This is a genomic window from Wenjunlia tyrosinilytica, assembly GCF_014646055.1.
Lineage (GTDB): Bacteria > Actinomycetota > Actinomycetes > Streptomycetales > Streptomycetaceae > Wenjunlia > Wenjunlia tyrosinilytica.
On sequence record NZ_BMMS01000014.1, the window covers coordinates 55813 to 113483 of the forward strand.

The 57671-nt window shown below is 71.4% G+C and carries 48 protein-coding genes, 1 tRNA gene and 2 pseudogenes (2 of these 51 only partly in view); 26 read left to right on the forward strand and 25 right to left on the reverse strand.

Going from position 1 to position 57671, the window contains the following annotated elements; translation table 11 throughout:
- The 3 genes in view from IEY86_RS17165 to IEY86_RS17175 are tightly spaced (each overlapping or abutting the next) and all read right to left on the reverse strand, a layout consistent with a single transcriptional unit that may run on beyond the window.
- Positions 1-156, reverse strand: partial view of an SRPBCC family protein gene (locus IEY86_RS17165; RefSeq protein ID WP_189132586.1) — the 5' portion only. 507 nt of this gene lie to the left of the window's left edge; only the first 156 of its 663 coding nucleotides appear in the window; the start codon lies at positions 154-156; its stop codon lies beyond the left edge, outside the window.
- Positions 128-1909 (reverse strand): thiamine pyrophosphate-binding protein, encoded by a 1782-nt coding sequence (locus tag IEY86_RS17170; protein ID WP_189132587.1) that lies wholly within the window; start codon positions 1907-1909, stop codon positions 128-130. Before IEY86_RS17170 ends, IEY86_RS17165 begins: the two co-directional genes overlap by 29 nt.
- A complete protein-coding gene (locus IEY86_RS17175) occupies positions 1906-2922 on the reverse strand; it encodes a GlxA family transcriptional regulator (protein ID WP_229698512.1) in 1017 nt (338 codons plus the stop codon). The genes IEY86_RS17170 and IEY86_RS17175 overlap by 4 nt, the downstream gene beginning before the upstream one ends.
- Before the next feature lie 237 nt (positions 2923-3159).
- Between IEY86_RS17175 and IEY86_RS17180 the strand changes: the two genes are divergently transcribed.
- A complete protein-coding gene (locus tag IEY86_RS17180) occupies positions 3160-5835 on the forward strand; it encodes an NACHT domain-containing protein (protein ID WP_189132589.1) in 2676 nt (891 codons plus the stop codon).
- 270 nt (positions 5836-6105) lie between these two features.
- A complete protein-coding gene (locus IEY86_RS17185; RefSeq protein ID WP_189132590.1) occupies positions 6106-6825 on the forward strand; it encodes a hypothetical protein in 720 nt (239 codons plus the stop codon).
- A gap of 138 nt (positions 6826-6963) precedes the next feature.
- On the opposite strand, the gene IEY86_RS17190 is transcribed toward IEY86_RS17185, so the two are convergent.
- Positions 6964-7488, reverse strand: coding sequence for a hypothetical protein (locus IEY86_RS17190; RefSeq protein WP_189132591.1), 525 nt, complete (start codon positions 7486-7488; stop codon positions 6964-6966).
- A gap of 514 nt (positions 7489-8002) precedes the next feature.
- Here IEY86_RS17190 and IEY86_RS17195 point away from each other — a divergent pair.
- The 3 genes from IEY86_RS17195 (at position 8003) to IEY86_RS17205 (ending at position 11587) form a co-directional block, all read left to right on the forward strand.
- Entirely contained in the window at positions 8003-10861 is a 2859-nt protein-coding gene (locus IEY86_RS17195) for a lectin (RefSeq protein ID WP_189132592.1), read from the forward strand.
- 177 nt (positions 10862-11038) lie between these two features.
- Positions 11039-11326 carry a hypothetical protein gene (locus IEY86_RS17200; protein ID WP_189132593.1) on the forward strand — a complete coding sequence of 96 codons (288 nt, stop codon included), beginning with the start codon at positions 11039-11041 and terminating at the stop codon, positions 11324-11326.
- Between the two features lie 93 nt (positions 11327-11419).
- Positions 11420-11587, forward strand: coding sequence for a DUF7196 family protein (locus IEY86_RS17205; protein ID WP_189132594.1), 168 nt, complete (start codon positions 11420-11422; stop codon positions 11585-11587).
- On the opposite strand, the gene IEY86_RS17210 is transcribed toward IEY86_RS17205, so the two are convergent.
- The 8 genes from IEY86_RS17210 to IEY86_RS17250 all read right to left on the reverse strand — a co-directional run bounded on the left by IEY86_RS17210 (position 11559) and on the right by IEY86_RS17250 (position 18647).
- Positions 11559-12452: a cytochrome c biogenesis CcdA family protein gene (locus IEY86_RS17210; RefSeq protein WP_189132595.1), complete on the reverse strand. Its 894-nt coding sequence runs from the start codon at positions 12450-12452 to the stop codon at positions 11559-11561. The genes IEY86_RS17205 and IEY86_RS17210 overlap by 29 nt on opposite strands.
- Positions 12453-12478: 26 nt before the next feature.
- Positions 12479-13066 carry a TlpA family protein disulfide reductase gene (locus IEY86_RS17215; protein ID WP_189132596.1) on the reverse strand — a complete coding sequence of 196 codons (588 nt, stop codon included), beginning with the start codon at positions 13064-13066 and terminating at the stop codon, positions 12479-12481.
- A gap of 193 nt (positions 13067-13259) precedes the next feature.
- Complete coding sequence (locus IEY86_RS17220; RefSeq protein ID WP_189132597.1) at positions 13260-13775, reverse strand: SRPBCC family protein; 516 nt, start codon at positions 13773-13775, stop codon at positions 13260-13262.
- Positions 13772-14092: an ArsR/SmtB family transcription factor gene (locus IEY86_RS17225; protein WP_189132598.1), complete on the reverse strand. Its 321-nt coding sequence runs from the start codon at positions 14090-14092 to the stop codon at positions 13772-13774. Before IEY86_RS17225 ends, IEY86_RS17220 begins: the two co-directional genes overlap by 4 nt.
- 133 nt (positions 14093-14225) lie before the next feature.
- Positions 14226-15467: an SPFH domain-containing protein gene (locus tag IEY86_RS17230; RefSeq protein ID WP_189132599.1), complete on the reverse strand. Its 1242-nt coding sequence runs from the start codon at positions 15465-15467 to the stop codon at positions 14226-14228.
- A gap of 71 nt (positions 15468-15538) precedes the next feature.
- Entirely contained in the window at positions 15539-15763 is a 225-nt protein-coding gene (locus tag IEY86_RS17235; RefSeq protein WP_229698513.1) for an NfeD C-terminal domain-containing protein, read from the reverse strand.
- A 407-nt stretch (positions 15764-16170) separates the two neighbouring features.
- Entirely contained in the window at positions 16171-17049 is an 879-nt protein-coding gene (locus IEY86_RS17245; RefSeq protein WP_189132600.1) for a diacylglycerol kinase, read from the reverse strand.
- Positions 17046-18647, reverse strand: a complete 1602-nt coding sequence (locus IEY86_RS17250) for an FAD-binding oxidoreductase (protein ID WP_229698514.1) — start codon at positions 18645-18647, stop codon at positions 17046-17048. The genes IEY86_RS17245 and IEY86_RS17250 overlap by 4 nt, the downstream gene beginning before the upstream one ends.
- A 17-nt stretch (positions 18648-18664) precedes the next feature.
- Here IEY86_RS17250 and IEY86_RS17255 point away from each other — a divergent pair, with 17 nt between their 5' ends.
- Together IEY86_RS17255 and IEY86_RS17260 are read left to right on the forward strand one after the other, a co-directional pair.
- The gene (locus IEY86_RS17255; RefSeq protein WP_189132601.1) at positions 18665-19255 is read left to right on the forward strand and encodes a TetR/AcrR family transcriptional regulator; all 591 of its coding nucleotides are present in this window, start codon (positions 18665-18667) and stop codon (positions 19253-19255) included.
- Entirely contained in the window at positions 19252-20784 is a 1533-nt protein-coding gene (locus IEY86_RS17260; RefSeq protein WP_189132602.1) for a glycerol-3-phosphate dehydrogenase/oxidase, read from the forward strand. The genes IEY86_RS17255 and IEY86_RS17260 overlap by 4 nt, the downstream gene beginning before the upstream one ends.
- A 10-nt stretch (positions 20785-20794) precedes the next feature.
- Here the strand turns inward: IEY86_RS17260 and IEY86_RS17265 are convergent, their stop codons facing one another.
- On the reverse strand, positions 20795-21802 hold the full coding sequence (locus tag IEY86_RS17265) for an asparaginase (RefSeq protein ID WP_189132603.1): 1008 nt from the start codon (positions 21800-21802) through the stop codon (positions 20795-20797).
- A gap of 233 nt (positions 21803-22035) precedes the next feature.
- Between IEY86_RS17265 and IEY86_RS17270 the strand changes: the two genes are divergently transcribed.
- A complete protein-coding gene (locus tag IEY86_RS17270) occupies positions 22036-22833 on the forward strand; it encodes a VOC family protein (protein WP_189132604.1) in 798 nt (265 codons plus the stop codon).
- Between the two features lie 153 nt (positions 22834-22986).
- Here the strand turns inward: IEY86_RS17270 and IEY86_RS17275 are convergent, their stop codons facing one another.
- The gene (locus tag IEY86_RS17275; RefSeq protein ID WP_189132605.1) at positions 22987-23838 is read right to left on the reverse strand and encodes an N-acetylmuramoyl-L-alanine amidase; all 852 of its coding nucleotides are present in this window, start codon (positions 23836-23838) and stop codon (positions 22987-22989) included.
- 538 nt (positions 23839-24376) lie between these two features.
- Between IEY86_RS17275 and IEY86_RS37835 the strand changes: the two genes are divergently transcribed.
- Positions 24377-25924, forward strand: a complete 1548-nt coding sequence (locus IEY86_RS37835) for an NUDIX domain-containing protein (protein ID WP_308425148.1) — start codon at positions 24377-24379, stop codon at positions 25922-25924.
- Positions 25925-26029: 105 nt separating this feature from the next.
- Positions 26030-26518, forward strand: a pseudogene (locus IEY86_RS17295) (aspartate/glutamate racemase family protein); the annotation flags it as partial.
- A gap of 63 nt (positions 26519-26581) precedes the next feature.
- Here IEY86_RS17295 and IEY86_RS37840 read toward each other — a convergent pair.
- Positions 26582-26677 (reverse strand): annotated as a pseudogene (locus tag IEY86_RS37840) (FtsK/SpoIIIE domain-containing protein); the annotation flags it as partial.
- An 80-nt stretch (positions 26678-26757) separates the two neighbouring features.
- Here IEY86_RS37840 and IEY86_RS17300 point away from each other — a divergent pair.
- Both IEY86_RS17300 and tpg read left to right on the forward strand, forming a co-directional pair.
- Entirely contained in the window at positions 26758-27543 is a 786-nt protein-coding gene (locus tag IEY86_RS17300) for a GntR family transcriptional regulator (protein ID WP_189132607.1), read from the forward strand.
- A gap of 418 nt (positions 27544-27961) precedes the next feature.
- Positions 27962-28519 carry a telomere-protecting terminal protein Tpg gene (tpg, locus tag IEY86_RS17305; RefSeq protein WP_189132608.1) on the forward strand — a complete coding sequence of 186 codons (558 nt, stop codon included), beginning with the start codon at positions 27962-27964 and terminating at the stop codon, positions 28517-28519.
- 166 nt (positions 28520-28685) lie between these two features.
- Here tpg and IEY86_RS17310 read toward each other — a convergent pair whose 3' ends face one another.
- Positions 28686-29237 (reverse strand): hypothetical protein, encoded by a 552-nt coding sequence (locus IEY86_RS17310; protein ID WP_189132609.1) that lies wholly within the window; start codon positions 29235-29237, stop codon positions 28686-28688.
- 734 nt (positions 29238-29971) lie between these two features.
- On the opposite strand from IEY86_RS17310, the gene IEY86_RS17315 reads away from it, so the two are divergent.
- From IEY86_RS17315 to IEY86_RS17330, 4 genes are all read left to right on the forward strand, one after another.
- The gene (locus IEY86_RS17315; protein WP_229698515.1) at positions 29972-30262 is read left to right on the forward strand and encodes a helix-turn-helix domain-containing protein; all 291 of its coding nucleotides are present in this window, start codon (positions 29972-29974) and stop codon (positions 30260-30262) included.
- Between the two features lie 29 nt (positions 30263-30291).
- Positions 30292-32646, forward strand: a complete 2355-nt coding sequence (tap, locus tag IEY86_RS17320) for a telomere-associated protein Tap (protein ID WP_189132611.1) — start codon at positions 30292-30294, stop codon at positions 32644-32646.
- A 183-nt stretch (positions 32647-32829) separates the two neighbouring features.
- Positions 32830-33183, forward strand: coding sequence for a YciI family protein (locus IEY86_RS17325; RefSeq protein ID WP_189132612.1), 354 nt, complete (start codon positions 32830-32832; stop codon positions 33181-33183).
- Between the two features lie 33 nt (positions 33184-33216).
- Positions 33217-34434 carry an RNA polymerase sigma factor gene (locus IEY86_RS17330; RefSeq protein ID WP_189132613.1) on the forward strand — a complete coding sequence of 406 codons (1218 nt, stop codon included), beginning with the start codon at positions 33217-33219 and terminating at the stop codon, positions 34432-34434.
- Positions 34435-34508: 74 nt separating this feature from the next.
- Here IEY86_RS17330 and IEY86_RS17335 read toward each other — a convergent pair whose 3' ends face one another.
- The 5 genes from IEY86_RS17335 to IEY86_RS17355 all read right to left on the reverse strand — a co-directional run bounded on the left by IEY86_RS17335 (position 34509) and on the right by IEY86_RS17355 (position 42306).
- A complete protein-coding gene (locus IEY86_RS17335; RefSeq protein WP_189132614.1) occupies positions 34509-35801 on the reverse strand; it encodes an ammonium transporter in 1293 nt (430 codons plus the stop codon).
- Positions 35802-36085: 284 nt separating this feature from the next.
- The gene (locus IEY86_RS17340) at positions 36086-37339 is read right to left on the reverse strand and encodes a response regulator (protein ID WP_189132615.1); all 1254 of its coding nucleotides are present in this window, start codon (positions 37337-37339) and stop codon (positions 36086-36088) included.
- A 167-nt stretch (positions 37340-37506) separates the two neighbouring features.
- A complete protein-coding gene (locus IEY86_RS17345; RefSeq protein WP_189132616.1) occupies positions 37507-39534 on the reverse strand; it encodes an ABC transporter ATP-binding protein in 2028 nt (675 codons plus the stop codon).
- A 111-nt stretch (positions 39535-39645) separates the two neighbouring features.
- The gene (locus IEY86_RS17350) at positions 39646-40893 is read right to left on the reverse strand and encodes a cytochrome P450 (RefSeq protein ID WP_189132739.1); all 1248 of its coding nucleotides are present in this window, start codon (positions 40891-40893) and stop codon (positions 39646-39648) included.
- Between the two features lie 57 nt (positions 40894-40950).
- Positions 40951-42306 carry a glutamine synthetase family protein gene (locus tag IEY86_RS17355; protein ID WP_189132617.1) on the reverse strand — a complete coding sequence of 452 codons (1356 nt, stop codon included), beginning with the start codon at positions 42304-42306 and terminating at the stop codon, positions 40951-40953.
- A gap of 211 nt (positions 42307-42517) precedes the next feature.
- On the opposite strand from IEY86_RS17355, the gene IEY86_RS17360 reads away from it, so the two are divergent.
- The 8 genes from IEY86_RS17360 to IEY86_RS17395 all read left to right on the forward strand — a co-directional run bounded on the left by IEY86_RS17360 (position 42518) and on the right by IEY86_RS17395 (position 50626).
- Positions 42518-42706 carry a ferredoxin gene (locus tag IEY86_RS17360; protein ID WP_189132618.1) on the forward strand — a complete coding sequence of 63 codons (189 nt, stop codon included), beginning with the start codon at positions 42518-42520 and terminating at the stop codon, positions 42704-42706.
- 3 nt (positions 42707-42709) lie between these two features.
- Complete coding sequence (locus IEY86_RS17365; protein WP_189132619.1) at positions 42710-43936, forward strand: NAD(P)/FAD-dependent oxidoreductase; 1227 nt, start codon at positions 42710-42712, stop codon at positions 43934-43936.
- Positions 43933-44793 carry an acetoacetate decarboxylase family protein gene (locus IEY86_RS17370; RefSeq protein ID WP_189132620.1) on the forward strand — a complete coding sequence of 287 codons (861 nt, stop codon included), beginning with the start codon at positions 43933-43935 and terminating at the stop codon, positions 44791-44793. Before IEY86_RS17365 ends, IEY86_RS17370 begins: the two co-directional genes overlap by 4 nt.
- A 107-nt stretch (positions 44794-44900) precedes the next feature.
- Entirely contained in the window at positions 44901-46391 is a 1491-nt protein-coding gene (locus IEY86_RS17375) for an aldehyde dehydrogenase (protein ID WP_189132621.1), read from the forward strand.
- A complete protein-coding gene (locus IEY86_RS17380; protein ID WP_189132622.1) occupies positions 46384-47295 on the forward strand; it encodes a 3,4-dihydroxyphenylacetate 2,3-dioxygenase in 912 nt (303 codons plus the stop codon). The genes IEY86_RS17375 and IEY86_RS17380 overlap by 8 nt, the downstream gene beginning before the upstream one ends.
- Before the next feature lie 14 nt (positions 47296-47309).
- Positions 47310-48158: a fumarylacetoacetate hydrolase family protein gene (locus tag IEY86_RS17385; protein WP_189132623.1), complete on the forward strand. Its 849-nt coding sequence runs from the start codon at positions 47310-47312 to the stop codon at positions 48156-48158.
- A 41-nt stretch (positions 48159-48199) separates the two neighbouring features.
- Complete coding sequence (locus IEY86_RS17390; RefSeq protein ID WP_189132624.1) at positions 48200-48826, forward strand: TetR/AcrR family transcriptional regulator; 627 nt, start codon at positions 48200-48202, stop codon at positions 48824-48826.
- A 333-nt stretch (positions 48827-49159) separates the two neighbouring features.
- A complete protein-coding gene (locus tag IEY86_RS17395; RefSeq protein WP_189132625.1) occupies positions 49160-50626 on the forward strand; it encodes an APC family permease in 1467 nt (488 codons plus the stop codon).
- Positions 50627-50726: 100 nt separating this feature from the next.
- On the opposite strand, the gene IEY86_RS17400 is transcribed toward IEY86_RS17395, so the two are convergent.
- Together IEY86_RS17400 and IEY86_RS17405 are read right to left on the reverse strand one after the other, a co-directional pair.
- Complete coding sequence (locus IEY86_RS17400; RefSeq protein WP_229698516.1) at positions 50727-51458, reverse strand: gamma-glutamyl-gamma-aminobutyrate hydrolase family protein; 732 nt, start codon at positions 51456-51458, stop codon at positions 50727-50729.
- Positions 51455-52945, reverse strand: a complete 1491-nt coding sequence (locus IEY86_RS17405; RefSeq protein WP_189132741.1) for an aldehyde dehydrogenase — start codon at positions 52943-52945, stop codon at positions 51455-51457. The genes IEY86_RS17400 and IEY86_RS17405 overlap by 4 nt, the downstream gene beginning before the upstream one ends.
- 275 nt (positions 52946-53220) lie before the next feature.
- On the opposite strand from IEY86_RS17405, the gene IEY86_RS17410 reads away from it, so the two are divergent.
- A tRNA-Met gene (locus tag IEY86_RS17410) sits at positions 53221-53297 on the forward strand.
- Positions 53298-53734: 437 nt separating this feature from the next.
- Positions 53735-55177 (forward strand): putative glycosyltransferase family protein, encoded by a 1443-nt coding sequence (locus IEY86_RS17415; RefSeq protein WP_189132742.1) that lies wholly within the window; start codon positions 53735-53737, stop codon positions 55175-55177.
- Positions 55178-55254: 77 nt separating this feature from the next.
- Here IEY86_RS17415 and IEY86_RS17420 read toward each other — a convergent pair whose 3' ends face one another.
- Both IEY86_RS17420 and IEY86_RS17425 read right to left on the reverse strand, forming a co-directional pair.
- Complete coding sequence (locus IEY86_RS17420; RefSeq protein WP_189132626.1) at positions 55255-56934, reverse strand: glycosyltransferase family 2 protein; 1680 nt, start codon at positions 56932-56934, stop codon at positions 55255-55257.
- Between the two features lie 47 nt (positions 56935-56981).
- Positions 56982-57671: the final stretch of a bifunctional glycosyltransferase/CDP-glycerol:glycerophosphate glycerophosphotransferase gene (locus IEY86_RS17425; RefSeq protein ID WP_189132627.1), read on the reverse strand. Its footprint extends 1578 nt past the window's final position; the window shows 690 of its 2268 coding nt (coding positions 1579-2268); the start codon falls outside the window, past its right edge; it ends in the stop codon at positions 56982-56984.

Consider the following 57671-nt stretch of genomic DNA (forward strand, 5'->3'; position numbering starts at 1 on the left):
ATGCTCCTGGATGGTGCAGTACTGCCCGTAGACCTGGTGGTGCGGGTAGACCGCGTGGGTCAGATCCATGCAGTGGGCGGCCAGTTCCTCCTTACCGGTGTTCTCGATCCGTATCAGGCCGGGGATGTCAGCCAACGTGGACGGGTCCGCGCTCATGGGCACTCTCCTCACTTTCGCTTCCGGTCTGCGCCTGGCCCGCGGAGGCCAGGAAGGGCAGGAAGGGCGGCATCTCGTAGGGGTCGCACTCCAGCGCGACGAACGCCGGACCGCGCCGGGCGTTGCCACGCAGCAGCGCGCGGCGCAGTTGCGCCGCGGTCTCGGCACGGGTGGTGTCGAGTGCGGGGAAGGTGGCGGCCACTCCGGCGGCGATGTCGGCCGGGGCGAACAGGTCGTCGTCGCGGACGCCGCCCTGGAAGAGCCGCTCCCGCGTGGCGCACATGGCGTGCGCGTTGTTGTTGAAGATCACAAAGGTGACGGGTGCCGCGTACTCCACCGCCGTGTGCACCTCCATCCCGTGCATGAAGAACGCACCGTCCCCGGCGAGGACGTAGGTGCGGCGGCCGGTGGCGAGCGCGGCGCCGATCCCGGCCCCGAACGTGTAGCCCATGCCGCCCATGCCGACCGCCACCACGAAGCGGCCGTGCCGTGGCGCGGGCAGCAGATGGACCGCGCCGGCCCCGGTGTTGCCCGCGTCCACGAAGACATGGGCGTCCTGGGGGAGCGCCGCCTCGACGGCGGCGAAGGCGTCCGCGAAGGAGAGGGTGCGGCGCCGCGTACGGCCGCCGGTCCAGGGCATGGCCGGTCCCCGTCGAGCCGTCGGCGCGGACATGGGGACGGGTCCGGGATGCGGGGGGCAGGGGCGCGGACGCGAAGGCAGGCTGCCCATCAGCGTGCGCAGCGTGGCCCGGACGTCCCCGCCCAGCGAGATGCCCGGCACGAACGGCGGCTCGGGGTCGACGCACACGACCGGGGTCGCGGCGAGGGTCCGGTCCAGCCCGCCGCGCGCCATCGACGGCAGCCGGGTGCCGACGAGGAGGCACACATCGGCTCGCCGCAGGCAGTCCTCGACGTTGGCGTGCCCCATCACCCCGGCCACGCCCACGAATCGGGGGTCGCGGTTGTCGAAGACGTCCTTGGCGTCCGGGGTGACCGCCACCCAGGCGCCGAGCCTGCCGGCCAACTCGGCAACCTCCTCCCGGGCGTGCGCCGAGGCCACCCCCTCGCCCGCGACGACCAGGACACTGCGCGCGTCGCGCAGCGTGCTCGCGGCGGCCTCCCGGGCACTGTCGTCCGAACGTGTACCGCGACGCACCGGGACCTGTGTCGGCTCGCCACCAGGGGCGGGGACTCGCACGAGGGCCTGCTGTACGTCCTTGGGCAGCAGGAGCACCGCGGGGCCCTTCGGATCGGTCCGCGCCGCGGCGATCGCCCGAGGCAGCAGTTCCACGAGCGACTGCGCGTCCTCGGCCCTGGCGCAGAAGCGCGAAACCGGTCCGAACACCTCCCCGGCGTCGAACGAGCCCGCCTTGCCACTGGAGTCCTGGAACGCTCCCCGTCCCTCCTGGCCGGTCGGCGGCTGACCCACCACCGCCAGCACCGGCACCCGGGAGGCATGCGCTTCGGCAAGCCCCGGCACCAGGTTCATCGCGCCGCCGCCCGACGTGGCCACGACGACGCCGAGCCTTCCTGTGGACCTGGCGTAGCCGTCGGCCATGGTGACCGCCGAGAACTCGTGCTTGGCCACGACGGCCCGCATGGCGCCGTGGCGGTGGACGGCGTCGTACAGATCCTCGATGTTGGCGCCGCCGACCCCGAACAGATGGGTGACACCGGCCCTGGCCAGCTCGGCGGCCAGATGGTCGACAAGGCGTGGTCGTCGTTCCCCTGTTCCGTGTACCTCTCCTGTCATGCCGAACTCCTGTCCGCCTGGTCGGGGTGAACGATGAGGCCGGAGGGCGAGAGCACCTGGAAGCGGTTCCGGTACTCGGTGGGGGTCAGCCCCAGGGCGCGGCCGAACGAGCGGAAGAACGTCTCGGGGGCGGCGAAGCCGCAGCGGCGCGCTATCTGGCTCGCCGTCAGCTCGGTCGTCTCCAGCAGCTCACGGGCGCGGGCGATGCGCATCCGCTCGACATACCGGCCCGGTGGCGTGCCCACCTCGCGCCGGAACACCCGGGCGAAGTTGCGCGTGCTCATATTGGCGCGCTCCGCGATCTCGTCGACGTGGAGGGGCCGCTCGAGATTGTCCAGGATCCATGTCTGCGCCGCCCGGATCGGCGCCCGGTCGGCCAGTTGCGCGTCGAGCACGGCGCTGAACTGCGACTGTCCCCCGTGCCGTTTGAGGAACAGCACGAGATACCGCGCCATCTCCAGCGCCAGCGCCGCCCCGTGGTCGGCCTCGACCAGCGCGAGCGCCATGTCGATGCCCGTCGAGACCCCCGCGGAGGTCAGGAAGGGGCCGTCCCACACAAAGATCGGCTCCGGGTCCACGGTCACGTCCGGGTAGCGGCGCGCCAGTTCCTCGCAGTACGCCCAGTGGGTGGTGGCCCGTCGCCCGTCGAGCAGTCCGGCCTCGGCCAGCAGGAAGGATCCACCGCACACGGACGCGATCCGACGCGACCGAGGAGCCGCCCCGCCGATCCAGGACACCAGTGACCGGTTCGCGAGGGCGTCCTTGACGTTCCATCCGCCGGGGACCAGAAGGGTGTCGATGGGACCGCGCCCCGTTTCCAGCGGCGCGGCTTCCATCACCACCCCCGAACAGGTCCGCACCAGGGGCGCGTCCGCGGAGACGAACTCCATCCGGTAGCGGGAGTCCGTCTCCGGGATCAGGCGGTTCACCGTGTCGAACACCTCGACGGGCCCGGTGATGTCCAGCGCCTGAGCACCGGGGTAGACCACGACCACAACTCTTCGCTCCAGCACGGTCACAGCCTGTATCCGGTGTGCGGATGGCGGCAATGACAGCTTGGTGACGAATTCGGCCAACAGCGGCCGTCCGCCCCTCAAGCAGCCCCGCTGACCAGGCATTTGGCGGCGATCAGCCGCTCCGGGTGAGCTAGGTCATAAAGGGGTGGCCGCACGTCCCGGCGGAAGCGCCGCGGCGCCTCAGTCATCTGATCTTCCTGCGTACGGCGCATGCCTCGCCCTACCCTTTGACGTATGGATGCCGCAGCCATCGGTGCTCGTCTCGCGTCGAGCGCCGTCGCTCCGCTGATCAAGAAGTTGTTCGTTCAGGAGGGACCGGGAGCGGGGCTGGTCACCAAACCCGTCCGGCTGGCGGGGCTGGTCTCCTTCAAGGGGGAGAAACGCACGATCGGCGAGCGGGATCTGCACCGGATCACCGGCGAACTGGTGCAACGGGCGTTACGGTCCGCCGACCCCCACGACCGCCCGGTCGCCTCCGACGAGGAGGAGGCCGTCGCCATCGCGCTGGCGAGGACGCTCCACTCCCTGGGCGACCTCGACATGGACGACGTCCAGGCCGTGCAGTTGGGCCACCGGGCGCTCGCCCAGCGCCTGCGGAGCATCGATCCCCACACGACGTTCCATCTGTCCGACGACGCCGCGCGCCTGCACGACGCGCTCGTCGAGATCGCCTGTCTGCACATCCTGCACTTCTTCACCCAGCGCTCGACCTTCGTCGCCAGCACCCTCGTCCGGCAGAGCAGCCAACTCACCGAGGCCGTCACCAAGGTGGACCTCCTGCTCGAACGCAATCCCTCGCCGTTCAGCGAGGACACCCTCTTCGAGGCCCGCTACGCCGACCACATCATCGACAAGCACGGCACCCTGACCATCTACGGCATCGACCTCACCAACACCCCCGACCAGTGGCCGCTCGACACCGCCTACCTCAGCCTGGAGGCGGGGGTCAGCGAGCACGGCCGCCACACACCGATCCGCGCCGAGCACGCCCTCGCCGGCCGTGACCGCGTCCTGCTGCGGGGAGTGGCGGGTTCGGGCAAGACCACCCTCGTCCAGTGGCTGGCCGTCACCACCGCCCGGCAGGATCCGGCCGTGCTGCGGGCCGGCGGTGAACCCCTGGCGCCGCTGCTGGGCCGGGTCCCGTTCGTTCTGCCGCTGCGGACGCTGACCAGGCTCTGGCACGACCTGCCCACCCCGGGCCGCTTCCTCGCCGCCATCCGCAGCCCGTTGGCCGACGCCCAGCCACGGGGCTGGACCGACCGCGTCCTGTCCGCCGGGCGCGGCCTCCTGCTCGTCGACGGCATCGACGAGGTCCCCGAGAAGGTGCGCGGGCAGACGAGGAACTGGCTGCGGGATCTGCTCGGCGCCTACCCGGGCAACCTGTGGCTGATCACCTCCCGCCCGTCGGCCGTCCGCGACAAGTGGCTGGCCCCGGAGGGCTTCTCCGAGCTGTCGCTGGCCCCGATGAGCCGCGGTGACGTCACCCACTTCATCCGGCGCTGGCACACCGCCGCACGCAGCGACGACGCGACCGAACGCGAACTCCTCGACACCTACGAGCAGTCGCTGATCACCGCCATCCGCACCAAGCAGGACCTCGCCCGGCTCGCGACCAACCCCCTGATGTGCGGGCTCATCTGCGCCCTGCACCGCGACCGCCGGGGCTATCTCCCGCACGCGCGCAAGGAGTTGTACGACGCCGCCCTGTCGATGCTGCTGTCCCGGCGCGACATCGAGCGCCATATGTCGGCCACGGACGGTATCGAGCTCAATGAGGAACCGCAGACCCGCCTGCTGCAGAAGCTGGCGTACAAGTTCCTGCTGAACGGCAAGTCGGAGCTGGAGCGCAGCCACGCCGAACGCATCATCGCCCTCGCGCTGCCGTCCGTTCCCGCTGCCGTGAACCAGGGCAACGCCGAGGAGATCTTCCGCCATCTGCTCCTGCGCAGCGGAGTGCTGCGCGAACCCGTCCCCGGGATCATCGACTTCGTCCACCGCACCTTCCAGGACTACCTGGGCGCCAAGGCCGCCGTGGAGGAGGGCGACCTGGGGGTCCTGGTGCTCAGGGCCGCGGACAGCCAGTGGGAGGACGCCATCCGCATGGCCATCGCCCACGCCCGCCCCAAGGAACGCGCCGACCTCCTCGGCGAGTTGATCGCCCGCGGCGACACGGCGAGCACACCCCGTCGGCGCACCCAGCTCCATCTGCTCGCCATGGCCTCCCTGGAGCACGCCACGGAGCTCAACCCGACGATCCGCGCCGAGGTGGAGCGTCGTGCCACGGCCCTCATCCCCCCGAAGACCCTCACCGAAGCCGCGGAAGTGGCTCAGGTGGGGCCCGTCGTCCTGGAGCTCCTGCCGGGGCCGGAGGGCCTGTCCCCGGAGGCGGCCCTGCTCACGGTGCAGACGGCGGTGCTCATCGGCGGTGACGCGGCAATCCCGGTCCTGGCACGGTTCGTCGAGCACCCCGACGCGGAGGTGCGCACCCGGCTCGCGACGGCGTGGTACCGCTTCGACACCGAGCAGTACGCCGAGGAAGTGCTGGCCCGGCTCGACGGGGACGACGTCTATGTCGAGGTCGCCGGGGAGAAGGAACTCCAGGCCCTGCGGGCTTTCGGCGGCAGGGCCCGCCTCCGGGTCGGCCGCGATCTCGGCACCGCCGAACTCGTCGCCGGGGTCGTCCCGGACCGGCTCACGCACCTGTGGTTGCGCGCCGACCACGCGGTGACCTGGTACTGGCTGGCGGCCTTCCCCCGGCTGCACACGCTGACCCTCGACCTGTCGGCGGGAACCGTCGACCTCTCCTCACTCGCCGCCCATCCGGCGCTGCGCACGGTCCGGGTGGACAAGGACCAGAGACTGACCGGCCGGGCATCCCTGATGGGGCACCTGGACCTGGTGACGACGTGACCGGGCTTATTTGACGGACAATCACGTCATATCTCCGCTCGAGTACGCTCCTGCGGGCAGAAGGCTGACCAGCGACAACCTGCCCGGGATCGGGGCGCGATCAGGGAACCGACGCGTGGACTGGGCGATGTCGACGCCCGTCCTTCGGACGGTGGGCACCCATTGGTGCGTTCATCAGGTCACGGGAGTGGCGTCGGGCGCCGGACGTGCCTCTTCTTCTAGTGTCCGCTATGCGGGAAATGCCCGCCTGGATGTGAGAGAGGTCCCTTCATGGCGAAGTCCCTTCACCGCAGCGTCGTCGTCGCGGCGGCCGCACTGGCGACCGCGGTCGTCCCCATGGCCACCACCGCTTACGCGGCTCCGGCCTCGGTGATGTCGTCGTACACCAACGGTGACGACCACGGCGAGCACAAGTGCGACGAGGCCAAGAAGCACGAGGACGGCGAGCACAAGGACGACGCGAACAAGTCCAAGCACGAGGACGCCAAACACGAGGACGCCAAGCACGAGGACGCCAAGCACGAGGACGCCAAGCACGAGGACGCCAAGCACGAGGACGCCAAGCACGAGGACGGCGGGCACAAGAGCGGCGAGCACGAGGACGGCGGGCACAAGAGCGGCGAGCACAAGGACGGCGAGCACAAGGACGGCGACAAGTCCAAGCACGAGGACGGCGAGCACAAGAACGGCGAGCACCAGAGCGGCGACAAGTCCGAGCACGAGCGCACAGCTCATGACGACTCCAAGAGCGGCGACGTCAAGGACCACGAGAAGTCCGCTCAGGAAGCCCACGAGCACGGCACGTGGAAGGCCGGCGACGAGGATTGCTCGTGCGACGACCAGGCGGAGGAGTCGGAGCACGCGGACGAGGCCGAGCACTCCGATGAGGCCGAGCACTCCGACGAAGGCCGCGGCGCTCGTCACGCCGACTCCTTCGCCAAGAACCCCTTCCTCGGCGGCAACATCCTGGGCCTGCTCGGACTCTTCTGAGTAGGCATCCGTCATACGACGTGGCAGAGCAGGCCCGCCCGCTCGGAGCGGGCCGGCTCCGCCGCCTCCGGTCACCTCGGGTGTACGCCTGCCTGCCGATGTGGAGCTCGGCGAAGGCCGTCGCCGCGGTCGGCGATGTCAGCAGACGACGCGGCCGCGCTCGCGCCGGACCGGCGCGGAAGGGTTCGGCCGTGGGGCCGTGCAGGACCTGCGACATCCACCGCGAGAACTCCTGGAACCGCCGGAGACGGCGCGGGCAGGCGTCCGAGTACCGGCGCCGATCGGGGCGATCAGGTGCGCGGACACCCCGGCCGGATGGAGCCTGCCGTACGACATCGGCTCCACCGCGTAGTTGTGCGTGTCCAGGACCCGCTTCTCGATCAGCGGGCCCTCGACGAGCGCCCCGCCCGGTACCGCGAGCCGCGCCCGCACCTGCTGCCACACCCGCTCGTCGGCCCACTCGGCGGCGACGCCCGCTTCGAGGTCCAGGACGTCGCCCCGCCCGGCTTCGCCTCCAGTACCGGGCACCCGTCCGTGACCCGCGCAGATTCCCCGCCTTTGGTGAACAGGGCTGAGGTCGCTGATCGGCGACGGCTGCGGATGGACGACGTGGTGGTGCCCGGTGAGGGCGGCGTGGTCGAGGATGTGCCGTGCCCCGTTCACGCGGATCTCGAACGAGCCATGGCGCGGCGGAGGCCACGAGCCGGTCCGCCAGGCCGCGCCGCTCCGGGGCGCGCACGGCCCACGCCTCGATGAATCCGGCGCTCGGCTGCTGTTCGATGGCGCCCGGCCCCGTGCCGCCGGCAGTACGCGGTCGATGCCCTGGCGCCGCGGCGCATTCGCCGACGTCGGTCCGGCTGGGACCCGCGCCGATGACGGCGACCTGGGTACGCGTGCGACCGGCTGTGAGCCGAGTGGACTGCGTCGGGGCGGAGCCGTCTTCCCTTCGAGACGCGCGGACGCCGCCCGGCCGCACCGAGGCGGCTGCCGGGCACCAGGGACCTCAGCGGGACTTGACGGTCCGTCGGTTCATCGCGTCCCGCCTCTTCCTCCTCGCGGGGGCCTCTGCCATAGTTCTGGCGATCCCTGCTCTTCGCGCTCGTTCTCGACCAGCACGTTGGACAACGTTGTCAAAGCACTTGGCGCAGTCACGTCAATCGGTTGCCAGGAGGAGCACATGAGTTCCCCGAGACCCCCGTCCAGGCCCAGCCGGCCGCGTCCCCTGCTGGTCGGAGCTCTGGCGGCGGTGACAACCGCCGCGGTCTGTCTCACCGCGGCCCCGGCGCAGGCGTCCCCCGCGCAGGCCGCTCCCGGACACGCCGGCACGGTGAAGGCCGCTCCCGCGAAGGCCCGGCAGCATGGCCACTCCCGCCCTCCCGCGGCCGTCAGCGATCCGGCGCAGTACGTGAACCCCTTCGTCGGCACCCTGCCGGGCGACACCGACTGGGGCAACGGCGGAGGCGCGGGCAACACCTTCCCGGGCGCCGACGCGCCGTTCGGCATGGTGCAGTGGAGCCCCGACACCGTCACCTACCAGCACGGCGGCTACTACTACAACGACAACCGCATCCGGGGGTTCAGCCTCACCCACTTGTCCGGCGCGGGCTGCGGAGACTTCGGCAATGTCCCGTTCATGCCGGTCCTCGGCGCGAGCCCCGTCAGCAGCTACACCTTCTCCCACGCCAACGAGAAGGCCGAGCCGGGCTCGTACGCCGTCACGTTCGACAATGGGCTGAAGACCGAACTCGCCGCCACGCAGCGCTCCGGGACGGCCCGCTTCACCTACCCGGCGGGCCAGAAGGCCTCGCTGTCGGTGGACGCGGCCAAGGCGTTCAACGGAGCCGACGGCTCGGTGACCGTCGGCACCAACACCATCTCCGGCTACACCGACAGCGGTGGCTTCTGCGGCGCGGGCAACAAGTACCGGATCTACTTCCACGCGAGCTTCGACCGCAACTTCACCTCGACCGGGGTGGTCGCGGGCAAGAAGGTCGACACCTCGCGCAAGAAGGTCTCGGGAAGCTCCCCGGGCATCGCCCCCGCCTCGCCGAAGACCGCCAAGTCCCAGCGCCCGCCCGGCGTCCAGAAGGCGCCGAAGCGCCGAGTGCAGGTCACGGGCAAGGCGGCGGCCGCCGGGGCGCAGGCGTTCGTCTCGTTCGACACCAGCGCCAATCGCTCAGTGGTCGCCCGGGTGGGCGTGTCCTTCGTCAGCCTGGCCAACGCCCGGGCCAATGTCTCGGCCGAGCAGGGCGGCAAGAGCTTCGACCAGGTCCGCTCCGGAGCCCGTGACGCCTGGAACGGGATGCTGGGCCGGATCGGGGTCGGCGGCGGCAGCGACACCGATCTGCGCCGCTTCTACACCGCGCTCTACCATTCGCTGCTGCACCCCAATGTGTTCAGCGACAGCAACGGCCAGTACATGGGCTTCGACAAGCAGGTGCACAAGGCGGCGGCCGGACACGCCCAGTACGCCAACTTCTCGGGGTGGGACGTCTACCGCTCCCAGGTCCAACTCGTCGCGCTGATCGCACCGGGAGAGGCCTCCGACATCGCCCAGTCCGCGACCGACCAGTCGGCGCAGGGCGGCTACTTCGACCGCTGGACCGTGGCCAACGGCGGGACAGGAGTGATGGTCGGCGATCCGCTGCCCATCATCGTCTCCAGCGTCCACGCCTTCGGTGCCACCGACTTCAACGCCTCCGACGCGCTGAGCCGGATGGTGGACGGCGCGAGCAAGTCGAGCGAACGCCCGGCCTACAACCAGTACAACTCGCTCGGCTACCTGCCCTCGGGGCAGGGCGGCGTCTGGGGCTCGGCGGCGACCACACTCGAGTACACCAGCGCCGACTTCGCCGTCGCGCAACTGGCCAAGCGCCTCGGCGCCGACGACACGTACACGACCTTCCTGCGCCGCGCGCAGAACTGGAAGAACCTGTTCAACACCGGCAACAAGTACATCCAGCCGCGCAACAGCGACCGCACCTGGCCGTCCTTCACGCCCACCCAGCAGAACGAGTACGTCGAGGGCAACGGCGCCCAGTACACCTGGATGGTCCCGTACAACCACCGTGCGCTGTTCGACCTGATGGGCGGCAACTCGGCCGTCACTCCCCGTCTGGACACCTTCTTCAGCAAGCTCAACGGCGGTCCCGACGCGGCCACCGCCTACCTGGGCAATGAGCCGACGCTCAACACCCCCTGGGCGTACGCCTACGCGGGACTGCCCTACAAGACGCAGGACGTCGTCAGGCGCGCGCTGACCACCATCTTCAAGCCGACGCCGGACGGCGAGGTCGGCAACGACGACCTGGGCGAGATGTCCTCATGGGCGGTGTGGGCCTCGATCGGCATGTACCCGGAGGCACCCGGACGCTCCGAACTCGTGCTCGCCAGCCCGATCTTCTCCTCGGTCGCCATCGACCGCGGCAACGGGGTCACCATCACGGTGAACGCACCGAACGCCTCGGCTTCCGCCAAGTACGTCCAGAGCCTCAAGGTCAACGGCGGCACGACGACCAAGCCATGGCTGTCGGAGGCGTTCGTCAAGTCGGGCGGAACGGTGGACTTCGCCCTGGGCACCAGTGCCAACACCTCCTGGGGCAGCGCCGCCGGGGACGCCCCGCCGTCGTTCGACGCGCCGGCCGTCTCCACCCCCGTCGGCCCGATCACCGGCCTGGCGGGCAAGTGCGTCGACATCTCCAACTCCGACACCAACAACGGCACCGCCATCCAGCTGTGGACCTGCAACGGCACGGGTGCCCAGCAGTGGAACGCCGCCGGTGACGGGACGCTGCGGGCGCTGGGCAGTTGCATGGATGTGAAGTCCAGCGGCACGGCGAACGGGACCGTCGTCCAGTTGTGGACGTGCAACGGCACGGGCGCGCAAGTGTGGCAGCCGCAGTCCAATGGAACGCTCAAGAACCCCCAGTCCGGGCGCTGCCTCGATGTGACCGGCGGCAATACCGCCGACGGCACACGCCTGGAGATCTGGGACTGCTCCGGCGCCTCGAACCAGGTGTGGCACCTGCCGACCTGACGCAAGCCGTTCGCCGCAGGCCCCGACCGGCCCGAAAAGCAGGACTCGCGGGCCGGTCGGGCCCGATGACGGGCGCAGGGGAGGTTCTCGCCGGGGTCCCGAGGCTCGCCCCGAGGATGTAACGAGGTATTCGCGACCGCGCTCCCTGAAGTGCCGTGTCACCCTACGATTGTTTTCATGAGCCTCCTGGCGTTTCTTCTCTCACTCGGAGTTAGTTGTCGTATTACGCGATTTATAACCAAGGACGTTCTGGCGGCGCGGTTCCGGTCCTGGGTCGCCGCACGCTTCGGTGACGACTCCAATCCGGCCTATCTGGTCTCCTGCGGCTGGTGCGCCAGTGTGTGGGTGGCGGCATCCGTCACCCCTCTGGCCTGCTGGATCGGCGAGACCCTGTGGTTCCAGGTCGGTGCCATCGCCCTCACCCTGTCGTACCTCACGGGCCTGGCGTCCAGCTGGCTCGATTGACGGACCTGGCGCCCGCTCAACCGGTATGACTAATTGGGCTGGAGTGTCGGTGTCAGCCCAACCGGGGAAGATGAATTCAAAGGAGGTAGTGCCATGGGATGCAATTGCGGAGGAGGTGCCCGCCGGACCGTCACCGTCTACCAGCTGACGATGCCGAACGGCTCCGCCCGCCAATACCACACCCGCCAGGAGGCCGACGCGGCCAATGCCCGCGCGGGTGGCACCGGCACCGTCACCGTGGTGACCTCTCCGTCCGGCTGATGCCCCGTTCGCGGCCGGCGGTCCCCCGACGGCGCCGGCCGCGATGGTGTGCCAGGCCCATGGCGAGCAGGAGGACGGACACTGCCGCGAGAACTGAAGGGCCGACGCTGTACACCCCCTGGGCCATCCACCGCTGTACCGTGCCTCCGGCCTCCACCACCGGGTCGGCCACCGGGCCACCGTTCATGACGCGCGCCTCGTACCAGCCGTAGTACGCGACATAGGACCCCACGAGCGCCACGAGCGCGCCCCCGAGCCGGGAGGCCGCAGCCCCCAGTGACCTGAGGCGGCCCACCACCGAGGAGCGCGTCAGGGCCACGGCCATGGCCGCCGCACCGACCACGAGTCCCATCCCGGCCGCGTACACGGCGAACCGGGTCACCCCGTCCATGACCGATCCGGCGCGGAATGCCGACATCACTATCACGAGGAACGGTGCGATGGTGCAGCCGAGCGAAGCCAGCGCATAGGCCGCGCCGAACAGCGCCATCGAGGGGATGGAGCGGGTGACGGCCGGTGCCCGGCGTGGCTTCGGCAGCAGGGCGGGCAGATCCCTTCCGGTCATCAGCCAGAGACCCACCACCGCCAGGAGCACTCCGAAGGCGACGGTGAACCAGGGCAGGTGCTGCTCGATCTGCCCAGCGACGGGGGTCAGCGCCAGCCCGAAGAGCCCGAAGACGACGGTGAATCCCATGGTCATCGCCGCGGTGGCCGTCAGGGCCCGGCCGACGGCCGATGCCCCGTCGGGGGAGTCGTCTCCCAGCACGAGCAAGGACAGATAGGCGGGCAGGAGCGCGAAACCGCAGGGGTTGACCGCGGCGAGCATGCCCGCGGTCAGGGCGAGGGCGAGAGGGAGATCGGTCATGGCGTCGGGTGCCGTACGCCGGGCCGTCAGCCGACCAGGCCGGCGACGCGCCGGTCCAGGTCCGCCGGGCCCGAGGGGACTGCGCTGTGCACGGTCCGGCCGCTGCTGTCGAGCAGGACGAACGCACTCTGCTCCGTGATCCCGAACTTCTTCCAGACGCTGCCCTTCTCGTCATCGAGGTGAGGGAAGCCACCGACCTTCATGGAAGAGACGAAGTCCCGCATCGACGCGGCCTTGTCGAGCCCGGCGACACCGAGGAAGTTGACCTTCCCCCGGTACTGCCGGGCGAGCTTCGCCGTCTGGGGCGCCTGGCCACGGCAGGTACCGCACCACGGCGCCCAGAACCACAGCACGGTGGGTTTGCCCGCCAGCGTCGCGGCGTCGAAGGGTTTGCCCTCGACGGTCGTGCCCGTGAACCGGAGCGCCGTGGGGGCGTTGCCGGGCGCGGGGGCGCCGGTGCCCCTGGAGGTGTCCGCGGCGCCCGCGGCCCGGTTGCCGGAACCGTCCGCCGTCCCGTCGGCCGAGGCCGAGCCACCACCGTTCTTCGTTCCGCATCCCGCCAGGACGAGCGCGGCGGCACAGATCAGGGTCGGCACGAGAGTACGGGCACGCATCAACAGCTCCAGAGGTCGGACCGGTCTCACAGTGGGCGGCAGGCGCTGCCCGCAAGGGACTCGCGCCCGCCGTGCTGTGGGGTGGTACGGCCCGGCGGCCGTCTGCTCTCAACCGAGACCCCGGCGTTTCGGCCGATGTGCGCCGACCGTTCACACTCCCGCCGTGGAACCGGGGCGCACGATCATGAGAAGGTCACTCCGCGAGGATCTTGCCGGTCTCGAGCAGGGACTTCAGGTCGCTGAGGATCCAGCTCCAGCCGCCGCCGGCGCCGCCGGCCTCCTGGGATCCGCTGACCAGCGAGGCGAGCTTGGGCGCGCCCGCCAGCTCATGGACGACCGTCAGCCTGGTGGCGCCGGCCGCCTCTTCGATCTCGAAGGTCAGACGGGTGAAGCCTTCCGCCTCGACCTCGGGGTCCATCAGCATCCGCCACATCAGCACGAGCTTGTTCGGCGGATCGGCCTCGACGACCTCACCGTCGATGACGACGTCGGGCATCTCGAATCCCTGCTCGGCGGCGCCCTTCACCATGGCCTCGCTCGGGTGGGTCTGGAACGGGGCGCCCGGACGCAGGTCGAAGTCGGTGCGGCCGCCGTAGCCGTACCGGTCGGTCCACTCGGGCTTGGTGATCGCGTCCCAGACCTTCTCGGGCGCGGCCTTGATGTACACCCGGTAGACCTGTGTGGTCTGCGCGGTCGGCGTGGTGGTCATGATTCGTCCTCCAGCTCTGCCTTGAGCTCCGCGAGCGCGGAGACGGGGCGTTCGGTGTACTTGTCGATCCACCGGTCGTGGATCAGCCGGATCGGAACCGGGTTCAGGAAGTGCAGCTTCTCCCGGCCGGACTTGCGCGTGACCACGAGGCCCGCCTCTTCCAGCAGTCGCAGGTGCTTCATCACGCCGAAGCGGGTCATCTCGAGCCCGGACTCGAGCTCGGTGAGTGTCCGGCCGTCACGCGCGAACAACAGGTCGAGCAGGAAGCGACGCGTCGGATCGGCCAGCGCTTTGAACACTCGGTCGTCGTCGGTCACGTCTTCAAGATAGGTGACCGAATGGTCACATGTCCAGTGGTGAGGTCGGCCGGTCCGGGAGGCGCTGCCGAGGTGTGCCCGGCGCGTGCCCGAGGTGTGCCGCAGTGCCCACCGCGGTGGGTGAGCGCCTGGACTAGGTCTTCTCCGCGCTCTGGGGTGCGGTCTGCGGCACGGCCGGCCCCGGCGGGGGCTGCGGCGTCGCCTGCGGCGCCGCTGCCCCGTTCATGCTCGGCAGCGTCGACGGCCGCTTGAGGGTGTCGAGGATCGCCATGCCCTGTCCGACGATGCCGGAGGCCATCTCATTGACGCCTTCGGTGCCGTTGAGGATCGTCAGGGTGGAGCCTGCGATCCCGCGGGCGGCCGCGTCGGCGAGGGCGGGCAGGTTCTCCACGATCCGGTTGGCCGCGATGAGTTCCTGGTTGCCGTCCTTCAGGGAGGCGGCGCGGACGGTGTTGGCGTCGGCCTGGGCCTGGGCGAGGGTCCGCTCGGTGTAGGCGCTGCCGTCCGCCTCGAACCGGACCTGGTCCCGCCGGGCCTCGGCCAGCGTGCGCTGCCGGTACGCCTCGGCGTCGGCCGGGCGCCGGACCTCCGCCTCCAGCCGCTGCGCGGTCAGCCCCGCCTGGCGCTGGGCGAGCGCCGTCTGCTCCTCGATGACCTCCTGGGAGGCCCTGGCCTGGGCGAGCGGTCCCGCCTGGGCGGCGCGTGCGTTCGACTGCTCGGTCTCGGCGAGGAAGCCGGCGCGCTTGATCGCCGTGTCCCGTTCGTACTCGGCTCTCAGCGCGGCGGCCTGCTGTTCGCGCTCGGTGGCTTCCTGGTCGGCCTTGGCCTGGGCGATCCGCGCCTGGCTGGCCACCGCGGCGGCGTGCGGGGCCGCGAGGTTGGTGATGTACCCGGAGGTGTCCTCGATCTCCTGGATCTGCAGGGCGTCGACGACGATGCCCAGCTTCTCCATCTCGCTGTGGCTGCCCTCCTTGACCTCCTGGGCGACGCGGTCGCGTTCCCGGATGATCTGCTCCACTGTCAGACCGCCGATGATGGAGCGCAGGTGCCCCGCGAAGATACGGCCCACGAGCTCTTCCATGTGGTTCTGCTCCGACAGGAAGCGGCGGGCCGCGTTGGCTATCGACACCTCGTCGTCGCCGACCTTGAACACGGCGACAGCCCGTACCTTCAGCCGAATGCCCTGCTGGGTCACGCAGTCCTCGGTGATCTCCGCCTCCCGCAGGGACAGGGACAGCACCCGCGCCTTCTGCTTGATGGGGAGGACGAAGCTGCCGTGGCCGGTGACGATGCGGAACTGCGTGTCGTGCGCAAGGCGCTTGGAGCCCGAGATGAGCAAGGCCTCATTGGGGGCGGGAACATGCCAGAACAACATCAGAGAACTCCTGTCATGTCGTTCACGGGAAAGGGAGCGCCCCGGGCCCGTCCGGCACGCACCGATCCGGCCTACTCCGCGGGGAGGGGCTCCACGACCACGGAGCGGGCCGAAGTGCGGTCCACGACCACGACGCGGACGTGCTTGGCGATCGGAGTCCGGGACCACGCGGCGAAGGCCTCGGTCCCGCCGCGCACCGCTATGAGCACCTCTCCGGGCCCGTCCGACGGGATGGAGACGGTGACGCGCCCGATGGCCCCCACCGGACTCTGCTCTGTGTCACCCAGTGCGTTCATGTGGTTGCCCCGTGCCGCTCATGCGCCAGGACTCCCGGTCGCCTCCGGAGCCGGTGACGGGACACTGCCTACGGTCATGGTGCGAACCTGTCCCCGGGAGGATTTTGAGCCACCCGACGTTGTCGCGCGTCGAGGACGTCGTCGGCAAGTGGGCCGGCGGACGAGACGCCCTCGATTTGGCTCCAGACTACTCCCGGCCCCCTTGGCGGACCCCTCGGCGGACGGCCGGCGTCGCCTCGCGGAGCTGCTTGTCGATCCATGACTCGAAGCCGACACCGGGCGGCTTGCGCTCTGTCACGTCCGGATCCTGCCTCCGGACTCCTCGTCCACGCCCGTACCCCGTCCAAACCCCCGTCCACCATGGACGGTCCCCCGGGGACCGCCGAAGCGCTCCCCGGGGGACCGGTTCACCGCGCAGGCAGGACGACGCGCAGGGCGGCGGGTGCGACGCGGACCGTCAGCGGCAGCGGTCCGACGAACTCGCCGTCGGCGTACGCGGTGATGCCGTTCGCGGCCAGCCGCGCCTCGCGTGCCTGGTGGGTGCGCACGGCCGGGTGGTGGATGTGCTGACCCTTGTACACGCGCGGGAAGACCCATACCAGCGTGGTCCGGTCCACCGGGCCGATGACGGTCACGGACAGCATGCCGTCGTCGGGCCGCGCGCCGGGGCAGACGCGCATACCGCCTCCGTAGGACGAGGTGTTGCCGACGGCAACGAGAACGGCCCGGGTCGTGAACTCCCGGCCGTCCAGCGTCAGGGTGTAGTCCAGAGGGCGAAGGGCCATCAACTCCCTGACGACGGCGAGGTTGTAGCGCATACGGCCCCTGGGTCGGCGCATGCCGTGGGCCCGGGCGGTGACCTTCGAGTCGAAGCCGCTGGTGAGGACGGTGCCGAACCACCGGTCCCCGGTGCGGCCGAGATCGACGGAGCCCACCGTGCCGTCCGCGATCACCTCCGCCGCTGCCGCCGGGTCGTGCAGCGGCACTCCGAGCGTGCGGGCGAAGTCGTTGCCCGTACCGGCGGGGACCACGGCCAGAGCGCAGTCGCTGCCCGCCAGGGCCTGCACGGCGATACTCACCATTCCGTCACCGCCGACCACGGCGAGGACACCGCCCCGCTCCGCGGCGGTGCGGGCCTGCCCGGCCGCCTCGGCCGGGCCGGTGGGCACGGCCAGGACCGGCTCGATACCCCGCCCGCGCAGCCGGGCCGCCACCTCGTGCGCGACGCGGACACCGCCGCCCTGCCCCGCGGTGGGGTTGACCAGCAGGGTCACGGGGCCGCTCATGAGGGGATCAGCTTGCCGGGGTTGAGGATCCCGGACGGGTCGAGCACCCGCTTGGCCGCCCGCAGCAGCTCCACGCCGAGCTCTCCCACCTCCTCGGTCATCCACGGGAGATGGTCGGTGCCGACGGCGTGATGGTGGGTGATGGTGCCCCCGCTCGCGGCGATGGCGTCACCGGCCGCCCGCTTGGCCTGCGCCCACTGCGCCCTCGGGTCCTCCTCGGCGGCCGTGACAACGGTGAAGTAGAGCGAGGCTCCGGTCCGGTAGACGTGTGAGACGTGGCAGAGCACGATCACCTCCGCGCCGTCGCCGGACAGGGCCCCGCGGACACCGTCGGCCACCGCGGAGTACAGCGGCAGCAGATCCGCCCAGGTGGCGGCGGTCTCCAGGGTCTCGGCGAGGACGCCCTCCGCCAGCAGCGCGTCACGCAGGTAGGGCCCCTGGGTCCTCGAACGGCGCCAGTCGTCGGCGGCCGAGGAGTCCACCAGGGTCCCCTCGTGGCGCTCGAGCAGGGCACGAGTGGTCCGGCGGGCGTGCGCGACCTCGTCCGCGGTGCCCTCGAACCCCATGACCGCCAGGCAGCCGGAGGGGGCCCGGCCCCCGGAGACGGCGGCGTTGACGAAGGTCTCGGTCTCGTCGGAGAGCCGGACGGTGTGCGGCCGCACGGGGGACTGCGCGAGACGGCGCAGCGCGGTGACCCCGGTGGTCCAGTCGGGGAACGCCCATGCCTCCTGGTGCGCCTCGTCGGGGATGGGCCGCACCTGGCAGGTGACCGAGGTGATGACCCCCAGGGTGCCCTCGGAGCCGATCAGGAGGTGGCGCAGATCGGGTCCGGCGGCGGAGGCGGGGGAGCGGCCCAGCCGCAGGGTGCCGCGCACAGTGGCGGCGGTCAGTCCCAGCACCATGTCGTCGAACCCGCCGTAGCCCGTGGACGCCTGACCCCGGGACCGGGTGGCGGCGTACCCGCCGATAGTGGCGTACTCATAGCTCTGGGGGCGGTGCCCGAGGGTGACGCCGTGCGCCGCCAGCAGCCCGTCCGCCTCCGGGGTGCGCAGCCCTGCCTGGAGGGTCGCCGTCATGGAGTCGGTGTCGACGGCCTCGAGGCGGTCGAGGCGGCGCAGGTCCAAGGTGATGGCGCCGCCGAACTCCCCGCGCAGCGGCTCCACTCCGCCGACCACGCTGGTGCCGCCGCCGAAGGGGACCACGGCGACGCGGTGCTCGGCGCAGGCGGCCAGTACGGCGAGGACCTCGTCGTGGTCACGGGGCAGGACCACGGCGTCCGGCGCGTTCGCCGCGTCGCCGCCGCGTCGGCGCAGCAGGTCGTCGAGGCTCTTGCCTCCGGTGTGCCGCAGCCGGGTGGCCGCGTCGGTGCGGACGTGTTCCGCACCGACCGCGGCGGTCAGCCGCGCGGCGGCGTCGTCACCGAGCGCGGGCTCGGGAAGCCGCACATCCGACTCCGTGGCGGACGGCAGGGGGTGGGGGCGGGCGCCGAGCGCCTGTCGGACGAGAGCGAGCGCGGAGTCGGAGAGCGCCGCCGGGCGAGCCGGGTCGCCCCAGGCGTTCCAGGCCATGTCGCCGACGCGGTGAGCGGGAGACGTCATGCATTACAGTGTTACACATGATGTCACGTCGTAATGTGGAAGACGAGATCCTCGACGCCGCCCGCTCCTGTGTCGAGGCCTTCGGCATCCGCAGGACCAAGCTGGCGGACGTGGCACGCCGCGCCGGTGTCAGCAGGCCCACCGTCTACCGCTACTGGCCCGACATCGACTCCCTCGTCGGGGACCTGCTGACCCGGGAGCTGCGCGCACTCATCGAAGGCGCGCGTCCGGCCGAGGGAGGGGGAAACGCGCGGGCCCTGATCATCGGCCAGTGCGCCGCCACCGTCCGGGGACTGGTCGAGCACTCGCTGTTCAGCCGGATCATCGACAGCGAACCCGAACTCCTGGCCACCTATACGTTCCACCGCCTGGGCGCCAGCCAGCACGAGGCGCTCGCGCTCATCGGTCGGCAGATCGAGGCCGGACACGCCGACGGCTCCGTCGGACCCGGGGACGTGGCCGCTCAGGCCCGCATCGTCCTGCTCGTCGTGCAGTCGGTCGCCACCTCCCGTCGGCTGACCGCAGACGTCCTGGACATCGACGGGCTCGCCGAACAGCTACGGCTCCTGCTCGACGGCTACCTCCGCCCGGAAGGGACCACGGCATGACCCCCACACCCCGCAGCACCTCGCTCAACGCGGACCGCCGCCTACGGGATCTGGAGGCGGTCGCCGAAGGTACCGCCGTCGATCTGCTGGTCGTCGGTGCCGGAGTCACCGGCACCGGGGCGGCTCTGGATGCCGCCTCCCGAGGGCTGTCCGTCCTCCTCGTCGACCGGCACGACCTCGCCTTCGGCACCAGCCGCTGGAGTTCCAAGCTCGTCCACGGCGGCCTGCGCTACCTCGCCTCCGGCGATGTCGCCATCGCCTACGAGAGCGCGCGCGAGCGCGACCTCCTCATGCGCCGCACCGCCCCGCACCTGATCCGCAGCATGCCGATGCTCCTGCCCCTGCACGCGCAGGTCTCCCCGGGCCAGGCCGCCCTCGCCCGGACGGGGTTCGCCGCCGGAGACCTGCTGCGCGCCTTCGCGCGCACCCCCGCGGGGGTCCTGCCGCGCTCGCGCCGACTGAACGCCGTCCACACCCGGGCGCTGGCCCCGGGTCTGGAGGCCACCGGTCTGCGCGGCGGACTGCTCTCCTTCGACGGCCAGCTCGTCGACGACGCACGGCTGGTGGTCGCCCTGGCGCGCACCGCCGCTTGGCACGGGGCCCGCGTCGTCACCCGCTGCTCGGCACAGGAGCTGCGCGGGGACGGAGCGACCCTGCGCGACGAGCTCACCGGGCAGACCCTCGAGGTGCCGGCGCGGGCCGTGGTCAACGCGTGCGGAGTGTGGGCCGGGAAACTGGCGTCCCAGGTGCGACTGCGGCCCAGTCGGGGGACGCATCTCGTCGTTCCGGCGTCGGCGCTGGACCATCCGCACGCCGCCCTCACCGTGCCGGTGCCCGGCTCGGTCAACCGCTTCGTCCTCGCCCTGCCCCAGATGGGCGGCCGGGTCTACATCGGGCTCACCGACGAGCCGGTGGACGGCATCCCCGACGTACCGCGCGCTCCCGAGTCCGACATCACGTTCCTGCTGGAGACCGTCAACCGCGCGCTCCACCGCCCACTGACCCGAGACGACGTGATCGGCACCTTCGCCGGACTGCGGCCACTGCTGGACACGGGGGAGCGGGGGCGCACCGCCGATGTCTCGCGCCGCCACGCCGTCCTGGTCTCCGACGACGGTGTGGTCACCGCGGTCGGAGGCAAGCTGACGACCTACCGGGCCATGGCCGAGGACGCCGTGGACGCCGCCGTGCGCACCGCGGGCCTTCCCGCCGGACCCTGCCGCACCACCCGGCTTCCGCTGGTCGGGGCCGCCTCGCGGCGGACGCTGGACGAGGTCTCGGGGCCGGACAGCCTGGTCGCGCGCTACGGCACGGAGGCGCCCCGGGTGCTGGCGCTCGCGGAGGGCCGACCCGACCTGCTGGGTCCGGTGGCCGCCGGGGTGACCGGAGCGGAACTGCTGTTCGCCGTCCGGCACGAGGGGGCGCTGGACGCCGACGACATCCTCGACCGGCGCACCCGCATCGGGCTGGTGCCGGCCGACCGCGAGGAGGCACTGCCGTTCGTGGAGAGCCTGTGCGCCGGCGTCTGAGCGCGGTCGCTCAGCCGAGCCGGCCGAAGGCGGCGGCGACTTCGTCCCGCCCGGCGCCGTTCGCGACAAGCAGCCTGAGCAGGACCCTGGCCTTGTAGGGGTCGAGCAGTCCGCCGTTGACCAGTCCGCGGCGCTGGAGGTCCGTCTCCGAGCCGATGGCGCCATAGGTGTGGCGGAGTACGGAGCCGCCGCCCGACCGTGAGGTCAGCACCACCGGGATGCGCTGGGACAGGGCGCCGAGCACCGGGGCGAGGTCGGACGACACATGGCCGACCCCGAGTCCGGCGACGACCAGGCCGTGATGCGTGGCCTCCAGTCCGTCGAGCAGGGCGCCGTCGTCATCGAGGGTGGCGGTGTGGAGGGCGACCCGTGTCATGCCGAGGCGTGCGGAAGCATCCGGGCCGGTCACGAACTCCTGGAGGAACGGCTCCCGGCGGTCCGGCCTCGCCAGGATGCGCGGCCGTCCCTCGATGACGTGGCCGATCGGGCCGGCGTTCGGCGAGGCGAAGGCCGCGGTACTGGTGCTGTGGGTCTTGCGCGCCCAGCGGGCGGCGTGGATCTCGTCGTTGAACACGACGAGGGCCCCGAGCCCCCGTGCGTCGGGCGAGGCGGCCACCCGGGCCGCCGCCAGCAGGTTCGCTGGGCCGTCCGCTCCGGCGAGCGTCGGATTGCGCATGGCACCGGTGACCACGAGGGGCTCCTGATGCCGCCACACCAGGTCCACGAGGAACGCGGTCTCCTCCAGGGTGTCGGTGCCCTGGGTGACGACGGCGCCGACAACGCCGGCCTCCACCGCCCGCGAGGCGGCATCGACCACCTCGAGCACCTGGGCGAACGTAAGATTGGCACTGGGTACCGCGTGGGCGTCCCGCACATCGAGGGGCACCCCGAGGTCGGCGAGCGCGGGTATCGCCGCCGTGAGCTCGGCTCCGGTCAACCGGGCGACGACACCGCCGTTGTCCGTGGAGTGGCCGGCCATGGCGATCGTGCCCCCGAGGGTGAACAGCGCGACACTCATACAAGGGCCTCTCCCTCGGAACCGCCGCCGGTGCGGGCACGCCGGCCGCCGCCACCGTACTGGATCATGACGGTGCCCGATAAGGCTCCGGGGCATCGTGGTCCCGCGCATGCGCCGTCGCGGGGAAGCGCGACGGCGCGGCCGCCGCCGTGCCTGCCGGTGGAGCCATAGACGGGCGAGTGTCAGTGGGGGGTGCCAGGCTGATTCACAAGGGACCTGCGAAGGGAATCACCATGATCACCACTGACTTTGTCCCCGGCTCGCCGTGCTGGCTCGATCTCGGCGTCCGCGATGTCGCGGCCGCGGCGGCGTTCTACGGCTCGGTGTTCGACTGGGAGCTCCAGTCCTACGGTCCGGACGCGGGCGGGTACGGCGTCCTCCGGTTGAACGGGAAGGCTGTCGGGGCGGTCGGGCCGCTCACCGAGGAGGGAGCCCGCTCGGCCTGGATGCCCTACTTCAACACCCCTGACGCGGATGCCGCGGCGAAGGCCGTCGAGCAGTTGGGCGGCACCGTTCGGGTCGCGCCGCTCGACGCCGACGGGGAAGGCCGCATGGCTCAGTTCACCGACCCGCGGGGCGCCCAGTTCGCCGTCTGGCAGCCGGGGAAGAGCAAGGGGCTCGAGGCGGTGGACGAGCCGGGCGCCTTGAGCTGGACCGAGCTCTACACCACCGACGCGGCCGGGGCGAAGGAGTTCTACGGCGCCCTCTTCGGCTGGCGGACCGAGGACATGCCGCTGCCCGGCGGACCCGAGGGCACATATTCGATCATCACCCCCGCGGGCCTCGGCCCCGAGCGGATGCAGGGCGGCCTCATGGAGGTCCCGGCGCAGTCCCTCGGGCTCAACGGCGGCCGCCCCTACTGGCACCCGGTGTTCGGTTCCGCGGACTGCGACGCCACGGTCGCCAGGGTCACCGGGAACGGCGGCAGTGTGCAGATGGGACCGGACGACGCGGAGGGGGTCGGCCGCCTGGCCGTGTGCATCGACCCCTTCGGCGCGGACTTCGTGGTGCTGACCCCGTCCGGGACCTGACCCCGTCCGGGACCTGACCCCGTCCGGGACCTGACCCCGTGCGGACCTGACCCCGTCCGGGACCTGACACCCCGTCGGGGACCTGACCCCGTGCGGACGTGACCTCGTGCGGGACCTGACACCCCGTCGGGGACCTGACCCCGTCCGGGCGGGTCACCGGGCGGGACCGCCGAGGAAGCCGGAGATTCCCCCGGCGATCCCCTGAGCCGCCCGGCCGCGCCAGGAGGGGTCCTCGAGCTGCCGCGCGTCCACCGCGTTGCGCATGTTGCCGCACTCGATGAACACCACCGGCACCTTGGAGAGGTTGAGCCCGGCCAGGTTCTTGCGGACCATCAGGCCGGAGCGGTCGCCGACGTAGTTGGCGGGCGGGAAGGCCGTCGCCCGGGCGAAGTGCGCGGCGAGCAGCTCGCCGAGGCGGCGCGACGGCGCCACTATGGGTGCCGTGTCCGCCCTTCCCTTTCTGAGGACGTCCGGCAGGAGGACGTGGAAGCCACGGGCTCCCGCAGCGGCGCCGTCGGCGTGTATGGACACCACCGCGTCGGCGCGCGCCTCATTGCCGATCCGGGCCCGTTCGTCGACACAGGGGCCCCAGGGCCGGTCGGCCTGGTGGGTCAGCTTCACCGTGGCTCCCTGCGCGCTCAGGATCTCGGCCGCGCGCCGGGTCACGTCCATGGTGAAGGCGGCCTCGGCATAGCCGTCGTTGGTGGACGTTCCCGTGTCGTCGCAGCCGGTGAGGCGGGTGCTGCCCTGCACCAGTTGGGTGATCTGGTGAATGTGGTCGCGGTTGCCGACGTTGTGACCGGGGTCGAGCACGACGACCTTTCCGGCGAGCGGCCGATCGGCGGGGGCCGAGGAGGACGCGGGCTTCGGGCCGCCCCCGGACGGCTTCCCCAAGACGCGCCAGGGCAGCCATACGGCGAGCCCCACCAGGATCAGGCCGACGAGTGCCGCCACGGCTGCGAGGCCGCGGCTGACACGGGTCCGGGGGTGCTGGTCCTTGCGCATTCGCAGACCTCCCGCCTGCCCTCGCTCACCGCCCGGTGGCCGACCGCGGCAGGACTCCTCCTGCCGACGCCCTGTCCGGGCGCACGGGCCGGCTGCTGGGTGTGTTCGCGGCGAGGCCGCCCCGTGGCGCCCCGGAGGCCGGGCCGCACGGGTGAGGTGGCGTAGTTGGGGAAGTGGCTGCCTCCGCCGTACGCAGTGCCGGTTCGGGTGCCGGGGCGAGCGGTTGGGGGAGGAGGCGGACAGGTGCGGGTATTGCCTGGTGAGGGGCCGGATGGGCGGTAGCGGCAGCCGATGACCACCATAAGGCGATGTCGAGCGGGCCACCATTTGTGAGCGGTCCGGGCAGCGCATGGGCACCGGTCGAGTCGGTGCCGCTGTGCTCCCGACACGCCCGGAGCCGCTGCGGCAGCGGGCATGGCCGTGTCACCCGTTCGGGTGCGCTACGGCCCCGGCCGCGCGGTCCTCGGTTTCGTTCCTGTCCAGGGTCACGCGGCGGGAGGCGTTGCCCTACAGCCGTGGACTCCGCCATCGTCGGACCATGAGCGACTTCGCCGCCGATGGGCGGCCCGTCACGGGCAGGGACATGGACAACGACCTCACTGACCGCCTCGCCCGCCATCCAGCGCCCCTCGCCGCCGTCGACGCGCTCATCCACGACGAGCGGGGCCGCGTCCTGCTCGTGGACCCGGTCTACAAGGAGGGCTGGGACCTGCCCGGAGGAATGCTCGAGGACGAGGAGATCGTCGAGGGCCTGCGCCGTGAAGTCCTCGAGGAGCTCGGCCTCCACATCACGGTCGGCCGACTGCTGTGCGTGGACAACCTGCCCAGGCGCGCCCACGGACGGTCGCTCATCGCGTTCGTCTACGCCGCCCGCACCCGGGAGCCGGTCACCGCCGCCGAATGGGTGCTCCGGGAGGACGAGTTGCGGGACGCCGCGTTCTTCCCGCCGCAGGAGGCCCTGGAGTTGCTGCCACCGGGCCTGCGCCGACGCGTGCGGGCGGCACTCGATGCCGAGCGCGGAGCGCACACCGCGCACTTGCTGGACGGCCGGTCGCCGGTCGCCGAGCCGCCTGACCACTACGCGACGCTTCCGGCCCCCATGGCCGCCGCGACCGCTCTGATCACCGACGAGCAGGGCCGCGTCCTGGTGCTCAAGACCTCCTACAAGGAGAATCTGGAGCTGCCGGGCGGGATGGTGCTCGCTGACGAGTCGCCGCAGCAGGGCGCGGCCCGGGAGATCTCCGAGGAACTGGGCCTGGACGATGTGCCCGTCGGGCGGCTGCTCGCCGTGGACTCGGCACCGGCGGGCAGGCGCGCCCGTGCGCTTGACGTGCATGTGTTCTCGGTGGGCCCGCTCACCAGCGAGCAGATCCAGGGCATCCACTTCCCGGACGGCGAGATCGTCGCGGCGCACTGGATGCCACCGAAGGAAGCCGTCGACTGCCTGCCCGAACGCCTGGGCCTGCGGGTCGTGGCCGCTTTGGGGGCCCTGGCCACCGGCAGTATCGCTCAGTTGACCGAAGGGGTGCCCCAGATCGGTTCCCCCGCAGGGGTGACCGCCGCTCGCCGTTCGGAGCTCGAGCGGCAGCGAGTCCTGAGCCCGGCCGACTATCTCGCGGTGCGGCCCAAGGCACTGGCCGCCGCCTGTGTGCTGTTCACCGACGCGGACGGCCGGGTGCTCGTCGTCCAGCCCACCTACCTGCGCGGCGACGGGTGGCTGCTGCCGGGAGGCGCCGTGGACAGCGACCTGGCGGAGACCCCTCGGCAGGCCGCGCGGCGCGAAGTGCGCGAGGAACTCGGCCTGGAGGCGGAGCCGGTGGGCCGGCTGCTGGCGGTGGACTGGCTCACCGGTCCACCCCACCTGGCGGAGGTGGTCCACGTCTACGACGGCGGCACCCTGTCCGCCGAGCAGATCGCGGCGATCCGCCTGCCTCCGCACGAACTCGCCCAGTGGCGCCTGGTCGAACCCCAGGGCCTGGAGGGCCTGCTCTACGAGCGCTTGGTGCCGCGAGTGCTCAGCTGCCTCGACGTACGCGCCGCGGGCGCCGGCGCGGTGGAACTCCACAACGGCTGGCCAGTGAACTGACCAGGGGCGGAATGGCAGTGGCAGCTCCGACAGCCGCCGAACCTGTGCCCCTGGGCTGCCCGAAATTCCCGGGGGTGGTTCGGGCGGGTGTGCGACAGCGGGCCGATGCGGACGATCGGGCTGCTCGGTGGGATGAGCTGGGAGTCGACGGCGGAGTACCACCGCGTGCTCAACCAGCTGACACGCGAGCGGCTGGGCGGTCTCCACTCGGTGAAGTGGGTGCTGTACTCCGTCGACTTCGCGGAGATCGAGCGGTTGCAGGTGGAAGGGCGCTGGGAGGAAGCCGGCGAGGTGTTGGCCACGGCTGCCAAGGCGCTGGAGTCGGCGGGTGCGGACATGGTGCTGATCTGCGCCAACACGATGCACAAGGTCGCCGATCAGGTCTCCGCCTCGGTGGGGATCCCGCTGGTGCATCTGGCCGATGCCGTGGCGGACGCCGTGCGCGCGCCGGGCCTGCGCCGCATCGGACTGCTGGGCACCGCCTTCACCATGGAGCAGGCGTTCCACCGCGACCGCCTCGAATCCCATGGCCTGGACGTCCTCACGCCCGTCGCTGAGGGGCGCGCGACCGTCCACCGGGTGATATACGAGGACCAGCGCCACCGGCTGTGGGGCGAGTTGGCGCACCAGGGTGCTCAGGAGGTTGGACTTGCCCGAGCGGGTTGCACCGACGATCAGCCAGTGCGGCACCCGCATCAGGTCGATGATCCACGCCGAGCCGCATTCCAGGGCCCCGACGAGTGCGGCCAGCATGCCGACCGGACGCGGCGGTATCAGAGCATCGGTGAGCGGAACCGCTGTACAAGCAGGTGGCCGACGCCATCCGAGAGGGCATGGTCACCGGCGAACACCCTCCGGGGTCGCTACTGCCGTCCGAAGCCCAGCTGATCGAGCGCTACAAGGTGTCGAGGCCCACCGTCCGCAAGGCGGTCGAGGCACTGCGCACACACGGGCTGATCGACGTCATCCACGGCAAGGGATCGTTCGTGCGAGGAACCCCCGCCAGTCCGGCCGCCACGCTGGCACGCACCGTCAGCAAGTCCGGCAGCCGCTGCCAGCTCCCCGCCGACCAGTGGGCCCAGATCGAGAAGGCGACGATCTACCGCACCCAGACCGACGAGACGACGGGCCCGCTGCTGGAACTGGACCAGGCCGAGGAACTGTTCGGCGTGGACCGCTCAACTCCCCTACCGGATCACCGCCACCAGAGCGACGAACCAGCAAGGAGCCGTGCCCAGCTAGACAGACTCCGGGCGCCCTCCCGAGCATGTACCCAGGAGGCTTTCATGAACATTGCGGCGCTGGCCTTATCAGTCATTGCGCTCATCGTCGCCCTCTACACGTCCTACAGACAGCGACAGCTATCCCGGCACGCGAACTCCATATCAGTTCTCGTTGACCTCTTCCGTGAGCACCGCGGCGAGCGTATGGCAGAGGCACGCGAGTTCGTCTACAAAGAACTGCCCAGTTACGACCCATCCAGCGGGTTGGCGTCATTACCCAAGGAGAAGCAGGCACTCGTCCGTGAACTTGCGTGGTTTATGACAACTTGGGTGTGCTCGTGGCTCACGACATTGTCGATCTCCGTCCAGTTTCCGGCTATCTCGGCGGATCAGTGATCTTGACTTGGGAGAAGCTGCGGCCCTTCGTGGAGGCTCAGCGAGCGACGTACGCGCCCACGGGCGCGGACCCTCAACGGTGGCAGATCTACTACGAGAACCTTTACCTACTCATCCAGGAGACACCGCCGGTCGAAGCCCGCTCGTCCGAGAGGAACTGGCGAGTCCGGGAATCGAACCGTGCAACGCCCTGAGCCCGGACAGAGCCCGGAGGGACGAGCTGTCGCACTTACATCTACTTCCTCAAGGGCGGCGGCGCTGCGCGCCGCCGCGCGGCCCCTGGGCCGCGCGTGCTTCTGGATGACACCATCGCTCGCCGTCTTCACAGGAGCGAGGCGTGCATGCCCTGGCGGCCGGATGTCCGCTGTCGGCGGTAGGTTGGTGACTACCCGAAACGTGTGAGGCAGGGAGGTGCCCCGTGGGGAAGATCGACGAGGGGCTGGAGCGGGCCGCGCAGCATGTCGTGACCCGGCAGCCGCCGAAGTCGACCGCCGCCCGGGTGCGGTTCCTGGTCCAGCAGTACGACGGCAGCACCCGTGCCGTGGCGCGGTTGCTCGGGGTCTCCCAGCGCAGCGTCGAGCGGTATCTCACGGGGGAGCGCAAGCGGCCGCCGCGGCCGATCGCGGAGAGGATCGAGGCGGAGGTCCGCCGCCGCTGGCAGCCGAGAGTGCGCAAACGGGCCGAGAAGCGCGCGGCCGAGACCGGGATCACCGTCGAGGCCCGTGCCCAGTTCGGCTTCGCCTCCGCAGTGGGCTCCACGGACGACCCGAGGCTTCGGCTGGTCACCCAGCGGCTGCCGGGGGAGTACGCCGCCCGGCTGTTCGAGGCTCGCAGCACCGGCGCGGCCGAGCGCGATCTCGAGGGCATTGTCGCCGAGGGCCTGCAGGAGGTGTACTTCAAGGACGGCGGCCGCCGCGCGGACGGCCTCGTCGTGGAGTTCACGGGGATCGACTACGTCGAGTTCGACTTCGGCTGAGCGACCAGCGCACTGGGGCGGCGGTTGCTCGCCTGAGCCGAAGCACGTTGGTTGTCACCGAGGCAGGTAGGTTGTCACGAGACTGTCGGAACTCGGGGCGGTCGGCACGTAGGCAGCGGCGCCCCGCCCCAGAACCGGCGGGCGGGGCGCCACGGTGTGTCAGCGGCTACAGCAGGGCAATCGAGCTCGCCCGGTCGTTCATCGCGTCCCCGACGTACGAGGTCGACTGCTGGTACTCCTGGTGGACACCGGAGGTGTCGGGGGCATCCCACAGCTCCAGCCAGCAGGACAGCGTGGTCAGCGAGCTGACGGAGTTGTTGAAGGTGCCGTCGAGATTGGTCTGGGCGTCGCGGCCGTTGCCGCTCAGGCAGGCGTGCTCGCCGGTTAAGACAAGGGTGGAGCCGCCGTAGTTCGAGTCCGTGTAGACGACGCCGAGCTGCACGGCCTGCGCCCCTGCGGTGGCCGATGACCCCGTGAGGCGGTCGGCCAGCTTCTTGTCGATGTGCTTCCCCGACAGCGGCGCATCGGTGATGCGTCCGTTGGGGGAGGAAGCGATGGCCTCGCGGAACGTGCTGTAGCACTGCTTGCTGCCTGAATCGATGTTGAGCACGCAGTTCCTCGCAGGGGCGGGCGCGGCGCTCGCGGTGGCAACGGCTGCACCCAGGGTGAGCATGGTGGCTGCCGTGGCGATCGCGATGCGTGAGGTACGAGCAAACATGGGTCATCCCTGTCTCGTGGACGTTCTAACGACACCGTGGATACTTCCGCCCTCGTCCGACATGGGCCAGGGGCATATTCGGTCAGGGCCGGTGTATGAGACACGAGTTGCTTCGGTTTTGCGGGGGACACCACACGCCGTGTGGGGTCCCTGACCTGCTTCGACTCATTACACAGACCAGCGACAAGATCCCGGGGCAGGACACCGGAGAACGCGACGCGAACTGTTCGAGGCCGCGGCTCCGGGGCCGGTACGCCCCACACCAACGCGGCCCGTGACCGGGGCAGGACGGCCCAAGCCGGCCCGGTGCCCAGCGTGGGTTACTCGCCGCGCCGCTGCCGGTTGCGCAACTGCTCTTGGATGGAGCGGGCGACCTCTACCGCGCGGTGGAGGGGAAAAGGTCCTCCCAGCTGCACTGATGCGACCATACGGACCCGGTGTCAGCGGCTTCGACTCCCCTTCCCGCCCCAGCACGTGTAGCGGCCATGACCTCATGGAAGCGCGGCGGAAAGCCACCGGCTCCCGATCTTCGTCTCTGGTGACAGAAAAGAGTGCTGAATGAGCGCATGTGACAAGTCGAATGCCTTGCTGGTGACAACCAGAGTGCTTCGACGGTTTCACTTTGCCAGCTCACTCGGCTCCGCAGGTGACAACTCCTGAGCTTCGGCTCATCGCCGCATGCGCATCCCGCACGTCCCATGCGCAATGCGCATGAAGTGGCTAGGGTGACCCCCGTGACGCTTTCGACGGAAGAACTCCTGCGCCTCAGCGTGGCCGCCCTGATGCGTCACACCGGGGAGCACCAGGCCGACCTGGCCGCGGGGATCGGACTCAGCCAGGCCCAGGTCAGCCGGAAGCAGACGGGCAAGGCGCTGTGGAGCCTGGCGGATGTGGACCGGCTCGCCGCGCACTACGGCATGAGCGTGGCCGACCTGCTCGCCGGGCCCACCAACGCCGTCACCTGCCTGCCCCCCGCCCGCCGTGCCACGATCGTCCGCGGCACCGAGTCCGTCGTCGACGCCTGACCGGCCACCCGACCCGAGAGGAGACAGGCATGTCGGAACTGTTCGACGCGGTTGACGCCCTGCTGGCGCAGCCCGCCGACGCCCTGCCGCCCCCCGGCGAGCGGGCCCGTCTGCGGGAGGCCGGACGGCTGACCCACGACCAGGTCGCCGCCGCGTTGAAGGTCACGCCAGAGGCGGTATGGGCCTGGGAGTCCGGGCTGATCGAGCCGCGGCCTCCGCAACGCCAGGCATACGCCCGGCTGCTGGCGGGCCTGGCCGAACGCCACCCGGCTCCGTCCGCGCCGGACACGGCCGCACCTGCGGCTCCCGCGCCCGCCCCGGCAGCGCCGCGGCAGGACCGGGCCCCAGGCGAGCGGGCCGCCGGCGACCGGGACAACGAGCGTGAACCGGAGCGGGGGCACGACCCCGAGCGGGGGCACGACCCCGAGCGCGAGCCGCGCGCGGTGCCCTGCGTGCGCTGTGGCAGGCCGACCACTTCGGTGGTCGACGGACAGCCTCAGCACGCCTACCCGTCGGCGCTGGCCGCGCTGGGTGTGCCCCGCTGCTGGGAGCAGGGGACCGCGCAGGGTCCGGAGACCACCGGAGGCGGCGCGGCGGCCGCCTCCGCCGTCCCCGCCGCCAAGCCCCCTGCGTCGCCCGGACCGCCGTCCCCGGCCCGCCCCCGCCGCGCCGCCGCCTCCGCCCCGGCCCGACGCCCCCGGCTCTCCGCCGCGGCCTCGGCCGCCGACACCCTCTTCCCGGGCGGTCCCCTCGCCGTGCTCGACCGCGGCGGCGACGGCGCCCTGATCGCCCACCTGGCCGACGGCCGCGTCCTGCCCGTGCCCGCCAAGTCCCTTTCCGCCCTGGCGGCCTGGGCGCTCGACACCGCCCGCCTGGGGACCCCCCGCCTGCACCGCCACGGCAAGGACAGCGACGCCCTCGTCGTCCTCACCGCCGCCGCGACCGAACGCCTCGGCCTCCCTCCTGGCCTCGAGGACCGGCGGACCCTGCGCCTGCCCGGGGACCACAAGTGCGTCCGGCAGATCACCAAGGCGGGCTGGAAGCTCACCCGGCGGGGCTTCGGCCCTTGGGCCCGCCTGTACCAGCCGGCCACCGGTGGCGCACGCCGCTGTGTGCAACTCGCCGTCCTGCCCTGGGGCGCTCTGGAACCCCGCGCCTGGGGTGACGCCGCCGATCTGCCCGCCCCGGAGCTGGCCGCGCTGCTGGGCACCTTCACCGCCCGGGTCATCACCCCGCGCGGGTCGACGGCGGTGAACGGCCTGGAGCTGATGACGGCCCTGCGGCCTCCCACCCGTGCCGTCAAGGACGAGGCGGGCGTGTGGGTCTCCGGGCCGGTGCCCGGCTCCCTGACCGAACCTGTCGACCCCGCCCCGCCGGAGGCCCCGGAGGAGCACCCGATCGCCCGGACGCGGGCCGCCGCCGACGTCCTGGTCGAGGAGGCCTACGACTGGGCGCGCCCGTTGGAGCTGGTGGACGAGGCCGAGCGGCGGCTGCCGTACGCGGTCGGGGTGGATGTGATGACGGCGTTCCTCGCCGCCGCCAACCGCCTCACCGTCGGCACCGGTCCGGCCGAGCACATCGACCGGCCGGTGTTCGACAAGAAGATCCCGGGCTGCTGGCAGGTGGACCTGTCCGGCATCGACCTCGACCCGCGGCTGCCCAGCCCCTTCACCCCCACCGGGGAGGCACCCGCGGGGCCCGGCTGGTACGCCACGCCGACCGTGGCCTACGCGCTCGAACTCGGTGCCACCGTCGCGCCGCTCCAGGCCTGGCTGCGTCCGGAGCCCAGCCCCTATCTGGACCCCTGGTACACACGGCTGCGAGATGCCTACATGGACACCATGGCCGATCTGGGCGTCACGCCCGAACTGGACCCGGGCGCGTTCCTGCACGCCATGGAGACGCACAAGGACGACCCGGCCGGTGCGGCGCTGCTGTCGGCGATCAAGGCCACGGTCAAGGGCGGTGTGGGCAAGCTGCGGGAGCGCCCGCAAGGGGCCCGCTACCGGCCCGGTGAACGCTGGCCCGCCCTCGAACGCCCGACGTGGCGGCCGGACATCCGTGCGGCGCTGATCGCCGCCGCGCGCGTGAACATGCACCGCAAGATGCGCAAGATGGCGGCCTTCGGACGGTATCCGCTGGCGGTGCTGTCGGACTGCGTGGTCTACCCCGCCGCCGGACCCTCCCCGCTGGATGTGCTGCCGTTCACGGACGACGGCAAGCCGGTTCCCGGAGCCTTCCGCCTCGGGGTCAACCCCGGCTACGTCAAGCACGAGGGCACCCGGGAGATGGCCTGGACGCTGAGCGCCATGGCCGACGGGGTCAATCCCGCCCGCCACATCAAAGGCGACGGCCACGACGCCGTCCTGCTGGGCGGCGAGTAGGCCCGACGGGCCCGCCAGGGCAGACGCCTGTCCACCCCTGTCCCGTCACCGGGGGCGCGCGCAACGCGCAAATGGAAAATCTCGTGGCGCGACCGCGGCCCCTGTCGATCCGGAGGCAAGCTGTTCGTATGGAGGGTGAGACGCCGGCACGGAGTCGGCGGCGACGCCAAAGGAAGATCACAGATGAAGAACTACCTGCTCAGCGTGATTCAGCCCGCGGGCGATCCTCCCCCGCCGGAGGTCCTGGACAAGGTGATGCGGGACGTCCGGGCCTTCGACGAGGAGCTCAGGGCCGCCGGGGCCTGGGTCTTCAACGGCGGACTGCACCCTCCGAGCACTGCCACGGTCGTGCGGGTCCAGGACGGTGAGGTGCTCACCTCCGACGGCCCGTTCGCCGAGGGCAAGGAGCACATCGGAGGATGTGTGATCATCAAGGTCACGGATCTCGACTCCGCGCTCGAATGGGGCCGCAAGGCCGCCGCGGCGACCACCCTCCCGATCGAAGTACGTCCGTTCCAGGGCGAAGCCGAGGACTGAGGACGACGACCGGGATCGAGGGCTGACAACCACGTGTCCGGTGTCCCCGCCTCGGAGGTCGAGCGCGTGTTCCGTGAGGAGTACGGGCGCGCGGTGGCCGTCCTGGTCCGCGACATCGGTGACATCGGTGTCGCCGAGGAAGCGGTCCAGGACGCCTTCACCGAGGCGGTGCGGCGCTGGCCCGGCACGGGACTGCCGCCGAGTCCGGCCGGCTGGATCATCACCACCGCCCGCAACCGCGCGATCGACCGCCTGCGCCGGGAAGCGTCCCGCGAGGACCGGCACGCCCAGGCCGCCCTGCTGTACGCACCCGCGGAACCCGGCGAGGAGGGCGCCGTGCGCGACGACCGGTTGCGCCTGATCTTCACCTGCTGCCACCCGGCGCTCGCTCCCCGGGTCCAGGTCGCTCTCACGCTCCGGCTCCTGGGAGGACTCACCACCGCCGAGATCGCGCACGCCTTCCTGGTGCCCGAGCCGACGATGGCGCAGCGGCTGGTCAGGGCGAAGGGAAAGATCCGCGACGCCCGGATCCCCTACCGTGTCCCGAAAGAGGCGGATCTCCCGGAGCGCCTGCGGGCCGTGCTGGCCGTTGTCTACCTCATCTTCAACGAGGGCTACGCGGCGAGCTCGGGCGACCGGCTGGTCCGCGAGGACCTGTGTGCCGAGGCCATCCGCCTGGGACGGCTCCTGGTGGAGCTCATGCCCGACGAGCCGGAGGCCATGGGACTGCTCGCGCTCATGCTGCTCGTCGAGTCGCGTCGGGCCGCCCGCACCACTCCGGACGGTGAACTGGTCCTCCTGGCCGGCCAGGACCGCGGCCTCTGGGACCGAGGCCTCATCGCCGAGGGCCAGGCCATCGTCCGCGGATGCCTACGGCGCGACCGGCCCGGCCCGTATCAGATCCAGGCCGCGATCAATGCCGTCCACAGCGACGCGCCGACCGCGGCCGCCACGGACTGGCGGCAGGTCCTACGGCTCTACGACCAGCTCCTCTCGGTGGCCCCGACTCCCGTGGTGGCGCTCAACCGCGCGGTCGCGGTGGCCGAGGTCGACGGACCGGAGGCGGCGCTCACCCTCGTCGACGGGCTCGACCTCGGCGGCTACTACCTCTTCCACGCCGTCCGCGCCGACCTGCTCCGGCGGCTCGGCCGCGACGCGGACGCGGCGCTCGCGTACGAGGAGGCCATCGCCCGCACCGGCAACGCCGCCGAACGGGACTTTCTGCGGCGCGGCCGCCGGACGCTCCCCTGAGCGGGATCACCACCCGGGCGCAGCGCGAGCGCCAGGAGCCGCCGCGTCCGACCGCGGCGGCTCCGCGTCACGCTCTACGCGTCCACCATCGTGTGCTCGGGCGCGGCCGTTCCGGCGTCGCCCGGGCCCGGGGAGGGTACGGCGTGAAGGCCCGCCGGGGAGCCGCCCAGCGCGCTGAAGTCATAGGCGGTCTCGGCGTGGAAGGCCTGGTCGACCCCGGCGGTCTCGTCGTCCTCGCTGGCCCGGAAGCCCACGGTGCCGTCGACGAGCTTGGCGAGAAGCCAGGAGACGACGAAGGAGAACGCCATCACCGAGAAGGCGCCGACCGCCTGCCTGCCCAGCTGGTCCAGCCCCGCCCTGCCCCCGGTGGCGAGCACGCCGACGAGCAGGGTGCCGATGACACCGCCGACGAGGTGGACGCCGACGACGTCCAGTGAGTCGTCGTAGCCCAGCTTGTACTTGAGGCTGACCGCCCACGAGCACACACCACCGGCGGCAACGCCGATGACGAGCGCGCCGAACGCGTTGACATGGGCACCCGACGGAGTGATGGCGACCAGACCGGCCACCGCGCCGGAGGCCGCGCCGAGCGTGGTGAACGCCCCGTGCCGGATCCGCTCGTACGCCAGCCAGCCGAGCATCGCGGCGCCTGCGGCCACCTGGGTGTTCAGAGCCATGTTGGCGGCCGTGCCGTTCGCCGCGAGGGCGGATCCCGCGTTGAACCCGAACCAGCCGAACCAGAGCAGACCGGCGCCCAGCATCACCAGGGGCAGGCTGTGGGGCCGCATCGGCTCCTGCGTGAATCCGATCCGCTTGCCCACCACCAGGACGGCGGCGAGCGCGCCGATACCGGCGTTGATGTGGACCGCCGTGCCGCCCGCGAAGTCGATGACCTCGAGCTTGAACAGCCAGCCGTCCGCCTGCCACACCCAGTGCGCCACCGGGAAGTAGACGAGCGTGACCCACAGGGTGATGAACAGCGCCCAGGCGCTGAATTTCACCCGGTCCGCCAGCGCCCCGCTCATCAGTGCGGGAGTGATGACGGCGAACATCAGCTGGAAGAGCGCGAAGGCGAATACGGGAATGCCTTCCTTTCCGCCGGACAGCGTCTCGACACCGATGCCCTTGAGGCCGATGTGGTCGAAGTCGCCCAGCAGGCCGCCGCCGATGTCGTCACCGAAGGCGAGCGAGTATCCATAGAGCACCCACAGCACGCTGACGATGCCGAGCGAGACAAAGGACATCATGAGCATGCTCAGCGCGCTCTTCACGCGCACCATGCCGCCGTAGAAGAATGCCAGGCCGGGTGTCATCAGCATGACGAGCGCGGCACTGATCAGGACGAACGCGGTATCTGCGCCGTTCAAGGTCGGGACTCCCATGGGTTGAACCGCCCCCGGTCCATGGGGGCGGTGAGGTGCTGTATTCCGGGTGGCGTGCGAAGCCTGGAGTGGCGTGCCGAGCCGAGTCGGTCGAACCGCCGAAGCCATGTGACCAATGGCCACTACCACTTGACAACCCATCACCAGGGCTGTCGCAAAAGGCTTCGGCGCGCTCGACGAAAGCTTTCGGTCAGCGGGAGGCCGCGGGTATCCGGCCCCCGGCCCTGCGGAAAGGAGGCGTTTCGGTAAGCCCTTCACGTGATCCTTGGCTACTGGTCGAGCTCCTGCTCGATCGGCGGCTTGTCAGCCGTGCCGCGTGGCGCGTCGGCCTCCTCCCGCTGGCCGTAGCTGACGCGCTCGATGAACATCTCGGTGAAGACGGAGACCTTGGCCCGCAGCGCCCAGGGGTCGAACGGCTTGGCGATGTAGTCGACGGCCCCGGCGGCATAGCCGCGGGTGGCGTGCTCCGAGTCGCTGCCCATGGCGGTGAGGAAGATGATCGGGATGTGCCTGGTGCGGGCGCGGCGCTTGATGTGCGCGGCGGTCTCGTAGCCGTCCATGTCGGGCATCTGCACATCCAGCAGGATCACGGCGAAGTCGTCCTGCTCCAGCAGCGCCTTGAGTGCCTCGGTGCCGGACGTGGCCGCCACGATCTCGTAGTGCAGTGCGGAGAGCACCTCGGAGAGGGCGAGCAGATTGTTGGGCTGGTCGTCGACGATGAGGATCCTGGGCTGCGGTCCGGCCGGCGCCCGTAACCGGTGCGGCGCCGGAACGTCCGCCACGGCGGCCGGCTCGGGCACCATCGCGGGCGCCGCGCCCGAGTCCGGTCGGGGACCCGGCTCCGGTTCACCGGCCCGCCGCACCGTGCTCTGCTGTTCCTCCACCGTGGCGAGCTGCCGCTCCAGCAGCTCGCACCGGGACTCGGCGAGCAGCGCCCGCTGCCGTGCGACCTCCAGCTCCTCGGTGAGCCGCTGCACCTCGGACAGCAGCATGTCCCGCTCCTGGGTGAGCTGCTCGCGGTCCTTGAGATGCAGTTCCACGGCGTCGGCGCTGCGCTGCCCGTCGGCCCAGGCGGCCTCCATCCGGTTCAGCCGCACCTGGAGGTCGGCGATGCGGTGCTTGCGGTCGAGCAGGACCTCGCTGAGGGCCTCCTCCTGCACGGTGGACCGCCGGGCCTCTCGGTCGGCCTGTGCCAGCTGCGTCTGCAGGAGGTCCATCGCGTGGGAGGCCGAGCCACCGGTCTGCACCGCCGCCCGGTGGAGTTCCCGCATCAGACTCATGGCCTGCGGTGTGGGGGCGGCGCGGTGGTGCTCGGCCACGTCCTGGAACAGGTCGACGACGAACTCCCAGGGCGGGATCCTCGTCCCGCTCAGATAGCGCGAGAGGGTCCCGGCGTCCCGGTAGCGGCGTGCGGCGTAGCGCCGCACCGAGACCTCCAGGCCCGCGAACAACTGCCGCAGGGCCTCCGCGAAGGCTCTGCTCTCGTTGGTCAACCCCGCTCCGAGGGGACGCAGCTCACCCACAAAGCTCTCCGATCAGGCTGGTGAGGAAGGCAGCCGCGAGACGCGGCTGCCTTGTTCGGGCCGTACCGCCATGGGCGCGGCGGCGGGTGATCCGATTCTCGTGGGTCGAGGCGGCGTTGCAGGGGCGCAACGGGACCGGCGGCAACAACCGGCAACAAGCGTGCCGCTCAGGCCTCCGGCTCGCGGGCTGGCTGGAGGCCGGTGGCGCGCTCCTCGGGCGAGACAGGCCGGGGAATCACATTCGCGGCATCGGCCGGGCGGGTCGCGTACTGGTCGGCCTGCATCCGGTACATCGAGGCATAGCGGCCGCCCCTGGCCACGAGCTCGTCATGGGTGCCGTGCTCGACGAGACGGCCGTGGTGCAGGACGTAGATGGCGTCGGCGCGCCGGACCGCGGCCATGCGGTGAGTGACGAGCACGACCGCGCGCCCCGGCTCGGCCAGCGCGCGGATCTTCTCGAAACAGGCGATCTCCGCCGCCGGGTCGAGGGCGGAGGTGGGCTCGTCGACGATGACCACGGTCGCATGGCGGTAGCGCGTTCGGGCCAGCCCGATCTTCTGCCACTGACCACCCGACAGCTCGGACGCGCCGCGGAACATCCGGGCCAGCAGGGTCTCCATCCCGTGGGGCAGGTCGGCGATCACCTCGTCCGCGCCGGAGTACGCGGCGGCCCGGTGGAGTTCGTCCGGCCCGGCCGGGCGGGAGGGCCTGCCCACGCGGATGTTGGCCGCCGCGGTGAACGGCCAGTGCTCGAAGTCCTGCGTCAGCAGGCTGACGTGGTCGAAGACCTGGCCGCGGTCGGCGTGGGCGAGGTCCACACCGTCCCACCGGATCCGGCCCTTGTCCGGCAGGTACAGGCCGGCCAGCAACTTGGCCAGGGTGGACTTGCCGGAGCCGTTCTCGCCGACCAGGGCGACGACCTGTCCGGTGGGGATGGACAGCGACACGTCCTCGACGGCGGCAGTGGCGCGGTCGGGATAGCGGAAGGTGACCTGCTCCAGGGCCACCACCGAGGGACGGGCGGGCAGGTCCAGGCCGCTGTCGGGGATCGCTCGGTGCCGGGCCTCGTCGAGGAAGCGGTCGAGGTCGCGGACGTACAGCGACTCCTCGTGCAGATCGTTGATGTTCATCACCAGGGCTCCGAGGCTCCCCGAACCGGAGCGGATGGCCAGCACGGCCGTGCCGGCGACCGCCAGCTCCATGTGCCCGGTCAGGATCAGCCCGCCGAGTGCAGCGTAGGTGGCCAGCGCCGCCACCCCGGACATCGCCGCCGCCAGCAGCTCGGTGGCGGCCTTCTGCCGCGCCAGGCGAGTCTGCTCGGCCTCGGCGGTCTCGGCCATCTGCCGGTAGTGCCGCAGCACATACGGACCCGCCCCGTGGACCCTTACCTCCGGCGCGGCGGTGCGGGAGGTGAGCATGCTGCCCAGCAGCCGTCCGGCCCGCACGTGTTCGACCCACTGCATCATCGAGACGTACCGGCGCTGCGCCACCCGCATCGCCCCCCATCCGCGCGGCGCCGCGATCAGGACGAGCATCGGCAGGAGCACCGGATGAAGGACCGTCAGGACACCGGCGGCGGCGACCAGGGCCAGGATGCCGTTGACTGCTGCCACGCAGGCGCCGATCATCCTGCGGGCCGAGCTCGAGCCGTACTGCGCGATGTCGATCAGGCGCCGGAAGTCGCCGTCCTCGACGGCCTCCAGTTCGACCCGCACGGCCCCTTCCAGGTATCGCTCGGTCGCCAGCCGCTCGACCTTGGGCTCCAGGCGTCCGGCCGCGGCGGTCGACCTCGACGCCAGGACGGCACCGATCACCGCGATCACCGAGGCCGCGATCAGGGCGGGCAGTGCGGCGTGCAGCCGCGCGGCCGCGCCACCGCCCGCCAGGATCGCCTGGAGGGCGGCGTTGACGGCCAGGAGGTTCAGCGCTCCGGTGACGCCCTGGCCGATCTCGGCGGCCCCCACGGTGACCAGGGCGTGCCGGTCGGCGTTCCAGGCCAGCCGCACCGTGCTGGAGACCAGCTGGGGTAAGGACCGGATCGCCGAGGCCATGGTGAGGTCGAGTGAGGCGTACTCGTGGTCGTTCCACCCCATGTCGTAGCGCAGTGGGCCGCCGAACAGCTCCCGTTCGCTGTCGGACACCGCCGGCTCGACGGGCTTGGGGCGGCGCAGCCACTGACTCAGGGGGTTGGGCATGGCGGACAGGATGCCTCCTCGATGAGGGCGTTCGGACGGGTGCTCGGACAACGATCCTCGAGGGTGGCCGGTCACGGGCAGTGTGTCGATCGCCGGTTCGAAGTGGCGCCGTCAGGCGAGGCCGACCTCCACCGGCAGCTCCTTGATGCCGTTGACGAAGTTGGAGCGCACCCGCGGCACGTCCCCGGTGAGGCGGATGTCCCGGACGCGGGGCAGCAGTTCCTCGAACATGATCTGGATCTCCAGGCGCGCCAGGGAGTTGCCCAGGCAGAAGTGCGGGCTGCCCTTGCCGAAGGTGACATGGTCGTTGTCGCGCCGGGTGACGTCGAAGTCGTACGGGTTGCCGAAGACCTTCTCGTCGCGGTTGCCGGAGGCGAACCACAGGACGACCTTGTCGCCCTCCTTGATCTGCTTGCCCCCGAGTTCGACATCGCGGGTCGCCGTACGCCGGAAGTGGTAGACGGGGGAGGCCCAGCGCAGGAACTCCTCGACGGCCTTGGGTATGAGTGCCGGATCCTCCCTCAACCTCGCCAGCTGCTCGGGATGCTGGATGAGCGCCAGCATGGAGTGCGTGATGGTGTGCCGGGTGGTCTCGTTCCCGGCGACCACGAGGAGGAGGAAGTAGTTGTCGAAGTCGGCGGGGGACAGCGGTACGCCGTCGGCCGGGGTCTGGTTGACGAGCCTGCTCACCAGGTCGGTGCCATCGCCGCCCCGGCGCTCGGCGGCGAGGCGGCGGCCGTAGTCGAAGACCTCGAGGGAGGCGGGGCTGCGGAAGGGCAGATCGCGGTACCGCTCGCTCTCCTCGCTGTGCAGCAGCACATCCGCGTAGTCGGGGTCGGTGTTGCCGATGATGCGGTTGCCCCAGTCGATGAGCTGCTGGGTGTCCTCCTCGGGGACGTCGAGCATCCGGGCGAGGACATTGATGGGGAAGTCCGCGGAGACCTCCTTGACGAAGTCGAAGCGGCCCTTGGGAAGGGCGGCGTCGAGCGTCTTCGCGGTCAGGCCGCGCAGGAAGGCTCCGTACTCGGCGACGGCGCGGGGCGTGAACTGCTTCTGCAGCATCTGGCGCAGCGCCCGGTGGCGCAGGCCGTCGCGCTCCAGCATGGAGGCGCGGATCGCGATCTGGCTGTCGTCCAGCTCCTCGAGGTTGACGAATCTGGAGGAGGTGAAGGTCTGCGGGTCGCGGTCGACCCGGACGATGTCCTCGTGCCGGGTGACGGCCCAGAAGCCCTGGTTGGGGGAGGGTTCGGGCTGCCAGTGGACCGGGTCCTCGTGGCGGAGGGTGTGGAACATCCGCCAGGGTGTGACGCCGTCGAGGAAGTTGTCGTTGTCGGCGAGGTCCACCTCCTCCAGCGGCATGGCGTAATCGTCGGGCAGGGTGTTCGTCACGGGTGCTCCTGGTGGCGCCGGCGGCGGTCAGAGGTGGTAGGAGTACTCGGCGAACTCCCAGTCGGTGACATGGCGCTCGAAGCGTTCGGCCTCGTCGCGCTTGTAGGTCAGGAAGGAGGCGGTGAACTCCTTGCCGAGGACGTCGGTCAGGGCCTCGTCCGCCTCCAGCGCGTCGAGCGCGGCGGTCAGGCTCATGGGCAGGACGGGCGATCTCTCCGGGTCGTAGCCGTAGCCCTCCAGCGGCGGGGGTGGCTCCTTTGCCTCCTGGATGCCGAGCAGCGCCGCGGCGGCGATGGCGGCGACGGCCAGGTAGGGGTTGGCGCCTGCGTCGCCGAGCCGAAGCTCCATCCGGGCGCCGGAGCCGCGCTCGGGAGGCACGCGGACCATGGCGCTGCGGTTGTCCAGGCCCCAGTCGACGAGCCAGGGGGCGAGGGTGCCCGGTCCGAAGCGCTTGTAGGAGTTGACAGTGGGGTTGAGCAGGGCCGCGAGCGCCGGTGCGTGCGCGAGCATGCCGGCGACGGCGTGCCGGGCGGTGTCCGAGAGGCCGAAGGGGGCGGCCGGGTCGCCGAAGGTGTTCTCCCCCCGGACGTTCTCGCAGGAGAAGTGGACGTGGAAGCCGGAACCGCCCGCGTCGTTGAAGGGCTTGGCCATGAAGGTGGCGAGCTTGCCCTCCTTGCGGGCCAGTTCCTTGACGGCGGCCTTGAAGAGGAAGGCGCGGTCCGCCGCGTTCAGGGCCTCGGAGTGGGTCAGGTTGATCTCGAACTGGCCGCCGTCGAACTCGTGGTTGCCCGAGACCACGCCGACGCCGAGGTCGTGCAGCTGCCGCATGGTGCGCAGCAGGTGGTTGCCGGGGTCGGCGCGCAGGCCGGTGGTGTAGACGGCGCCGCTGACCTCGCTGGAGCGGCGCCATCCGGTGGCGGTGCCCGGGGCCTGCTCGCACAGGAAGTACTCCAACTCCGGTCCGACGACCGGTCGTAGGTCGTGCTCGGCATAGCGGGCGAGCACGGAGCGGAGCATGTCGCGCGGTGACTCGGGGCAGGGGGCTCCGGTGACGGGGTCGGTCGTGTCGCCGAGGCACCAGGCGACTCCGGGCTCCCAGGGGATGGGGGTCAGGGTGTCGAGGTCGGGGCGTACGGCGATGTCGGGCAGTCCGGCGTCGAGCCCGCCGGTGATGGGCACGACGCCGCCGGCCGGGGTGGTGTGGTAGATGGCCCGGCAGAACGCCAGGCCGTGCCGGCACGCGGCCGGCAGATGGCCGAGCAGGATGTCACGGCCTCGGTCGCTGCCGATGAGATCGGGGTAGCCGACCCGCACGACGTCGATGCCCTGGGCGGTGAGACGGTCGATGTGCTGCTGGAGCTGAGGCTGTTCTTGAGCGCTCACCGGGTCTCCTCAGGCGGGCGGGAACGGGTGGCGGCCTCGGGGCTGGGCGCCCCGAATTCATTTGATCCCAAACAGTAGGGACGCGCCCAGCCCTCCGCAAGGGGTTGCCCTCAATTTTTATCCATGTGGATAGCTATTGACCACGCCCGGCCTCCTGCCTATGTTGTTTGGAATCAAACGACTAGTGGGGCGCAGCCTCGGGAGGACCGCCATGAAGGTCGTCGTCGACATGAACAAGTGCCAGGACCACGGACAGTGCGTCTTCGCCGCCCCCGAGGTCTTCCAGCTCGACGAGGGCGCACACCTGGTGTTCGTCGGTGAGCCGGACGACTCGCTGCGCGAGCAGGTCGAGGACGCCGCGGACGTCTGCCCGCTGCAGGCGATAGCGATCGAGGACTGAGGCATGCCCGGACGCATCGTGATCGCCGGCGCCTCGCTCGGCGGCCTGCGGGCCGCCGAGCATCTGCGGGCCGCGGGCTGGAAGGGGCGGATCACCGTCGTCGGCGACGAGCCCCATATGCCGTACAACCGGCCGCCCCTGTCGAAGGAGGCACTGGCCGGGAAGACCTCGTTCGAGTCGCTGGCCTTCCGGCCCAGGGCCGCGGCGGCCGACGTGGAGTGGCGCCTTGGCACCGCCGTGACCCGCGCCCGCCCGGCCGGCCGCCTCGTCGAGCTCGAGGGCGGCGAGCGGCTGCCCTTCGACGGCCTGGTCGTCGCCACCGGGACGCGTCCGCGACGGCTGCGCTGCGAGGGCCCCGTCGTCGGGCGGTACACCGTGCGCACCCTCTCCGACGCCGAGGAGCTGAGCGCGGCCCTGACCCGGCCGGGCGTACGGGTGGTGGTCGTCGGCGCGGGCTTCATCGGCTGCGAGGTGGCCGCCACCGCCATCGGCCTCGGTGTCACCGAGGTCACCGTCGTCGACCCCGAGCCGCTGCCCATGCTGCGCCCGCTCGGAGAGCTTCTCGCTCGCGCGCTGCGCGAGCGGCACGAGGCACGGGGTGTGCGGTTCGCCCTGGGGCAGGGCGTGGCCGCGTACTCGGGCGAGGACCGGGTCACGGGCGTCGTGCTCACCGGCGGCGCCGTACTGCCCGCCGATGTGGTGGTGGAGGCGGTCGGTACGGTCTCCAACACCGAGTGGCTCGAGGGCAATGGCCTCGACCTGTCCGACGGAGTGCTCTGCGACAGCGCTCTGCGGGTCGGCGGGCTGCCGTACGTTGTCGCGGTCGGCGATGTCGCCCGCTTTCCGAACGCCCGCTACGACGATGTGCCGCGCCGCGTCGAGCACTGGTCGATCCCCGGTGACACCGCCAGGCACGCGGCGAGGACCCTCGTCGCCGCACTCACCGGGGCGGCCCCGGTCCCCGCGCCGTTCGCCCCGCTGCCCTCCTTCTGGAGCGACCAGTACGAGTACCGCGTCCAGTCGTTCGGCGCACCGGTCCTCGGCACCGCCGACGCCAGGGTCCTGGACGGCGACCCCGCCGGTGACGTCCTGGTCGGCTACCACAGCGGCGGCCGGCTCGTCGGCGTCGTCGCCCTCGGGGGCCCGTCCGCCGCGGCAGCCGCCGCCCGCCACCGCGCCGAACTGCTCCGGCAGCCGGCCCTCACCGCGCAACCAGGAGAAGAAACGTGACCAGCGTCCGCGGCTACTTCCACCCCAAGACGGCGACGGGTGACGCGTCGCTCATCCCCTCGCCCCCGTGGCACTACTCCGGCGACCTCGTGACCGTCGAGTACCGCACCGACCCGGCGCGGGTGCGCGAACTCCTGCCCGAGCCGCTCGGGCTCGCCGAGGAGGACCCGGGCGCGGTGGCGCTCATCTGGGCCGACTGGCAGTCCTGCTCCGACACGGGCGGCGAACTCCTCGACCCGGTGCGCTCCCAGTACAAGGAGGCCTTCGCCGTCGTGCGCTGCTCGTACCGGGGGCGGACGTACTCGCGGTGCGTCTACATCTGGGTCGACAAGGACTTCGCCATCGCCCGCGGCCTGCACCAGGGCTACCCGAAGAAGCTCGGCTCCATCCATATGACCCGCCCTCACCCCTACGGCCCGGCGCCGCGCATCGAGGCCGGGGCCCGCTTCGGCGTGAGCCTGGCCGCCGCCGACCGGAGGCTGGCCCAGGCGGTGGTCACGCTGCGCGAGCCCTCCGAGAGCAATGGCTTCGTCAACGGGCACCCCATGGCCCACCACCGCTGGCTTCCCTCCATCGAGAAGGGCAAGGGCCTGGCACTCGACGAGCTCATCGAGTCGGGAGCCGCCTCGTTCGAGGGCGGCCCGCCGTGGGCCGCGGACGCCGACCTCGAACTCTTCGAGGCCCCCACCGAGGAGCTCGCCCGCCTGGAGATCCACGAGCCCATCGGCGCGTACTACCGCCAGGTGGGGGTGACCTGGGACGGCGGCACGCTCCTGGCGTCGGGCACCTCGGCGGTCGACCGGGCGGTCGAGGGGGCGGTCGAGGGGGCCGGGTCCGTGGACGGGGCGGACGGATGACGCCTCGCCCGCGCCGTTCCGACGGCCCAGCAGGGCATCGGCCGCGGCTCTCCCCGGCGCCCGCCGAGCTCACCCCACCCGACCGGCACACCCTTGGAGACCCTGACATGCCAGAACAGCCCCCCACCGCCCCGACGGCGGCCGTGGTCGCCGGGGTCGCGGTCGACACCCGGCACTGGATCGGCGGCGAACGCGTGCCGTCCGCACAGACGTTCACCGATGTGTCGCCGATCGACGGACGGACGCTGGCGGAGGTCGCACGCGGCGGCACCGACGAGGCCGATGCGGCCGTGGCGGCGGCGCGGGAGGCCTTCCCCGCGTGGGCGGCGACACCGCGTACCGAGCGGGCCCGGATCCTGCACGCCATCGCCGACGGTGTCGAGAAGCGCGTCGAGGACCTGGCGATCGTCGAGACCCATGACAACGGCGCGCTCCTGCGCTCGCACCGGCGGGGCGTGATGCCGCGCGTGGCGCACAACTTCCGCTTCTTCGCCGACTGGCTGCTGAAGCTCGAGCACGAGGACTTCGACACCCGCGGCCACACCAACCACGTCTCGTGGGACCCGGCAGGCCCCTGTGTGCTGATCACCCCCTGGAACGCGCCGCTGATGCTGGCCACCTGGAAGGTCGCCCCGGCGCTGGCGGCAGGCAACACCGTCGTCCTCAAGCCCGCCGAGTGGTCCCCGCTGACCGCGTCATTGCTCGCCGACATCGCCGCCGAGGCGGGACTGCCGGCCGGAGTGCTCAATGTCGTCCAGGGGTACGGGGCCGAGGCGGGCAACGCCCTCGTCTCGCACCCGGACGTCCGGCGGATCAGCTTCACCGGGTCCGTGCCGACCGCGCGGCACATCGCCGCGGCGGCCGCCGCGAACCTCACCCCGGTCAGCCTGGAACTCGGCGGCAAATCACCCCTTCTGGTCTTCGCGGACGCCGACCTCGACCTCGCGGTCGATCTGGCGGTCGAGCAGTACGACAACGCCGGACAGGTCTGCCTCGCGGCGACCAGGATCCTGGTCGAGGCCTCGGTCGCCGAGGAGTTCACCCGCCGCTTCACCCGCAGGGCGGCCGCCCTCACCCAGGGCGACCCCCGCGCCGACGGCACCGACATCGGCCCGAACATCCACCCCCGCCAGCTGGAGAAGATCCACGGCTTCGTCGAGCGTGCCCTCGGCGCCGGGGCCCAGGCGGTCGTCGGCGGCGGACCCGACACCGAACTCGGCGGGCTCTACTACCGCCCCACTCTCCTCACCGGGGTCGAGCAGGACTGGGAGATCGTCCAGGAGGAGGTCTTCGGCCCCGTCCTGACCCTGCAGACCTTCGACACCGAGGACGAGGCGGTCGCCCTCGCCAACGGCACGCGCTTCGGTCTCGCCGCGACCCTGGCCACCGGCGACTCCGAGCGTGCCGAGCGTGTGCGCGCGCGGCTCGTGGCGGGGACGGTGTGGGTCAACTGCTTCTTCGTCAGGGACCTTCGGGCGCCCTTCGGAGGCTCCCGCCACTCCGGCATCGGCCGCGAGGGCGGCACCTGGAGCTTCGACTTCTACTGCGACGTGAAGAACGCCGTGACGGCCCCGAAGGGATGGCGCGACCATGGGTGAGATCGTCGGCGCGGGCCTGCTCGCGCACGTGCCCACCATCGTCCTCCCCGAGGCCGAACGCCTCAGGCTCAACAACGGCAAGGAGATCACCCTCGTCACCGGCCTCAACCGGCTGCGTGAGGAGGTGTTCGCACGCGACGACTACGACACCGTGGTCGTCCTGGACTCCCACTGGGCCACCACCGTCGAGTTCGTGGTCACCGCACAGCAGCGCCGCGCCGGGCTGTTCACCTCCGAGGAACTGCCGCGCGGAATGTGCCGGATGCCGTACGACTTCCCCGGCGACCCCGAACTCGCCCGCAACATCGCGAGGTTCGCCGACAAGCACGGCACCTGGATCACCGCGATCGATGACGAGTACCTGCCGATCTACTACGCCACCGTCAATCTGTGGAAGTACCTCGGCGAGGGCCTGCCCGGCAAACGCTGGATCACCATCGGCGTCTGCCAGAGCGGCGACATGGAGGACCACCTGCGCCTCGGCCGGGCGCTCGCCGACGGCATCGCGGCCACCGAGGGCCGCAGGGTGCTGCTGATCGCCTCCGGGGCCCTGTCGCACACCTTCTGGCCGCTGCGCGAGCTGCGTGACCACGAGGCGAGCGACCCCGTCCACATCTTCACCCCCGAGGCGCGGGCGGCCGACAACGAGCGCATCGCCTGGTTTGCACAGGGCCGCCACGACGAAGTCCTGCGCACCATGCCGGAGTTCTGGAAGCACAAGCCCGAGGCCCGCTTCTTCCACTATCTGATGATGGCGGGGGCGCTCGGCGAGGGGGCCTGCACGGCACCCGGCCGCCAGTACAGCGAGTACGAGAACTCGATCGGCACCGGTCAGGTGCACATCTGGTTCGACCGCCCGGCCGGCGGCTGGACCGCGCCCCGAAGCACCGCACAGACGCACTGAACAGGAGTTCTCCCATGCCTGAGTACCGCCGCATCCTGCTGGACGGCGCCGTCGTCGAGGTCGTCCGCGAGGGCGACGAGCTCCTCGCGGGGGACGGCCGGCTCGTCAAGGCCGACGAGGCCCGGCACCTTCCCCCCGTGGTCCCGTCCAAGATCGTCGCCGTGCACCTCAACCATCGCAGCCGGGTGGAGGAGTTCGGGATCGACCTGGCGCCGACCCCGACCTACTTCCACAAGCCGACCTCCTCGCTCAACTCCCACAAGGGCGCCATCGTGCGCCCCGAGGGCTGCAAGTGGCTCAACTACGAGGGCGAGGTCGCCATCGTCATCGGCCGGACCGCGCGCAACATCTCCCCGGCGCGGGCCGGCGACCACATCGCGGGCTACACCGTGGCCAACGACTACGGCCTGCACGACTTCCGTGACACCGACGCGGGCTCGATGCTTCGGGTCAAGGGCTCGGACACCCTCTGCCCGCTCGGCCCCGGCCTGGTCACCGACTGGGACTTCCACGGCAAGTACCTGCGCACGTACGTCAACGGGGAGGTGGTGCAGGACGGCTCGACCGACGAGATGGAGTGGGACATGCACTACCTCGTCGCCGACATCGCCCGCACCATCACCCTGTACCCGGGCGATGTGCTGCTGTCCGGCACCCCGGCCAACTCACGGCCGGTACGGCCCGGTGACGTGGTCGAGGTCGAGGTGGAGGGGCTGGGCAGGCTCACCAACCACATCGTCACCGGCCCCACACCCGTCCGCGACGACGTGGGCGCGCAGCCGACGGAGTCGGAGGAGGTGCTGTCCACGGCGCTGGGCGGCGACTGGGAGTTCCGCGGCATCCGCCCGCCGAGGCGCGGCTGAGAGGGCTCCGGTGAGCGCGGGACGGCGGGTAGGGTCGCGCCATGGCCGAATCCGCCGCGGACCCCGGGCCCCGGTCGCGTCCCCGCAAGCGCGTGGGATACGGCGAGGGGCGCGAGGCGCTGCTGACCGCGGCCGTGCGCGTGGTGGCCCGGCGGGGTCTGCGTCATCTGACGTACCGCGCCGTCGCGCAGGAGGCCGGGGTCACCCACGGCCTGGTCGTGCACCACTTCGGCTCCCGCGACGCGCTGATCGAGGAGGCCCTGGCCCACGCCGTGCGGATCAGCCTGAGCAGCGCCGCGCTCGAACCGGGGACCGGCATGGTCGACGACTTCTCCACCGGGCTGTCCGAGATGGTCGAGGCGGACCCGGACACCCAGCTCTTCCAGTACGAGCTCCTGCTCGAGTCGCGGCGCCGGCCGGATCTGCTGCCGCAGGTGCGCCGGCTGTACGAGGAGTACTTCGGCGCCACCGAGCGGGAGCTGTCACGGATGCTGCCGGCCGGGGCGACACCGGCCCTTGTGCAACTGGTCTTCTCGGCCCTGGACGGCCTGGTCCTGCACCAGCTGACCCTGGGGGAGCGGGAGTCGACGAACGCTGCCCTCGAGGAGTTGCGGTCGCTGCTGCGGCTGCTCGACGCGGACGCTCCCCCAGCGGACCGCAGCCCCTGAGCGAGCCGCAGCCGCAGCCCCTGAGCGGACAGGGCCCCAGCCCCTGAGCGAGCCGCAGCCGCAGCCCCTGAGCGGACAGGGCCCCAGCCCCTGAGCGAGCCCCAGCCCCAGCCCCTGAGCGGACCGCACAGTGCGGATCGCGGTCGGGTCACGCGGTCGTAAGGAATCAAACAATCCGCCGGATTCCTTGCCGCACCCCCTTGCCGTACGGACCGTTCCGGCCCACCATGAGGCAACTCGTTTGGATGTAAACGACAAACTCCCGGAGCCTCTCCGCGAATCCCCCGCGAACCCCCGCGCTATCCTTCCTCCCCTGAACAGCAGGTGAACGGTATGGACACTTCGACGACCGCCGACCGGCACGGAGCCAAGGGTGACGCCCCCGCGGCCGCCGGCTCCCTCAAACGCGACGCACTCGGCGTCCTGGGCATCCTTTTCTTCGTACTGTCCGCGCAGGCACCGCTGACCGGTATCGCCGGAGCGGTCCCCATCGCCGTCGCGATCGGCAACGGCACCGGTGTCCCGGCCGCCTACCTGGCGGCGGGCGCGATCGTCCTGGTGTTCTCCGTCGGCTTTGTCGCCATGAGCCGCTATGTCGTGGACGCGGGCGCCTTCTACCGGTACATCGGCAAGGGGCTCGGCCGGACGACCGGCTCCAGCAGCGCCGGGGTCGCCCTCTTCGCCTACAGCACCATCCAGGCCGCCATGTACGGGCTCTACGGCGCGATCGTCAACGGGCTCGCCGTCACCCATCTGGGCCTCGATGTGCCCTGGTGGGCGATCGCCCTCGGCACCATGGCGGTCGTGCAGGTCCTCGGCGCCGCCGGGATCGAGATGGGGGCCAAGGTCCTGGCGGTCTTCGTGATCGCCGAGACCGGCATCCTCCTCGTCTTCGGAATCGTCAGCCTCGTCAAGGGCGGCGGCCCCGAAGGGCTCGGATTCGCGCACAGCTTCTCGCCGGCGTCGGCCCTGGACGGCGCCCCCGGTGTGGCGCTGATGTTCGCGATCGCCTCGATGTTCGGCTTCGAGGCCACCGCGATCTACGGCGAGGAGGCACGCGAGCCGAGCCGGACCGTCCCGCGCGCCACCTACCTCTCGGTCGGCCTGATCACCGCCTTCTTCGCCTTCATCTCCTGGATGCTGGTCTCCTCGTACGGCGCCTCCAAGGCCACCGCGGCGGCGGGGACGGCGTTGGCGAACGGTGACACCACCTCGTTCGTCTTCGCCCCGATCGGTGACCGGCTCGGCGCCTGGACCGGCGACGTGCTGCCCTTCCTGCTGGCCACCTCGCTCTTCGCGGGCATCCTCGCCTTCCACAACTCCGCCAACCGCTATCTGTTCGCCCTGGGGCGCGAGGGCCTGCTGCCGAGGTCGCTCAGCTCCCTCAACAGCCGCCAGGCGCCCCGCACGGCCGGAGTCGTGCAGACGGGTGTGTCCGTGGTCCTGGTCGTCCCGTTCGCGCTGGCCGGCAAGGACCCGGTGCTGAGCCTGTTCTCCTGGGCCAGCGGGGTCGCGGTGCTGGCGATCATGACGCTGTACTTCCTGACCTCGGTCTCCGTGGTCGTCTTCTTCCGCCGCGAGCGGTACGACAACCGGGTGTGGAACACACTGGTCGCCCCCGTCCTGGGCGCGCTGGGGATCGCGGGTGCCATCTGGGTCATCCTCGCCAACTTCACCACCCTCATCGGCGGCGACCGCATCACCGCCACCTGGCTGGCGCTCACCGTGCCGGGCGTCCTTGCGCTGTGCGCGGCGCTGACCCGGCTTCCGCACGCGCGGCGGGCGCTGTCGCAGGACTGACCGGGCGCACAAGAGCGCGGCCGGGGCCCCGGCGGGTCCCGGCCGCGCGGGTGCGAGCGATCGGCCCCCGGCCGTGCCCGTATCCGTACGCGTCGCTCCTTCAGCGGCGGTGGTCGCGGGCAGCCGTGACGAGGGCGTTGAAGAGCCCCTGCTGGGCCGGGTCCCGATGGGCGGTGTCCTCGGGATGCCACTGGACGGCGGTGAACCAGCCGGGAGCCCCCGACAGCTCGAGCGCTTCAACGGTGCCGTCGGCGGCCCGCGCGGTGACGGTCAGGCCGTCCCCGGTACGCCCCAGTCGCTGGTGGTGGTAGCAGGACGCCTCGGCCTTGCCGACGCCGGCCGCCCGCTCGAGGAGCGAGCCCCGGCGAATCGCCACGGGGTGGAGGAGGTGGCGGTGCTCGTGCTCCGGGCCGCCCATGTCCTGCTGCAGTGTGCCGCCGAGCGCGACATTGACGACCTGGAGTCCCCGGCAGATCGCGAGCAGCGGCAGCCCCGTGGCGAGAGCGCTGCGTGCGGCCTCCAGGTCGAAGCCGTCCTGCTCGTCGTCGACGTCGTAGACGCTCTCGTGTGCCTCGGTGTCCCCGTAGCGGCGCGGGGCGAGGTCGCCGCCACCGGGCAGCAGGACGCCGTCGAACCGGGCGAGTCGGGCGGCCACCTCGGCGGGGTCGGCGGTGCCCCCGGGGGCGTGCGGGTGGATGGTCGCCGGCTCGCCGCCCGCCCGCCAGACCGCCTCGACCAGGGCCCGGGCATTGACCTCGGCGGCGAAGCGCAGCGCGGAGGTCGAGGCGGCGAAGCGGGCCGGGATCGCGATCAGGGGCCTGGACGCCGTCACAGCTGGATCCAGGTGGTCTTGAGCTCGGTGTACTTCTGCAACGCGTGCGCCGACTTGTCACGGCCGTTGCCGGACTGCTTCATACCGCCGAAGGGGACGGTCAGGTCCCCCTCCTCGTAGCAGTTGACCCAGACCGTCCCGGCCTTCAGGGCGCGGGAGACACGGTGGGCGGTGCTCAGGTCGGAGGTCCACAGCCCGGCCGCCAGGCCGTACTCGGTGGCGTTGGCCAGCGCGACCGCTTCGTCGAGGTCGTCGAAGGTGAGCACGGACAGCACCGGCCCGAAGATCTCCTCGCGGGCGAGGCGCGAGCCGGGGGCCACCCGGTCGAAGACGGTCGGCTCCAGGTAGCTGCCGCCCAGGTCGGTGGCGGCGCGGGCGCCACCGGTGCGCAGGCGGGAGCCCTCGTCGACGCCGGTGCCGATGTGGCCGAGCACCTTCGCGAGATGGCGCTCGCCGACGAGAGCGCCCATCTCGGTGGCCGGGTCGAGCGGGTCGCCGACCCGCAGGGCGCGGGCTCGTTCCACGACGGCTTCGGTGACGCGCTCGGCTATCGAGGAATGCACCAGCAGACGGGAAGGGGCGGTGCACATCTCGCCCTGGTTGAAGAAGATCCCCCAGGCGGCGGTGGCCGCGGCGCGGTCGAGGTCGGGGGCGTCGGGGAGGACGATGTTCGGCGACTTGCCGCCGAGCTCCAGCCAGACGCGCTTGAGATTGGAGTCCGCCGCGTAGTGCAGGAAGTGGCGCCCGACGGCGGTGGACCCGGTGAAGGCGAGCACATCGACATCGGGGTGCAGGCCGATCGCCCGCCCGGCGGTGGGCCCGTCGCCGGAGACGACGTTCAGCACGCCCGGCGGCAGCCCGGCCTCGGTCGCCAGCCGTGCGAGCGAGAGCCCGGACAGCGGTGAGCACTCGGACGGCTTCAGCACGACCGTGCAGCCGGCGGCCAGGGCCGGGGCCACCTTCCAGGAGGCGAGGGTCAGCGGGAAGTTCCACGGGACGACGGCGCCGACCACGCCGGCGGGCTCACGGGTGACCAGGGCGAGCGCGTCGGGGCGGACATGCGGGGACTCGTCGGTGAGCTTGTCGGCCAGTTGCCCGTACCAGCGGAACGTGGTGATCGCGGCGCGCAGCTCGATGTCGTAGGCGTCGGTGATGGGCTTTCCCATCTCCAGGCTGACGGTGAGGGCGAGCGCGTCCCGCCGCTCCTCCAGCAGCTCGGCGATCCTCAGCAGCACCCGTCCCCGGTCCGCGGGTGCCAGGCGTGGCCACGGTCCGGAGTCGAAGGCGCGCCGGGCGGCGGCCACGGCGAGATCCACCTCGGCGGTCCCGGCATCGGCCACGTCGGTCAGCACCTGTCCGTCACGGGGTGAGACAACCGCGAAGGCGGCTCCGCCTCCGGGCTCGTCCACGCCGTCGATGTGGTGCTGATCGGGCAGGTCCAGCAATGCGGCACAACGCAGCCAGTCATCGCGGGTGACATCCACCATCAGGGCCTCCATGTCCCACCCTCATTTCATTTGAGTCCAAACAATATGGGTGCGGGCGGGGGCTGGGCAAGGCGGTGGGCGGCGAAGGCGGGGGAGCGCGGACGCCGGGCAAGGTGTGGGGGAGCGGGAGCGCGGGCGGGACTGGTGAGGCGGCGAAGGCGGGGGAGTGCCCCGCGCGGGGGTGGCCATCGCCGGGTCGGGGTGACCCCGCGCGAGCGCCACGGGAAATGAATTCGCCTCATGGGCGGCCGGTGCCGTAGAGTTCACAGCACCGACGCGGGGTGGAGCAGCTCGGTAGCTCGCTGGGCTCATAACCCAGAGGTCGCAGGTTCAAATCCTGTCCCCGCTACCACGACGCAGGGCCCGGCACACTCGTGCCGGGCCCTGCGTGTTTCACGGCGAGTCCCGGCCGGGCCGCTCCGCCGAGGTGCGAGGGCGACGAGCACGTCAGGTCCACGAGGTCCACGAGGTCCACCGGGGCCGGCGGGTCCACCAGGTCCGACGGGTTCGACGGGTCCGACGGGTCCGACGGGTCCGTGACGGAATGTCCCCTTACGATGCATCTGTGGATCTCGACCACACACGCCCGTACGGGGCCGCGCCGTGAAGACCCGGGCGCGGTCCGGCCCGGGCGGGGCCGAGGGCAGTGAGCCGTCCGCCCCCGGTGCGGCTTCGGGCGACGCGATCGGCCGCACTCGCGCGACAGCCCGGCTCTCCCGACTGTGCCGCGATACCGCGTACCGGGCGGTCCTGGTGGCAGCGCTCCTCGTCGTCGTGCTGCTCTCGCTGATGGTCGTCCGCCTGCCGTGGGCCGGAGACCTGGGCATGCACGCGGCGGTGCTCGAACGGCTCATCGCCCACCCCGCGCATCCGGGCAATCCGCTGGTCGACGCCGACACCCCGAGCCCCTACTACTCTCCATGGACCGTGGCGCTGGCACTGCTCGCCCGTGCCACCGGGGCGACGACCTTCCAAACACTGCGCATCGCCGCCCTGATCGACCTGGTCCTCCTGGTGAGCGGTCTGCGCCTGTATGTGCGCACCTTCACCAGGCGGCGCTGGGCGCTCCCGCTGGCCGTGCTCTGTCCGACCCTGCTCTGCGGCGTCCGACTGTTCACCTGGAGCGGGTACCCCGGCCTGACCTCGCTGTCCCTGTGCCTCGCCTATCCGAGCACCTTCGCCCTGGGCCTCTCCTTCCATCTGTGGGCCCTGGTGCGCCGAGCGCTGCGCGACGGATGGCGGCTGCCCGGGTATCTCGGACCGGGTCTGATGCTCGCCGTCATCGCCTCGAGTCATCAGTTCACCGGGGTCGTCGCGGTGCTCGGGGTGCTGGGCGTCGTCCTGGGTGCCCGGCCGCGGCCGAGCCGGCGGGTGTGGCCGCGGCTTGCCGCCGGGGCCGTCCTGGCCCTGGTGGTCCTGGGGGCCTGGCCGTACTACTCCTTCTTCTCCCTGCTCACGGTCGGCGGTCTCGAGGAGATCCACCGGCCGCTCTACCAGCACCTTCTTGCCCACTTCGGACTGGTGCTGCTGGGCGTGGCGGCACTGACGGTGCGGTTTCGCAGGGACCGCCGCGATCCGCTGGTGCTGTTCTTCGCCCTTGGCGCGCTGGTGTACACGGCGGGCGGACTGACCGCCCACTGGTCCTGGGGCCGGGTCCAGCCCGCGATGCTCATCCCCGCCCAGATCGCGCTGGCCGTCGAGGTCGCGGGTGCGAGCGGCCGAGCGGTCCGCCGGGTACTCACCCCGCTGACCGCTGCGGCGCTGCTGGTGGGAGCCTGGGTCCAGGCGGGCACCTTGGGCTATGTCCTCCGCGAGGACGCCGTCCCGCCGGTGCTCCGGGGCGTCCCCGCCCAGAAGGCCTGGCGGGGGTACGGCTGGCTGGACGGGCGGGTGGCCGACGGCGACACGGTCATGACCAAGGACTACTTCGCCCAGCGGATGATCCCCGCGTACGGCCCCTACACCGTCGCCCCCGCCTACCCCGACTTCTTCCTGCCCGACGAGCGGCAGCGCCACCACGACGTGGAACGCTACTTCGCCGACGGGACACCGCGCCGGGAGCGTGCGGCCATCCTGGCGAAGTACCACGTGCGGTGGATCGTGAGCCGCCCCGGCGACGGCGGCCTCGCGCCCGACGACCCGGCGGTGCGGCTTGTGGAGCGAGGTCCCCGGCACGAGCAGCTGCTGAGGTTCCTGGGCGGCACGCCCCGGGAGGGCCGCGCGGCGCGGTAGACGCCGTCAGCGCTCCCACCGCTCCCACCGCTCCCAGCGTGCTCAGCGTGTTCAGCGCCGTTGGGGCTTCGCGGCCGTCAGCGCACCAGGCTGCGCATCAGCGCCCGGGTCCGCTTCAGCCGCGGGCCCACGGTCCGGCGCAGGGCCGGCAGATACGGCTCGGCCGTCGCCAGCAGGCCACTGCGCTGCCAGACCACCTGGAGCCGGCCGCTGCCCCGGCCCTCCGGTTCGACGGTGACGAGGTGTTCGCTCGCGGGCCTGCCCTGCGTGACCAGCCGGTGGAAGGCGGGAAAGGAGAGCGGAGCCAGCAGCGGCCCCGTGTGGTAGCGCCGGTGCCGCCCGATGGACAGCACGGGGTGGCGCGCCCCGCTGAAGCCGTGCAGGGGCAGCGGCACCGCTGACAGGTCGAGGGTGACGGCGCCCTCGTACAGCCCCGGCCGGATCAGTTCGAGTCTGAAGGATGTGCTCAACCGCCCGAGGGCGGCCGCCAGATGCACGGTCGCGGCCACGGGGCCCATGGGCAGGTGGAGCACCGGGTCGAACGTGCGGATGCTCAGCCGTACCTTCGCCTCGGGGAGCGGCTCGATCGATGTGATCTCGTGCCGCAGCAGCGCATGGTGGAACGCGTGGGCGCCCAGCGCCATGTCGGTCACGTCCAACTCCCGGGCGGCGCTGGGGCCGTCCGGCAGCTCGGAGCCCCAGTAGACCTTGCCCGAACCGTCCTTGACCACCTCGCGGGGGCCGACGGGACGCCCGAGCCCTCTCGCCGCGAGCCGTGCCTCCTCGTACCGTCCGCTGCGCAGCAGCTGGATGCACACCCGCTGGTCGCGAGGGAGCCGTTCGAATGCCTCGGGGGGGAGGGTGTCCAAGTAGGGGCAGGTCGCGTCGGCGAACAACCGGATCCAGTCCGGGCCGCGGTGCGGCAGGTCCCCGGTGTACATCCTGAAGTCGTGCTTGAGGAACTTGTAGTCCTTGTCGGGCTTGATGCCCACGTGTCCGCTGCGGGCCAGGAACTCGTCGACGAGGCGGGCGACATGGACGCGGTCGCGCACATTCTCGATGCGGTGCCGCTGGTTGGAGATGGACAGCGCCTCGGCGGCCTCGTAGGGGGAGAGGTACCAGCGGTACACCGGGTCGGGGACGATCGTGAACGAGTCGGCCAGGCAGTACGCCTGCGTGGAGAACAACTGGTCCTCGTAGTGGATGCCGAGCGGGAAACGCAGGTGGTGACGGTCCAGGAACTCCTTGCGGTACATCTTGTTCGTGGACAGGTGGTCGAACAGCAGCCGGGGATGCTCCTCGATGCCGTGGACCGTGCGCCTCTCGGTGAACAGGTGGGGGTGCCAGTGGCTGACGGTCCCGCTGTCGGTCCTCACTCGCTCGACGGCTCCCATGGCGAAGTCCAGCCGGTCGTCGGCACGCAGTGCTTCCAGCAGCACCCGGCAGGCGTCCGGCGGCAGTTCGTCGTCGCTGTCCAGGAACATCAGGAAGGGGGCGTGGGCACGTTCGACCGCCGCGTTGCGCGGGGCGCTGCAGCCGCCGCTGTTGCGGGGCAGCCGGATATATGTGATGCGGTGGTCCCGGCGGGCCAGTTCGCACGCGACCGTCGGAGTGCTGTCCGTCGAGTGGTCGTCGCTGATGATGATCTCGACATTGCGCACGGTCTGCCGGCGCAGCGACTCCACGGCGCGGGGGAGCCGTTCGGCGTCGTTGTACACGATCACCACGAGGGTGACGTCGGGGGCTGTCAGTGCCATGGGTTCTCCTGCGCTCGGCGTGCGACCGGTCCCGCGTTCGGCGTGCGTCAACCGAGCGACGCCAGGGGGACGGCCGGTGGCGTCTGGTCCGGTGGCGTCCGGTCGGCCGCGGGTGCCGGGGCGGGGGTGCGGTGCTCGATCGGTACGACCGGCGGTGTGCCGGGAATGCCGAGGAAGACATGGCGCACGACCCGCTCGGCCGCGTGGCCGTCGTCGAACTGGCAGAAGCGGCGCCTGAACGCGGCGCGTCGCTCGTTCGACTCCGGGCCGCGCCACCGTCCGGAGACGAAGACTTCCGCGACATCGTCCTCGGTGCGGGCGACGGGGCCCGGCGGGTGCTCCATGAGGTCGAAGTACACCCCGCGGGTGACCGCGTAGGTCTCCCAGTCGTCGGCGTAGACCACGAGGGGCCGGTCCAGATTGGCGTAGTCGAACATCAGGGAGGAGTAGTCGGTGATCAGTGCGTCGGAGGCCAGAGCCAGTTCCTCGACCGAGGCGTAGCCGGAGACATCGACGACCACGCCCCGGCGGTGCAGCCTCTCGAGCTGAGACGGTCCACCGCTGTAGTAGTAGTGGCCCCGTACGAGCAGCACGAAGTCGTCGCCGAGCCGCCCGGCGAGGCGTTCGAAGTCGAGGCGCGGCGTCCAGCCCGCCTCGTAGTCGCGGTGCGTGGGCGCGTACAGCAGGGCGGTGCGTCCGGGGCGGATTCCCAGCCGTTCGCGGATCCGCCGTACGTC

Coding starts and splice junctions, on each gene's coding strand:
- IEY86_RS17345 (WP_189132616.1), bottom strand. CDS start 39,534: ATGCCCAACCCCCTGAGTCAGTGGCTGCGCCGCCCCAAGCCCGTCGAG.
- IEY86_RS17235 (WP_229698513.1), bottom strand. CDS start 15,763: ATGAACGCACTGGGTGACACAGAGCAGAGTCCGGTGGGGGCCATCGGG.
- IEY86_RS17260 (WP_189132602.1), top strand. CDS start 19,252: ATGACCCCCACACCCCGCAGCACCTCGCTCAACGCGGACCGCCGCCTA.
- IEY86_RS17420 (WP_189132626.1), bottom strand. CDS start 56,934: ATGGCACTGACAGCCCCCGACGTCACCCTCGTGGTGATCGTGTACAAC.
- IEY86_RS17375 (WP_189132621.1), top strand. CDS start 44,901: ATGCCAGAACAGCCCCCCACCGCCCCGACGGCGGCCGTGGTCGCCGGG.
- IEY86_RS17215 (WP_189132596.1), bottom strand. CDS start 13,066: ATGCGTGCCCGTACTCTCGTGCCGACCCTGATCTGTGCCGCCGCGCTC.
- IEY86_RS17390 (WP_189132624.1), top strand. CDS start 48,200: ATGGCCGAATCCGCCGCGGACCCCGGGCCCCGGTCGCGTCCCCGCAAG.
- IEY86_RS17325 (WP_189132612.1), top strand. CDS start 32,830: ATGAAGAACTACCTGCTCAGCGTGATTCAGCCCGCGGGCGATCCTCCC.
- IEY86_RS17360 (WP_189132618.1), top strand. CDS start 42,518: ATGAAGGTCGTCGTCGACATGAACAAGTGCCAGGACCACGGACAGTGC.
- IEY86_RS17170 (WP_189132587.1), bottom strand. CDS start 1,909: ATGACAGGAGAGGTACACGGAACAGGGGAACGACGACCACGCCTTGTC.
- IEY86_RS17210 (WP_189132595.1), bottom strand. CDS start 12,452: ATGACCGATCTCCCTCTCGCCCTCGCCCTGACCGCGGGCATGCTCGCC.
- IEY86_RS17255 (WP_189132601.1), top strand. CDS start 18,665: ATGATGTCACGTCGTAATGTGGAAGACGAGATCCTCGACGCCGCCCGC.
- IEY86_RS17350 (WP_189132739.1), bottom strand. CDS start 40,893: ATGCCGCTGGAGGAGGTGGACCTCGCCGACAACGACAACTTCCTCGAC.
- IEY86_RS17230 (WP_189132599.1), bottom strand. CDS start 15,467: ATGTTGTTCTGGCATGTTCCCGCCCCCAATGAGGCCTTGCTCATCTCG.
- IEY86_RS17250 (WP_229698514.1), bottom strand. CDS start 18,647: ATGACGTCTCCCGCTCACCGCGTCGGCGACATGGCCTGGAACGCCTGG.
- IEY86_RS17275 (WP_189132605.1), bottom strand. CDS start 23,838: ATGCGCAAGGACCAGCACCCCCGGACCCGTGTCAGCCGCGGCCTCGCA.
- IEY86_RS17265 (WP_189132603.1), bottom strand. CDS start 21,802: ATGAGTGTCGCGCTGTTCACCCTCGGGGGCACGATCGCCATGGCCGGC.
- IEY86_RS17195 (WP_189132592.1), top strand. CDS start 8,003: ATGAGTTCCCCGAGACCCCCGTCCAGGCCCAGCCGGCCGCGTCCCCTG.
- IEY86_RS17180 (WP_189132589.1), top strand. CDS start 3,160: ATGGATGCCGCAGCCATCGGTGCTCGTCTCGCGTCGAGCGCCGTCGCT.
- IEY86_RS17270 (WP_189132604.1), top strand. CDS start 22,036: ATGATCACCACTGACTTTGTCCCCGGCTCGCCGTGCTGGCTCGATCTC.
- IEY86_RS17365 (WP_189132619.1), top strand. CDS start 42,710: ATGCCCGGACGCATCGTGATCGCCGGCGCCTCGCTCGGCGGCCTGCGG.
- tap (WP_189132611.1), top strand. CDS start 30,292: ATGTCGGAACTGTTCGACGCGGTTGACGCCCTGCTGGCGCAGCCCGCC.
- IEY86_RS17380 (WP_189132622.1), top strand. CDS start 46,384: ATGGGTGAGATCGTCGGCGCGGGCCTGCTCGCGCACGTGCCCACCATC.
- IEY86_RS17185 (WP_189132590.1), top strand. CDS start 6,106: ATGGCGAAGTCCCTTCACCGCAGCGTCGTCGTCGCGGCGGCCGCACTG.
- IEY86_RS17395 (WP_189132625.1), top strand. CDS start 49,160: ATGGACACTTCGACGACCGCCGACCGGCACGGAGCCAAGGGTGACGCC.
- IEY86_RS17220 (WP_189132597.1), bottom strand. CDS start 13,775: ATGACCACCACGCCGACCGCGCAGACCACACAGGTCTACCGGGTGTAC.
- IEY86_RS17200 (WP_189132593.1), top strand. CDS start 11,039: ATGAGCCTCCTGGCGTTTCTTCTCTCACTCGGAGTTAGTTGTCGTATT.
- IEY86_RS17405 (WP_189132741.1), bottom strand. CDS start 52,945: ATGGTGGATGTCACCCGCGATGACTGGCTGCGTTGTGCCGCATTGCTG.
- IEY86_RS17415 (WP_189132742.1), top strand. CDS start 53,735: ATGGTCGTCCGCCTGCCGTGGGCCGGAGACCTGGGCATGCACGCGGCG.
- IEY86_RS17205 (WP_189132594.1), top strand. CDS start 11,420: ATGGGATGCAATTGCGGAGGAGGTGCCCGCCGGACCGTCACCGTCTAC.
- IEY86_RS17385 (WP_189132623.1), top strand. CDS start 47,310: ATGCCTGAGTACCGCCGCATCCTGCTGGACGGCGCCGTCGTCGAGGTC.
- IEY86_RS17245 (WP_189132600.1), bottom strand. CDS start 17,049: ATGAGCGGCCCCGTGACCCTGCTGGTCAACCCCACCGCGGGGCAGGGC.
- IEY86_RS17300 (WP_189132607.1), top strand. CDS start 26,758: ATGGTCACCGGCGAACACCCTCCGGGGTCGCTACTGCCGTCCGAAGCC.
- IEY86_RS17310 (WP_189132609.1), bottom strand. CDS start 29,237: ATGTTTGCTCGTACCTCACGCATCGCGATCGCCACGGCAGCCACCATG.
- IEY86_RS37835 (WP_308425148.1), top strand. CDS start 24,377: ATGAGCGACTTCGCCGCCGATGGGCGGCCCGTCACGGGCAGGGACATG.